General features: G+C 65.7%; 49 protein-coding genes and 1 pseudogene (2 of these 50 cut by a window edge). 24 read left to right on the top strand and 26 right to left on the bottom strand.

Annotated features, from left to right (window positions below; genetic code table 11):
- The 4 genes from PSm6_RS02215 to PSm6_RS02200 form a co-directional block, all read left to right on the top strand.
- On the top strand, positions 1-638 hold the 3' portion of the coding sequence (locus PSm6_RS02215; protein ID WP_169708488.1) for a hypothetical protein. It extends 397 nt beyond the left edge of the window; only the last 638 of its 1035 coding nucleotides appear in the window; the start codon falls outside the window, past its left edge; its stop codon occupies positions 636-638.
- Positions 639-1121 carry a hypothetical protein gene (locus tag PSm6_RS02210; protein WP_021222061.1) on the top strand — a complete coding sequence of 161 codons (483 nt, stop codon included), beginning with the start codon at positions 639-641 and terminating at the stop codon, positions 1119-1121.
- A 71-nt stretch (positions 1122-1192) separates the two neighbouring features.
- Positions 1193-2938, top strand: a complete 1746-nt coding sequence (locus tag PSm6_RS02205) for an ATP-binding cassette domain-containing protein (protein WP_021222060.1) — start codon at positions 1193-1195, stop codon at positions 2936-2938.
- A gap of 39 nt (positions 2939-2977) precedes the next feature.
- Positions 2978-3433 (top strand): hypothetical protein, encoded by a 456-nt coding sequence (locus tag PSm6_RS02200; RefSeq protein ID WP_021222059.1) that lies wholly within the window; start codon positions 2978-2980, stop codon positions 3431-3433.
- Positions 3434-3567: 134 nt separating this feature from the next.
- Here PSm6_RS02200 and PSm6_RS02195 read toward each other — a convergent pair.
- From PSm6_RS02195 to PSm6_RS02175, 5 genes and pseudogenes are all read right to left on the bottom strand, one after another.
- Positions 3568-4289, bottom strand: a pseudogene (locus PSm6_RS02195) (anti-sigma factor).
- The gene (locus tag PSm6_RS02190) at positions 4286-4834 is read right to left on the bottom strand and encodes a sigma-70 family RNA polymerase sigma factor (RefSeq protein WP_265169422.1); all 549 of its coding nucleotides are present in this window, start codon (positions 4832-4834) and stop codon (positions 4286-4288) included. The pseudogene PSm6_RS02195 and the gene PSm6_RS02190 overlap by 4 nt, the downstream one beginning before the upstream one ends.
- An 89-nt stretch (positions 4835-4923) precedes the next feature.
- Positions 4924-5454: a DUF3455 domain-containing protein gene (locus tag PSm6_RS02185; RefSeq protein WP_021222056.1), complete on the bottom strand. Its 531-nt coding sequence runs from the start codon at positions 5452-5454 to the stop codon at positions 4924-4926.
- Between the two features lie 169 nt (positions 5455-5623).
- Positions 5624-7324 carry a sulfate adenylyltransferase gene (locus tag PSm6_RS02180; protein ID WP_265169421.1) on the bottom strand — a complete coding sequence of 567 codons (1701 nt, stop codon included), beginning with the start codon at positions 7322-7324 and terminating at the stop codon, positions 5624-5626.
- A gap of 273 nt (positions 7325-7597) precedes the next feature.
- The gene (locus PSm6_RS02175; protein WP_371877010.1) at positions 7598-7927 is read right to left on the bottom strand and encodes a hypothetical protein; all 330 of its coding nucleotides are present in this window, start codon (positions 7925-7927) and stop codon (positions 7598-7600) included.
- Between the two features lie 261 nt (positions 7928-8188).
- On the opposite strand from PSm6_RS02175, the gene PSm6_RS02170 reads away from it, so the two are divergent.
- Complete coding sequence (locus tag PSm6_RS02170) at positions 8189-8593, top strand: hypothetical protein (RefSeq protein ID WP_021222052.1); 405 nt, start codon at positions 8189-8191, stop codon at positions 8591-8593.
- A gap of 42 nt (positions 8594-8635) precedes the next feature.
- Here the strand turns inward: PSm6_RS02170 and PSm6_RS02165 are convergent, their stop codons facing one another.
- The 5 genes from PSm6_RS02165 to PSm6_RS02145 form a co-directional block, all read right to left on the bottom strand.
- Positions 8636-9142: a BRO-N domain-containing protein gene (locus PSm6_RS02165; protein WP_265169418.1), complete on the bottom strand. Its 507-nt coding sequence runs from the start codon at positions 9140-9142 to the stop codon at positions 8636-8638.
- A 337-nt stretch (positions 9143-9479) separates the two neighbouring features.
- On the bottom strand, positions 9480-10013 hold the full coding sequence (locus PSm6_RS02160) for an REP-associated tyrosine transposase (RefSeq protein ID WP_021222050.1): 534 nt from the start codon (positions 10011-10013) through the stop codon (positions 9480-9482).
- A 78-nt stretch (positions 10014-10091) separates the two neighbouring features.
- Positions 10092-11867 carry an ATP-dependent nuclease gene (locus tag PSm6_RS02155; protein WP_081672376.1) on the bottom strand — a complete coding sequence of 592 codons (1776 nt, stop codon included), beginning with the start codon at positions 11865-11867 and terminating at the stop codon, positions 10092-10094.
- Positions 11868-11978: 111 nt separating this feature from the next.
- On the bottom strand, positions 11979-13235 hold the full coding sequence (locus PSm6_RS02150; protein WP_021222048.1) for a ribonucleotide-diphosphate reductase subunit beta: 1257 nt from the start codon (positions 13233-13235) through the stop codon (positions 11979-11981).
- Positions 13236-13657: 422 nt separating this feature from the next.
- Positions 13658-16546 carry a ribonucleoside-diphosphate reductase subunit alpha gene (locus PSm6_RS02145; protein ID WP_043245178.1) on the bottom strand — a complete coding sequence of 963 codons (2889 nt, stop codon included), beginning with the start codon at positions 16544-16546 and terminating at the stop codon, positions 13658-13660.
- A gap of 715 nt (positions 16547-17261) precedes the next feature.
- Here PSm6_RS02145 and PSm6_RS02140 point away from each other — a divergent pair.
- From PSm6_RS02140 to PSm6_RS02130, 3 genes are all read left to right on the top strand, one after another.
- Positions 17262-17987 (top strand): response regulator, encoded by a 726-nt coding sequence (locus PSm6_RS02140; RefSeq protein ID WP_021218407.1) that lies wholly within the window; start codon positions 17262-17264, stop codon positions 17985-17987.
- A gap of 63 nt (positions 17988-18050) precedes the next feature.
- The gene (locus PSm6_RS02135; RefSeq protein WP_265169412.1) at positions 18051-18587 is read left to right on the top strand and encodes a GNAT family N-acetyltransferase; all 537 of its coding nucleotides are present in this window, start codon (positions 18051-18053) and stop codon (positions 18585-18587) included.
- Positions 18584-20203 carry an ATP-binding protein gene (locus PSm6_RS02130; protein WP_021218409.1) on the top strand — a complete coding sequence of 540 codons (1620 nt, stop codon included), beginning with the start codon at positions 18584-18586 and terminating at the stop codon, positions 20201-20203. The genes PSm6_RS02135 and PSm6_RS02130 overlap by 4 nt, the downstream gene beginning before the upstream one ends.
- A 290-nt stretch (positions 20204-20493) precedes the next feature.
- Here the strand turns inward: PSm6_RS02130 and PSm6_RS02125 are convergent, their stop codons facing one another.
- Positions 20494-21213, bottom strand: coding sequence for a 4'-phosphopantetheinyl transferase family protein (locus PSm6_RS02125; RefSeq protein WP_265169411.1), 720 nt, complete (start codon positions 21211-21213; stop codon positions 20494-20496).
- Positions 21214-21629: 416 nt separating this feature from the next.
- On the opposite strand from PSm6_RS02125, the gene PSm6_RS02120 reads away from it, so the two are divergent.
- From PSm6_RS02120 to PSm6_RS02100, 5 genes are all read left to right on the top strand, one after another.
- A complete protein-coding gene (locus tag PSm6_RS02120; protein ID WP_265169409.1) occupies positions 21630-22235 on the top strand; it encodes a hypothetical protein in 606 nt (201 codons plus the stop codon).
- Positions 22236-22289: 54 nt separating this feature from the next.
- Positions 22290-22967 carry a response regulator gene (locus PSm6_RS02115; protein ID WP_184487862.1) on the top strand — a complete coding sequence of 226 codons (678 nt, stop codon included), beginning with the start codon at positions 22290-22292 and terminating at the stop codon, positions 22965-22967.
- A gap of 53 nt (positions 22968-23020) precedes the next feature.
- Positions 23021-24337, top strand: a complete 1317-nt coding sequence (locus PSm6_RS02110; protein WP_031287368.1) for an ATP-binding protein — start codon at positions 23021-23023, stop codon at positions 24335-24337.
- 303 nt (positions 24338-24640) lie between these two features.
- Complete coding sequence (locus tag PSm6_RS02105; RefSeq protein WP_021218414.1) at positions 24641-25072, top strand: YciI family protein; 432 nt, start codon at positions 24641-24643, stop codon at positions 25070-25072.
- 10 nt (positions 25073-25082) lie between these two features.
- Positions 25083-25493 (top strand): VOC family protein, encoded by a 411-nt coding sequence (locus PSm6_RS02100; RefSeq protein WP_021218415.1) that lies wholly within the window; start codon positions 25083-25085, stop codon positions 25491-25493.
- Between the two features lie 91 nt (positions 25494-25584).
- Here PSm6_RS02100 and PSm6_RS02095 read toward each other — a convergent pair whose 3' ends face one another.
- From PSm6_RS02095 to mnmC, 11 genes are all read right to left on the bottom strand, one after another.
- Positions 25585-25827 carry a YheU family protein gene (locus PSm6_RS02095; protein ID WP_021218416.1) on the bottom strand — a complete coding sequence of 81 codons (243 nt, stop codon included), beginning with the start codon at positions 25825-25827 and terminating at the stop codon, positions 25585-25587.
- A 68-nt stretch (positions 25828-25895) separates the two neighbouring features.
- Positions 25896-28655, bottom strand: a complete 2760-nt coding sequence (locus PSm6_RS02090; RefSeq protein WP_265169406.1) for a hybrid sensor histidine kinase/response regulator — start codon at positions 28653-28655, stop codon at positions 25896-25898.
- Between the two features lie 62 nt (positions 28656-28717).
- On the bottom strand, positions 28718-29914 hold the full coding sequence (locus PSm6_RS02085; protein WP_021218418.1) for an osmoprotectant NAGGN system M42 family peptidase: 1197 nt from the start codon (positions 29912-29914) through the stop codon (positions 28718-28720).
- 41 nt (positions 29915-29955) lie between these two features.
- Complete coding sequence (gene ngg, locus PSm6_RS02080) at positions 29956-31713, bottom strand: N-acetylglutaminylglutamine synthetase (RefSeq protein ID WP_265169404.1); 1758 nt, start codon at positions 31711-31713, stop codon at positions 29956-29958.
- 13 nt (positions 31714-31726) lie between these two features.
- A complete protein-coding gene (locus tag PSm6_RS02075; RefSeq protein ID WP_265169403.1) occupies positions 31727-33496 on the bottom strand; it encodes an N-acetylglutaminylglutamine amidotransferase in 1770 nt (589 codons plus the stop codon).
- Positions 33497-33632: 136 nt separating this feature from the next.
- Positions 33633-34331, bottom strand: coding sequence for an MBL fold metallo-hydrolase (locus PSm6_RS02070; RefSeq protein WP_265169402.1), 699 nt, complete (start codon positions 34329-34331; stop codon positions 33633-33635).
- A gap of 12 nt (positions 34332-34343) precedes the next feature.
- On the bottom strand, positions 34344-35081 hold the full coding sequence (locus PSm6_RS02065; protein WP_021218422.1) for a sulfite exporter TauE/SafE family protein: 738 nt from the start codon (positions 35079-35081) through the stop codon (positions 34344-34346).
- Positions 35081-35620 carry a rhodanese-like domain-containing protein gene (locus PSm6_RS02060; RefSeq protein ID WP_021218423.1) on the bottom strand — a complete coding sequence of 180 codons (540 nt, stop codon included), beginning with the start codon at positions 35618-35620 and terminating at the stop codon, positions 35081-35083. The genes PSm6_RS02065 and PSm6_RS02060 overlap by 1 nt, the downstream gene beginning before the upstream one ends.
- Before the next feature lie 25 nt (positions 35621-35645).
- A complete protein-coding gene (locus PSm6_RS02055; RefSeq protein ID WP_021218424.1) occupies positions 35646-35912 on the bottom strand; it encodes a metal-sensing transcriptional repressor in 267 nt (88 codons plus the stop codon).
- Positions 35913-36122: 210 nt separating this feature from the next.
- On the bottom strand, positions 36123-37595 hold the full coding sequence (locus tag PSm6_RS02050; RefSeq protein WP_021218425.1) for an NCS1 family nucleobase:cation symporter-1: 1473 nt from the start codon (positions 37593-37595) through the stop codon (positions 36123-36125).
- Between the two features lie 241 nt (positions 37596-37836).
- Complete coding sequence (gene mnmC / locus PSm6_RS02045) at positions 37837-39813, bottom strand: bifunctional tRNA (5-methylaminomethyl-2-thiouridine)(34)-methyltransferase MnmC2/FAD-dependent 5-carboxymethylaminomethyl-2-thiouridine(34) oxidoreductase MnmC1 (protein ID WP_265169401.1); 1977 nt, start codon at positions 39811-39813, stop codon at positions 37837-37839.
- 210 nt (positions 39814-40023) lie between these two features.
- On the opposite strand from mnmC, the gene pap reads away from it, so the two are divergent.
- Complete coding sequence (pap, locus tag PSm6_RS02040; RefSeq protein WP_265169399.1) at positions 40024-41511, top strand: polyphosphate:AMP phosphotransferase; 1488 nt, start codon at positions 40024-40026, stop codon at positions 41509-41511.
- 124 nt (positions 41512-41635) lie between these two features.
- Positions 41636-42820, top strand: coding sequence for a thiolase family protein (locus PSm6_RS02035; protein WP_021218428.1), 1185 nt, complete (start codon positions 41636-41638; stop codon positions 42818-42820).
- A 749-nt stretch (positions 42821-43569) separates the two neighbouring features.
- Here PSm6_RS02035 and PSm6_RS02030 read toward each other — a convergent pair.
- Positions 43570-43776, bottom strand: a complete 207-nt coding sequence (locus tag PSm6_RS02030) for a DUF6316 family protein (RefSeq protein WP_021218429.1) — start codon at positions 43774-43776, stop codon at positions 43570-43572.
- 282 nt (positions 43777-44058) lie between these two features.
- Between PSm6_RS02030 and PSm6_RS02025 the strand changes: the two genes are divergently transcribed.
- A complete protein-coding gene (locus PSm6_RS02025) occupies positions 44059-45012 on the top strand; it encodes a DMT family transporter (RefSeq protein ID WP_021218430.1) in 954 nt (317 codons plus the stop codon).
- Positions 45013-45122: 110 nt separating this feature from the next.
- Here the strand turns inward: PSm6_RS02025 and PSm6_RS02020 are convergent, their stop codons facing one another.
- The 3 genes from PSm6_RS02020 to PSm6_RS02010 form a co-directional block, all read right to left on the bottom strand.
- Positions 45123-45740, bottom strand: a complete 618-nt coding sequence (locus PSm6_RS02020; protein ID WP_021218431.1) for an NAD(P)H-dependent oxidoreductase — start codon at positions 45738-45740, stop codon at positions 45123-45125.
- Entirely contained in the window at positions 45733-47127 is a 1395-nt protein-coding gene (locus PSm6_RS02015) for a class II fumarate hydratase (RefSeq protein ID WP_021218432.1), read from the bottom strand. Before PSm6_RS02015 ends, PSm6_RS02020 begins: the two co-directional genes overlap by 8 nt.
- Positions 47128-47199: 72 nt before the next feature.
- Complete coding sequence (locus PSm6_RS02010) at positions 47200-48213, bottom strand: DUF2804 domain-containing protein (protein WP_265169398.1); 1014 nt, start codon at positions 48211-48213, stop codon at positions 47200-47202.
- A gap of 303 nt (positions 48214-48516) precedes the next feature.
- Between PSm6_RS02010 and PSm6_RS02005 the strand changes: the two genes are divergently transcribed.
- The 8 genes from PSm6_RS02005 to PSm6_RS01970 form a co-directional block, all read left to right on the top strand.
- Positions 48517-49026, top strand: coding sequence for a DUF2059 domain-containing protein (locus PSm6_RS02005; protein ID WP_021218434.1), 510 nt, complete (start codon positions 48517-48519; stop codon positions 49024-49026).
- Between the two features lie 12 nt (positions 49027-49038).
- Positions 49039-49344, top strand: coding sequence for a BolA family protein (locus tag PSm6_RS02000; RefSeq protein WP_265169397.1), 306 nt, complete (start codon positions 49039-49041; stop codon positions 49342-49344).
- Positions 49345-49739: 395 nt separating this feature from the next.
- A complete protein-coding gene (gene trhO, locus PSm6_RS01995) occupies positions 49740-50675 on the top strand; it encodes an oxygen-dependent tRNA uridine(34) hydroxylase TrhO (protein ID WP_021218436.1) in 936 nt (311 codons plus the stop codon).
- Between the two features lie 45 nt (positions 50676-50720).
- Positions 50721-51323 carry a DsbA family protein gene (locus tag PSm6_RS01990; RefSeq protein WP_265170490.1) on the top strand — a complete coding sequence of 201 codons (603 nt, stop codon included), beginning with the start codon at positions 50721-50723 and terminating at the stop codon, positions 51321-51323.
- Complete coding sequence (locus PSm6_RS01985) at positions 51316-53094, top strand: ABC transporter ATP-binding protein (RefSeq protein WP_021218438.1); 1779 nt, start codon at positions 51316-51318, stop codon at positions 53092-53094. The genes PSm6_RS01990 and PSm6_RS01985 overlap by 8 nt, the downstream gene beginning before the upstream one ends.
- 487 nt (positions 53095-53581) lie before the next feature.
- Positions 53582-54991, top strand: a complete 1410-nt coding sequence (locus PSm6_RS01980) for an amino acid permease (RefSeq protein ID WP_021218439.1) — start codon at positions 53582-53584, stop codon at positions 54989-54991.
- Between the two features lie 129 nt (positions 54992-55120).
- On the top strand, positions 55121-56128 hold the full coding sequence (locus PSm6_RS01975; RefSeq protein ID WP_265169396.1) for a hypothetical protein: 1008 nt from the start codon (positions 55121-55123) through the stop codon (positions 56126-56128).
- Between the two features lie 141 nt (positions 56129-56269).
- Positions 56270-56367 carry the 5' end (the start) of a hypothetical protein gene (locus PSm6_RS01970; protein WP_265169395.1) on the top strand. The gene runs 1009 nt beyond the window's last position, so the window shows 98 of its 1107 coding nt (coding positions 1-98); the start codon lies at positions 56270-56272; its stop codon lies off the right edge, out of view.

Raw genomic sequence — 56367 nt, 5'->3', positions numbered from 1 at the left:
GCAGGCTCAATGAAATGGGGATTTTTGCTGCGTCCTCCAAGATTCGCCAGCGAGTGAACGACCTGCTGGAGTCCGATCCTGAAGACCTGAAAGGGCTTCTGACCCGATCGGTGCCTGAGCAGATGCTGGAGAGTGAATATGCCAGTGATCTTCAGAAGCTGAAGGCGATCCTTACCCCAGAAGATGGAAGTAGCTCGTTGCAGCGGCGATCCCTTGATGCACCTGTGGCCCGTGCCGCCGTGGGAGCCGTTGCCATCGCTGTGGTTGCAGTCGGCGTTGCGACGTACGTGGTAGCAGCTGTCAACGTTGCGATCGGGGTGAACCTTGCGGTTCAGCTCAGTGTTGTCGTCAACGTTGCTGTTCGCACTGGTGGGGGTGGGGGCAGTAGCTGTGGTGGAGGATGCCATGGTGTTCAGCCCGGGCAGATGCTTGATGTGGATAGCGCTGCCGTGCGCTTAGCACAGGCGAGTGGCAATAGCAGGCTGTTATCGCAGGGCTTGCGTAGGCAGGTCAGGAAAGAAGTGATCGCCTGCGCCTATGCGGCACATGAACTTGGAGTGATCAGTTTGCCCAGGGTCGGGAGGAAGCAAGCTCTCGATCTTTTATGTGGCATCACCTATCGAATGGCAGGTATCTGAATGGACGTGGTAACGGTTTCTCTCAGTTTCAAATCAATGCTGTTGAACAGCCTGCTGATCGCAGTATTGCCAGTGGCGGTGATGCTCGGTGCAGATCTATTGATCAGCAAGAGCATCAGCTTGAAGAGTGTTCTGGTGGGGGGCGTTCTCTACTCGTTGCTGCAGGGGTACCTGGTCTTCCAGGCGGGGGGCAAGGTGTATGTGAATGAAGGAGCACTTCATGTGCGGTCGGGGTTCTACAGCGCTTCGTGGCCAGTCGAGGGGCTCAGGGTTCTACCGGCAAACAAGGAGGCGTTGGAGAGCAGTGTTCGGCTGAATGGCATCGCGACTTATGGCTTTCGCGCGGGCTGGTTCAGGCTTGAAGGGCGCAAGGTTTTCTTCCTGACCACAGGCGAACGGAAGGCCTGCATACAGCAAAAGGGCGCTGCGGTCCTCTGCGTGGACAGCGATGTCGCCGCCTCCTTGAAAGCACTTGCTTCCTGACTGCCCACGGAAGCGACGCCTATCAGTCCTGAGCTGAGGGCGTCGCTTGTTGGCAAGAGACTCTAATACCCATGCTTGACGCTTCTATCACCCGCGCGCTCTCTTCGCGTTACTGGAAAATCGCTCTTGTGCTGGCCTTGGTAACGCTGGCGAAGCTCACGTCGATAGCGGTGCCGCTGTTGCTTGGCCATATCGTCGACGGCCTGGCTTCGGGCAACGGAACGTCTGCACAAAGCGTCCCTTTGCTGCTCCTGGCTTTTTGTATTGCAGGGGGCGTTCAGGTGGTTGTCATGCCGATCCAATCGCTTCATCTTTCCCGGCTGGTTCAGGAATGCGTTTGCGAAAGCTCGTTGCACTGGGCGCGTTGTGTCATGGGGAAGGAGTTCGAAGCCTTCTCGGCAATGCGCCTAGGCAACTTGATCAGCACCGTCGACCGCGGTGTAAATGCCCATGAGCGTCTGCTGTCCTTCATCCTGCTCTCTGGCCTTCCCCTGGCGGTGGAAACACTGATCGTCAGCGTCGTACTGCTGGTCTACGGAGGCGCCTGGGTGTTTCTTTCCGTACTGGTTGGCGCCGCCGGGTACCTGTACCTGAACCATCGGATCATCCGTTGGCGGCGTGTTCACATCGACGCGTTGAACGACCAGGAAGACGAGGTCGCATCGACCTTCGCCCAGACCTTCGGTGTCGCCAAGGCCATCAAGTGCGAGGGAGTACCAGAGTCGGCTTTCGCGTCGCTGGATGCGGCATACCGGGGCTATGCAACCGCTGCGACCCGCATTGGTTTTTCGGCGTCCTTGCTGGGGGCTGCCAAAGCGCTTTTCATCTGCCTGTCCACAGCGGGCATTCTGTTCTTCGGTTTCGTGGACCAACGCTCAAGTGAGCCGTACATGTCGATTGGCGAGATGGTGGCGATGTTCACCCTCGCTATCGCCTTCTTCAACAGCGTGGCCTCGATGGCAGAGGCTCAGCGTTTCACGGATCAGTTCGCATCCGATCAGCAGCGCTTCCAGGAGGTGTTGGGCCTGAGTGACTTCACGGCTGTTGCGGCCTCGATTGAAGACAGCCCCGATACGGATCGCCTGGTTCTGGAGCCATTGCGGGTGCTTCGAGCGGGGGCCCGCCTGCTGCAACTGACGGAGCCCCTTTCGCTGGCGAGTGATGAAAGCGTTGCCATCATCGGCAGCAGCGGTGCGGGCAAGACGACCTTGCTCGAGGTACTGGCCGGCATCGTGCGCGAGTCACGGAGTTGTCTTCGCATCGGGGCAGGGCATCAGGGAGGGCCGGGTGCCGAACGGCAATTCTCATTGCTGCGCTACTGCCCGCAGTCGCCAGCCTTGTTGAGCGGGGAGTTGATGGAGGGCGTGCTCTTTGGCCAGCCGCACGATCAAACGCTACTCAGGGACTATTTGCGGCGGATGGGTTTGATGCGTCTCGCTGCCGAACTGGACGGATTCAAGGTGCAGAACCAGGGGACGAATCTGTCCGGGGGCGAGATGAAGCGTTTGTCATTGCTGCGTGTGCTCATGAGGCCCGGGGCTTTCAATCTGTTCGATGAGCCCACGGCTTCGCTGGATACCGTTTCAGCCCGGCAGGTATGGGATTTGTTGTTCGAGCGTTTCACGGGCATGGCATTGATTTGCGTGACACACGATATGCAGGCATTGCCCCGCTTCGACCGCGTTCTAGTCGTCGACGGTGGAGAAATCGTTGCTAGCGGAAGCTGGAGCGAGTTAGAGCAGGATGCGCGAGTTCAGGATGTACTTCAGCGAATGCAGGAATGCACGGTGCAGGCTGATGCTCACGCCGTTTCTTGAACTACTCTTCGCCGCTAGATTTCTCCTGGCGCAAGTTTCATGAGCACCCACCGATTCACCCTGGTCATGCCGGCCTCCGCCGACGCCACCTTCGAAGCCTTCCATAACCATCGTGTGCGGTTGCAGTGGGACACGCTGCTGTCGGTTGCGCATATGGAAACGGGTGACAGCCACCCCTCCATCGACGCGGTTTCCTTCAATCGGGGCAAAGGCTGGAAGCGCCTGTTGGCGATGCGTACCCGCTTCGTGAACTACCAGCCGGGCAAGGTGGCGGCAGCCATGCTGGTGGCGCCGACGGGGCTGTTCGAGTCGTGGGCGGCGTCGATGCGCCACCGCGATATCGAAGCGGGGCACTCCGAGCTCATCTACAGCTTCAGCCTGACGCTGCGGCCGCGTTGGCTGGGCGTGCTGCTCGACCCATTGGCCAACCGCCTGTTTGCCTGGGAGGCACGCAGGCGTTTTGCGGCGCTGGCGGTGTTCCTGGCGAGAAAGTAGGGGCGATTCACGCGGCTAGGGCACGACGGAGCAGCTGGAAGACAACGCATCTCTTGCTGGCGGCATCGGTGACGAAGGAGTTCACGAGTGCCGCCCGGGTCGTGAGCTGCTCATTTTACAGAGGGTTGAATCTGCTAGATGACCTTCACCGCCCGGCCAATGAATTGAACGGGCCCCATCGGCCGGCCCGTGGTGGAGCCCCCGGGTTTTCCAGGGTCAGCTCGAACAACTGGCTCGGCTCCAGCGGCGGCAATTGGTCGAGGGGGACGCTGAGTTGCGCGCCAGGCTTGACCAAGCCGAGGGATACCGGCGCTTGCCAGCCCTCCGCCTTGGTCCAGAACTGCAGCACTTTGTCGCCCGGAACCTCGCCATGCCCGAGGGGGATCAGTTGGACCCGGCGGCTGTCGCTGGCCTGCACCACCCAGCCGGGGGTCTGGTCGGTGGGGGCCACCAACACCACCATGTAGGTGATGCGCGGTGCGCTGGTGGTCAGCAGCATCGTCGCCAGCACCAGGCTTGCGGCCAGCCCGGCGCCCGCCAGGCCCCGCCATACGCCCAAGCGCCGATGCCAGGGGACGGCCACCTGCCGCGGTGCCTTGGCGTCGCCATCGAGTTGCGCGTCCAGGGTGCGGGATACCCGGCTCCACAGGCGTGGGCTGGGGGTTTTCGGCTCGACGGTCGCGGTCAGCTCCAGCAGACGGTTTTCCCAGGCAGCCACGGCTGAACGCAGATCGGCGTCGTGTTTGAGGCGCTCATGCACGGCATGCCATTGGCTGGCCGGCAGGCTGCCCAGTACATATTCCCCGGCGAGGGTGTCCAGGTCTTCGGGGCCGGTGCCATTGTGCTCGGTGTTCATCCCATGCACTCCCGCAGTGACGCCAGGCTGCGCTTGATCCACGCCTTGACCGTGCCTAGCGGCGCGCCGAGCAGGGCGGCGATTTCGGCATGCGTGCAGCCGTCGACGTAGGCATGCAGGATGCAGCGCCGCCGCGCCGGCTCCAGCTGCTCCAGGCATTGATGAATTCTGGCTGAACCGTGCGCCGCCAGGCTGTCGTCCACCTCCGCCACCTGCGCGTGCAGCACCGCCGCACCTGCATCATCCAGGGGCGCCTCCCGGGCACCATCGCGGATATGGTTCAGCGCCAGGTTCCGCGTGATGCTGTAGATCCAGCCGCGCGCGGAGCCACGCGCCGGGTCGAAGCTGGCAGCGCGCGTCCAGATACGGATGAAGGCATCGTGCACGATGTCTTCGGCCAGGGCGTCGTCCCGCACGATGCGCCGGGCCACGCCGAGCAGGCGCGCACCTTCCTGATCGTAGAGCGCCTGCAAGGCCGGCCGCTCACCTCGGGCGCAGGCGGCGAGGTGGCTCTGGTAATCGAAGGTGCTGGCAGGTTGATCCACTTTCTGCGCTCGAGGGTGCCCCGGCCCGCCTGGCCGGGGTGTGTCGTTGAGCGTAGCCGACGGCTCGCCTCGCGCCTGCCCGGGCGAGCTCAGTTGGCCCCCCAGAATAGGTAGTCGGCCTGGTACTTGACGACCTGCCGCTGCCCCTTGTTCTCGGCGGCGCAGGTATCGCTGGGCGCGACGCCACCCCGGGTCGCCAGGCGCTGCACGAAGCTGACGCCGCTCATGGCGCCCTTGCCCTCGGCGGGGTTGGCCTTGACCAACTGGTACGGGATATCGCCCGTGCCGGCCGGCGCGACGGCCACCTGCGTGCCGGTGATCTTCGACCCGTCACGGGCCTGCCAGGTGGCCGGCGGCCCGAAGTAGTCCCCTACCGGTTTTCCGGCCCGGTCATTGAGCACGGCCTTGGGGCCGACGAAGAACCACTCGGTCTGGCCTGGCGCACCTGCCTTGTCGCGGCATTCGTAGGTGATTTCGCCCACGCCGACGGTTTCGAGCAGGACCTTGTGGCCATCGGGCACCTTCACGGCGTCGGGCACGGCCGCCTGGGCATTGAGGCTTTGCAGGGCGAGGCACAGGACGAGGCCGCTGAGCAGGCCACTGGCAGGTTTTACGTTCATGGGGCGATCTCCTGATAGGTAATCGAAGAGGCAGATTCGGGCTGCCCATCTGTACTACCCGCCAGGAATCGTTATGGATGCAGGACTCGACAATTTTTTTCGAACGGAGGGGGACGTTGGCCCAAGGTCCCCACGGCAGCCATGGGCAGCGCTGCCGTGGGGTGTGGGTTCAGGCGTCGTCGGCGCCGCGATAGCGGGGGTAGGGCAGGCTGTTCCAGGTGCGGTTGGCCAGGCGGTTGGCGTCCACCGCCGCCGGGATGTCGTCGAGCAGCGCACGGGCGGCGCTCAGTTCCTGCTGCACTTCCGCCTGGCCCTGGTACATGAACTCATCGGAGGCGAGCTCCGGCGCCTGGCTGAATTTCTCGTCCAGGTCATCGAGCAGGCGCCGCTGCTGCCGGTGCAGGGCGTCGCGCGCGTCCTCCACCCAGGCCGGCTGCAGGCTGCGGTTGTGGTCCAGCAGGGCGGTGTACTCGCGGTAGACGCCGTCGTAGACATCGCCTGTGTGGGTGCGCGCCTGGTGGCAGGCCAGCTCCAGGTCGCGCACGGTGAGGGCGTCCGCTTCCAGGGGCTGCTGGCGCGGTGCGCCGCCCAGGCGGGTGAAGCGGGTGTAGAAGGGGAACAGGCTCTGGATCACCTTGGCCACGGGCAGGGTGCCTTCGCCGTCGTCCCCCAGCCCCTTGGGCTGGATGCCCTGCATGGCCGCCAGGGCCGACTCCGGGCGCACCACCTCCTTGGGCGGCACCAGGCCGTGGCGCAGCATCTCGCGGATGCCGGTGCCGGAAATGTTCAGCCGGTAGCGCTCGTCGTGGGGGCAGGTTTCGGTCGTGGCGTGGCTGGCGCAGCGCACGCAGTAGAACACCTCGTGGAACAGGCGCACCTCGATGCCCAGCTCGTCCGGGGTGAACTGGTCGAAGATGCTGTGGCTGGCGTACTTGTCGTAGTAGCTGCCGATCCCTGCGTGGTCGCGGCCGATCAGCGCGTGGGTGCAGCCGTAGTTCTTCATGATCAGGGCGTGCAGCACCGTTTCCCGGGGGCCGGCGAAGATGTAGGTGACCCGCAGCGGCGAGAGCATGGCGCGGTCCTTCGGGTAGTAGGTCTCCAGCACGTTGCGGTAGGCCTGCATGCGGTACTCGTGGCGCACGTATTCACGCTTGGCCATTTCCACCAGCGGTTGCAGCAGCAGGCCGTCGATGCCTTCCAGGGCGTTGCGGTGGATGTACTCGTGGCCGCGGTGCAGCGGGTTGGCGCCGGTGATGAAGCCGGCCACGGAGCGGAAGCCGCGTTCCTCGTAGAAGCGCTTCCAGGTGTCCCGGGGCTCCAGGCGCAACGATTCGAAGGGGCCCCAGTCGACCCGTTGCAGCAGCTGCAGCGGGCCGCCCAGGGCCACGTCGCCCATGCGCCGGTGGATGGCGTCCACGCCGGGGTGGTTGCGGTCGGTGGTGCCGAACAGCTGCCGGGCGCGTTCTTCCTTGTCGTAATCGAAGATGTCGTCGATGGCGAGGATGGCCACCGGCTCGTTGCGCTCGTCGATCAGGGCCACTTCATCGCCCACCGCCAGGGCGGCGATCACCTCGCGGTTGCGTTCGCCCACCGGCGCGAAGCTCAGCGGCACCGGCCACACCACGCCGTTGGCCAGCCGGCCACTGCCCAGCACCGACAGGTAGTCGGCCTGGTTCATGAAGCCCTTGTTGGGCGAGAGCACGCCGGTGGTGATCATCTCGATGGTGATCACCGCCTCCAGGTCGATGCGGATCGACGGCAATGCGCGGGAGCGCGCTATTTCTGCCCGTACCCGGTCGGCGGGCACCACCTGGTTGACCAGGGTTCCACCGTGGGGCTGCTGGGGGTAGCGATCGAAGGCGAGTTCCATGTTTCCTCCTGCTCGGCTCTGGCCCCGCTCGCTGGTCGCCTGACCGTCGAACGGGTCGCACTGTGCCGCCTTGTTATGGGTAGGACATGGCCGGTCACTGCGGCCGTCCGGCCTGCCTGTGGGCGCACCGGACTGGCTGAACGGTATTGGCGAGGGGCGGCGGCAGACAAGGTCGTTGCCCTGTGGGGAAATTCCGTAAGTTTCGAGCGGGGCGTCTGCCGGCCTGACGGTGTGCCTGGCCGGCAGCTGGTAGAGGGCGCTGAGCCCGGTCGATTACGGCGATGCCCCTTCGCAGTTGTCGAGCTCGTCCTGCGTCTTCAATTCCGTTGCGATCCCCAGGCGATACCGGCAGTAGTCGATCACCTCCTGCCGCTCCTGCGCGCTCAGCCGGCTGAGGGGCTTGCTGTCGGCATCGGTGGCGAAGGGGTTCACGAATGCCACCCGGAAGGAGGGCTGCTGCTTGATGAAGAAGACCAGGCGGTTGTCCTCGGCGAAGCGCGTCTTGTAGACGCCGGTGGTGAGCCAGGCAGCCAGAAGCGTGGCGGTCATCAGGCTGAGCGCGAGTATTTTCGGCCAACGCCGGGTCCTGTTTTCCACATGCATTCCTTGGCGATGAATCGGGGAGCGGGATAGTACGAAGCGGCGATGGGCACGTCATCAGCCGGGGCGCTGGGCAGGGGCGAAGGTGCCTCGGGCGCGTTGCGACTTAGGTCGTCATCCCTCTTGCCCCCGTCACCTTCCTTGGTACTGCCATCCCGCGAACTCCTTGACCCGCCGCACCCGGCATCCCGATTCTTCCGCCGGCAAGACGCGCCTTAAAACAATAACGATGCCCACTGCGGCAACGGAACAAGGAGTTCTGTGATGCTTGGTTACTACGCGCCATACAGCCGGGAATACCTCGCCACGCTGATGACCGTGACGACGCTGTTCTTCGCCCTGCCCATCTTCGTGGCCCCCATCGCCTGGGCCCGGCTCATGCGCTGGAGGATTCCGGAGCACCAGCACCTGGCGATCTACTTCGGCCGCTGCCTGGGGGCGTTCATCCTGATCATCGAGCTGGCCATGCTGCGTGCCGTCACCACGGGGACCGGCTACAGCTATGCGTTCGACCTGCTGTTCCTGGTGTTCACGCTGATGTTCGGGGTGCATGTGTATGGCGCGATCCGGCGCATCCAGCCGATCACCGAGACGCTGGAGATCGGCTTCTGGATGATCCTCTTCGGGCTCAATGTGCTGTTCTATCCGGCCACCGCCATCACGCTCTGAGGGGCGGTGGATGAGGGCTGGAGTCTCCAGCCCTCGGTCGTGCTAACCGATCACGTGGGGCGGCCGGGGCAGCAGTCGCGGGCAGTCCTCAAAGGGCAGCCAGACCACGTCCTGCCAATGCAGCACCTGCAACTCCTGCCCCATCCATTGCGCCACCGAGCGCACGGGCCAGTGGCCGACCTGGGGCTGTTCGGCGCGCAGGCAGGGGATCACCTGCTGGGTGATCCATTGGCGGATGCAGCGGTTTTCCGGGTGGTAGTAGTGGATGAGCGCGGCATAGGCGCCGGATTCGCTGACCAGCCATTCGCACTTGAAGTCGCCATGGCCGTTGCGTATCCAGGCGATCTGCATCTGGTCGTCATCCAGGTTGTGCGGCAGGCGCTCGGCCAGGGGCGGGTGGTTCATCAGCCGGGCCAGGTCGGTGACGGCGAACCAGGGTTGGTCTTCCAGCAGCACGGCACGCAGCAGGCGCTTGTGGCGGGTGAAGAGGGTGGGGATGAGGATTTCTTGATCGGGGTGTGGGACGTTGCAGTGTTGAGTGTTGGGCATATCAGGCATCTCTAGATATACCGCTGCTTTCGGGAGCAGTTGTGCCGCTAAGTGGTGCGTTCTTAAGCGCTGGGACGGGAGGCTATGGGCTACCACGGAAACTGGCAATGCAGTTACCGAGTGAGAAATGGCTGATCGGCCAGGCAGAAGCGTGAAGGTGGCGTAGGGTGGATGACGCTCTTTTCATCCACCAGACGAGGCCCGCCCCCGCCTCATTCTCCCCAGCGAATAGCGTCGTCTGCCAAGCCATCCCCGGCCCAGCCCATCGGGTCGATGTTGATTCACGCGTAGGGTGGATGACGCTCTTTTCATCCACCAGGCGAGGCCCATCCCACCCTCATTCTCCCCAGCGAATAGCGTCGTCCACCACGCCATCGCCGGCCCAATCCGCCGGGTAGAGGCCGTCCCGCACCGCCCGGTGAAAACTCGAATACGGCCAATCCCGCACCCGCCGCACATGGCCGTGTTTCACCGGGTTGATGTGGATGTAATCGAAGTGCCGTTGGTAATCGAGGTCGTCGCGGATCAGGTGTTCCCAATAGCGACGTTGCCAGATGCCGCGTTCGCCCCGGGTGCGTTGAGCCTCGGTGCGGGATTCGGTGTCGGCCAGGCGTTTGGAAAAGGCGAATTTGATCGAGCGCCAGCGCATGGCGAAGTCGTCGTCGCCCGGCGGCAGGGTCCAGAGGCAGTGCATGTGTTCGGGGAGCACGACCCAGGCATCGATATGGAAGGGGCGGCGGTGTTTGACCGCCTGTACCACGGTGCGCAACAGGTGGATTTCGCGGACCAGCAGGTCGCTGTGCCGGTTACGCAGGTTGACGGTGAAGAAGTAGGTGCCCCCGCGCATCCGGGCGCGACGGTAGTTGGACATGACCCTCCTTGAGCCATTGGTGTTGCGGGTGGAAGAGCTGGTGGATGAGAAGAGCGTCATCCACCCTACGCGCTAAAGTTATTCGTATTCAGCTGTTTCCAAGGACTCTATTTGAGTAAGAAAAATATCTATTTCTTCAAAAAGAATCGAAAAATTCGCAAAATAATCTTTTTTTATTGTGCTAATCCACTCGGAAAATCTCTTTTTGCAGGACTCGTCTATTGAGTATGCTAAGTAGTGATACTCGTTAGGGAGAAGCTTCTTGATTTCATTGGTTGTATTGATTTCTGACTGTATTCCCTGATGGGTTTTATATGTTTTTATCTCTGACAGCGTTAATATTTTTAGTGCAATGGCCTCATGTATCACTTCTTTCGGGAAGAGCTGTTCGATTGTAATGGGAATTCCATCAATAATATCTTTGGGCCATATTTCAGAGATTTCTTCGGGTATAGGGAGGCAGCTCGCAAGAAGATTGTCGTGATAGTATTGGTCTTCATGGCAATCTTCCAGTCGCGTCGCGTCTTTCAATCCCTTTCGCCCTGCAAAGTCGTTATCGAAAATACAGATCTCGGGAATTAAATTTCTTTTTATATGCACGCACGATTTGGTAAATGTGCTTAATTTGTCTACGCCGTCAGCGGATACTATCTCAAAAGGTATTTGCGCGCCTTTGTTAATTTTTGAATAAGCAGTTTCAAGTATTTTTTTATCTGTGATTCCTTCGACAAATATTCTAGGTTTTTTTAGGTTTTTTATCTTTAATTCGAGTTCGGAACTTATGAGCTTTTCTCTATTGAGCTCGTCGTATATTTCTCGCGCTCGCTCGCTTAACAAGGCTGCGAACCCGATTTCTTCGTCGGATAGTTCGCTATCTTCGATTCTCATAATCGCAGTGCTATATTTCGAACTAGTTCCATCCCATGACTCGGGCCTAACCAGCCATCTCCTACTGTTGAGAGTCTGCACGTCATAAAAAGCTGGAGAGTGCGTAGTTATAAAAATCTGGTTTTCTTTTGCGAAATCTCTCGAGAATTGCTCTGCTAACTCAAAAGCTTTCCCTATTTCTAATGAGTTCTCTGGTTCCTCATACCCCCAAATATTTATTTTTTCTGATCGAGTTCCGATGTGATTTAGAATAATGGGTATATGTCTGGTTTGTATGCCGTCGCCTCTCTTTTTAAGAGATATTTCGTTGCTGTAGTGATTGGTCGAAAAGTCTAGGGTTTTGAATAGCGTGCTGAAGTCTTCTGGGATTTGTATTTTGCTTTCGATTCCGAGAGCGCTAAATATTTCATTGCGCATTTCTTCGGTTGTACTATTTATCGTTGCAATAAGTGATTTTGAAGCGTCTCTTAGGCCAGTTCTTTCGTCTTCCAGTAAGGTGTCGTGAAGGGCGCTAAGATAGTGTTCAAAAATATCTTTGCTCTTTATGGCGGGGACATAGTGAAAGCTTATTTTGTTAGTAAATCTTCCGATAACAGTTTGAGGTATGTCTTTAGAGTATTCAACTGTTGGGGCTTGATCGTATCTGTTCCAAGTTTTCTTTATGAAGAATTTCTTTGGTAAGGACTTCCAATTAAGGAAGTTGTTGAAGGTGATTTTTATCCAGATTGTTCCTCTTCCTTTTTGTTCTCGGACCTCCTGCGCTCGGAGTTTTGAGAAATCCTCAAGAAAATCAAAATCTTCTTCGTGGCCTGTCTTATTGTTGAAGAATAGATTTATAGCTTTAAGGATGTTGCTCTTTCCTGAGTCATTTCTTCCTGTAAAAATATTTAACTCATCTATATCTTCAATTGTTTCTGTATAAATAGAGCGGAAGTAGTTTATTTCTATTTTTGCAATGGCTTTCATTTTTTATTCCAAAAAAAACCCCGCACAAGGCGGGGTTTTGTCTTTCTTCGCTACCCCGAAAATCCGTATCAGGTTGAAGCGTTTATGTGTTCCTAATGGTTCGACCCGGAATCAATCCCAGCTCAGCGCACCGCCGGTCTGGTACTCGATCACTCGAGTTTCGAAGAAGTTCTTCTCTTTCTTCAGATCCATGATCTCGCTCATCCAGGGGAACGGGTTGGTGGTGCCCGGGTATTCCTCTTTCAGGCCGATCTGGGTGAGGCGGCGGTTGGCGATGAACTTGAGGTAGTCCTCCATCATCGCGGCGTTCATGCCCAGTACGCCGCGCGGCATGGTGTCGCGTGCGTATTCGATTTCCAGTTGGGTGCCCTGGAGGATCATCTGGGTGGCTTCGTCCTTCATGGCGGCATCCCACAGGTGCGGGTTTTCGATCTTGATCTGGTTGATCACGTCGATGCCGAAGTTCAGGTGCATGGATTCGTCGCGCAGGATGTATTGGAACTGCTCGGCGGTGCCGGTCATCTTGTTGCGGCGGCCCATGGAGAGGATCTGGGTGAAGCCGCAGTAGAAGAAGATGCCTTCCAGTACGCAGTAGTAGGCGATGAGGTTGCGCAGGAACTGGCGGTCGGTCTCCGGGGTGCCGGTTTCGAACTTGGGATCGGAGATCGAACGGGTGTACTTGAGGCCCCAGGACGCCTTTTTAGCGACGCTCGGGATCTCGTGGTACATGTTGAAGATCTCGCCCTCGTCCATGCCCAGCGATTCGATGCAGTACTGGTAGGCGTGGGTGTGGATCGCTTCCTCGAAGGCCTGGCGCAGGATGTACTGGCGGCATTCGGGGTTGGTGATGAGGCGGTAGACGGCCAGCACCAGGTTGTTGGCAACCAGGGAGTCGGCGGTGGAGAAGAAGCCGAGGTTGCGCATGACGATGCGGCGCTCGTCTTCGCTGAGGCCGTCCTTGCTCTTCCACAGAGCGATGTCGGCGTTCATGTTCACTTCCTGCGGCATCCAGTGGTTGGCGCAACCATCCAGATACTTCTGCCAGGCCCAGTCGTACTTGAAGGGTACGAGCTGGTTGAGGTCGGCGCGGGCGTTGATCATTTGCTTGTCGCCGACCTGTACGCGCGCGGAGGCGCCTTCGAGGTCGTCCAGGCCTTCCTGGATGTCGAGGGCGTCGAGGGCCTTCTTGGCGCGGGCGACGGCGTCGGAGTCAGCGGCGGATACGGCGCGGGCTTCCTGTACGGAGCCGGCGGCCTCGTCATCGAGCTTGTCGGCGCCGGCAGCGGCTGCGGCGTTGGTCGCGGCGTTGGGTTGGGCGGCGGCGGGTGCGGCGGCGTCTTCTTTGTCGAATTCGTCCCAGCTGAGCATCTGTCCTCTCTCCTGGTTGGTTCGGCCGTTCTCTGCCGGCCTGGGTAAATGGTGCGTGGGTGGGTGCACGCTGAAGCTTTTACTGCCGAACTGCTTGTCCGCCGGGGCCTGGTCACGGGCGTCTGTGTCAGCGCTGCCCGATGGATGCCGCGTTCGCGGTTGACGGTGTTCGGTCTTGCTGCGCGGCCTGAGCCTGCGCGTGTGGCTTCTCTCTATAAGGGAGCGGCCATGAAAATTCGGGTGGTGCTGTTACTGCTTGAGCCTCTCTCCCCGAAGGGAGAGGGCTACTGCGATCGAGCGTGAAGCTGAGCGAGTGAGCGCTAGGCGCCGGGTTGCTCTGGCCCCGGAGCGTACGACCGTACGTGAGGAGCCGGAGCGGCCCGGCAACAACGCGGGCGCCGCTCAGATTCGCGCGTTACCTGTCACTGGCAGGCTTCGCAGTCGGGGTTGTCGATGGAGCACGCTTGCGGCACCGGAGCCGGTACCGGCGCGGCGGCGGGCGCTGCGCTGAAGCCTTCATCGCTACCGGAGGACACTGCGTTGAGCTTGCCGGTGTTGATGGTGGACTTCTCGGTGCTGGTGGCAGCCAGGGCACGGAGGTAGTAGGTGGTTTTCAGGCCACGGTACCAAGCCATGCGGTAGGTGACGTCCAGCTTCTTGCCCGAGGCGCCGGCGATGTAGAGGTTCAGGGACTGGGCCTGGTCGATCCACTTCTGGCGACGGCTGGCGGCGTCGACGATCCACTTGGTTTCCACTTCGAACGCGGTGGCGTACAGGTCCTTGAGGTCCTGCGGGATGCGTTCGATCTGCTGTACGGAGCCGTCGTAGTACTTCAGGTCGTTGACCATGACCGGGTCCCACAGGCCGCGGGCTTTCAGGTCGCGAACCAGGTAGGGGTTGATCACGGTGAATTCGCCGGAGAGGTTCGATTTCACGTACAGGTTCTGGTAGGTCGGTTCGATCGACTGCGATACGCCGGTGATGTTGGCGATGGTGGCGGTCGGTGCGATGGCCATGATGTTGGAGTTGCGGATGCCTTTCTGTACGCGAGCACGTACCGGGGCCCAGTCCAGGGACTCGGTCAGGTCGACGTCGATGTACTTCTGGCCACGGGCCTCGATGAGGATCTGCTGGGAGTCCAGCGGCAGGATGCCCTTGCTCCACAGCGAGCCGTCGAAGGTCTCGTAGGAACCGCGCTCGTCGGCCAGGTCGCACGACGCCTGGATGGCGTAGTAGCTGATGGCTTCCATGGACTTGTCGGCGAAGTCGATGGCGGCGTCGGAACCGTAGGGGATGTGCTGCAGGTACAGCGCGTCCTGGAAGCCCATGATGCCGAGGCCAACCGGGCGGTGCTTGAGGTTGGAGTTGCGAGCCTGCGGGACCGAGTAGTAGTTGATGTCGATAACGTTATCGAGCATGCGTACGGCGGTCTTGACGGTCTTGGCGAGCTTGGCGGTGTCCAGCTTGCCGTCGACGATGTGGTTCACCAGGTTCACGGAACCCAGGTTGCACACGGCGATTTCGTCTTTGTTGGTGTTGAGGGTGATCTCGGTGCACAGGTTGGAGCTGTGGACCACGCCCACGTGCTGCTGCGGGCTGCGCAGGTTGCACGGGTCCTTGAAGGTCAGCCACGGGTGGCCGGTTTCGAAGAGCATGGAGAGCATCTTGCGCCAGAGGTCCTTGGCGGCGATGGTCTTGTGCAGCTTGATCTTGCCGTAGCCGGCCATGGCTTCGTAGTACTCGTAGCGCTCTTCGAAGGCCTTGCCGGTCAGGTCGTGCAGGTCGGGCACGTCGGACGGGGAGAACAGGGTCCAGGGGCCGTCGTCGAATACGCGCTTCATGAACAGGTCCGGAATCCAGTTCGCGGTGTTCATGTCGTGGGTGCGGCGGCGGTCGTCACCGGTGTTCTTGCGCAGCTCGATGAACTCTTCGATGTCCATGTGCCAGGTTTCGAGGTACGCGCAGACGGCGCCCTTGCGCTTGCCACCCTGGTTCACGGCAACGGCGGTGTCGTTGACCACTTTCAGGAAGGGCACGACGCCCTGGGATTTGCCGTTGGTGCCCTTGATGTAGGAGCCCAGCGCGCGGACCGGGGTCCAGTCGTTGCCGAGGCCGCCAGCGAATTTGGACAGCATGGCGTTGTCGTGGATGGCGCTGTAGATGCCCGAGAGGTCATCCGGCACGGTGGTCAGGTAGCAGCTGGAGAGCTGCGGACGCAGGGTACCGGCGTTGAACAGGGTCGGGGTCGAGCTCATGTAGTCGAAGGACGACAGCAGGTTGTAGAACTCGATGGCGCGGTCTTCACGATCCTTCTTCTCTTCGATGGCCAGGCCCATGGCCACGCGCATGAAGAAGATCTGCGGCAGTTCGAAGCGGATGCCGTCCTTGTGGATGAAGTAGCGGTCGTACAGGGTCTGCAGGCCCAGGTAGGTGAACTGCTGGTCACGCTCGTGGTTCAGCGCGCGGCCCAGTTTCTCCAGGTCGTAGGTTTTCAGTTGCGGGTCGAGCAGCTCGAACTCGGCACCTTTCTCGACGTAGGCCGGCAGGGCCTTGGCGTAGAGCTCGGCCATCTCGTGGTGGGTGGCGCTCTCGGCCACGCCGAGGAAGCCCAGGCCTTCGGCACGCAGGGTGTCCATCAGCAGGCGGGCGGTGACGTAGGAGTAGTTCGGCTCGCGCTCTACCAGGGTGCGGGCAGTCATCACCAGGGCGGTGTTGACGTCTTTCTCGGCCACGCCGTCGTAGAGGTTCTTCAGGGTTTCGCGCTGGATCAGGTCGCCATCGACTTCGGCCAGGCCTTCGCAGGCTTCGCTGATGATGGTGTTGAGGCGGCCCAGGTCGAGCGGAACGACGCTGCCGTCGGCGCGGGTCACGCGGATGCTCGGGTGCGGCTGGGCGATGTCGGCGGCGCCGCTCTTGCGGGCCTGGGCGCGGGATTCGCGGTACAGGACGTAGTCACGGGCGACTTTCTGCTCGCCGGCGCGCATCAGGCTCAGTTCAACCTGGTCCTGGATTTCTTCGATGTGGATGGTGCCGCCCGAGGGCATGCGACGCTTGAAGGTGGCGGTGACCTGTTCGGTCAGGCGCGCGACGGTTTCATGGATACGCGAAGAGGCAGCGGCAGTACCGCCTTCCACGGCGAGGAACGCCTTGGTGATGGCAACGGTGATCTTGTCATCGGTGTAGGCGACGACGGTACCGTTGCGTTTGATCACGCGCAGCTGGCCAGGCGCAGTGGCGGCCAGATCCTGGTTGGAATCGGCTGCCTGAGGCGCGTTGGCCTGCGGGTTCTCGCGAGTGGTTTCGGTCTGCATGGGGGTCTCCATGTTCTCTATTTGTTGAGTCGGGTGCGTGAGCACCCGTCATTCCGTTTTACAAACGCCGGTGGCTCGGCCGGGGCCGGGCTGCTGGCGCTTACTACAAGGCAGGAAGGGCAAGGGACACTGAAGCCTCCCTGGCACTACAAGTCTAAGGTCGCTGTGTTAAGCCTCAGCGACAAACACAATACCTAGTGGTGCTGCCCCTTGGGAGATACACCGTTCTACCGGTTCCAGTCACTTCGTTCGTGTCCTGGGTCGGCACTGCCGGTTGGGGCCGGGCAGCGGGTTGGACTCCTAAAGGATCACGGGGTTCGAAGCCTGTGAAAAAGGCATTTCGTGCTTGATTCTGATTGTGTCCCGTGATCTAGCAAAACCCAATATGTAGGGGTCTCGCGTGATGGGGGTACAAGATAATGCGCTATTGGGGGTATTGCAAGGCGATGGGTATTGAACAAGCTGTGGATAACTTGTGGGTGAAGTGTGGGTGAAGCGGGGAGGGATTGCGGTAGCCCTTGTGGAGCCTGGGATACACCGTTCGTCGCGGCTGCGACACTCTGGAACGGGCTGTTTCGAGGATGTCGGGCCGTGCGCAAGCTAACACAATATCTAGTGTTTTGTAGGGTTTTTGGCATGCACTGTGCAGAACGGCCGGCGTTGCTACAATGCCGGCCGGTTTCACGGCCTTGATGCAGTTCATTAGGAGTACGTGGTGGAGCAAGAATCCTGGCGCATCCTCATCGTCGAGGACGACCAACGACTGGCCGAGCTGACCCGCGAGTACCTCGAGGGCAACGGCCTGCGGGTGGCCATCGAGTCCGACGGCGGCCAGGCGGTGGCGCGCATCCTCAAGGAGCAGCCGGACCTGGTGGTGCTCGACCTGATGCTGCCCGGCGAGGATGGCCTGTCCATCTGCCGCAAGGTGCGCGGGCGCTACGACGGCCCCATCCTCATGCTCACCGCGCGGACCGATGACATGGACCAGGTGCTCGGCCTGGAGATGGGCGCGGACGATTACGTGTGCAAACCGGTGCGCCCGCGCGTGCTGCTGGCGCGCATCCGTGCGCTGTTGCGGCGCAGCGAGGGCGGCCTGTCGGAGGCGGTGGAAGAGAACGTGCGGCGCCTGGAGTTCGGCCCGCTGGTGATCGACAACGCCATGCGCGAGGCCTGGCTCAACGAGCGCAGCATCGAGCTGACCAGCGCCGAGTTCGACCTGCTCTGGCTGCTGGCGGCCAATGCCGGGCGCATCCTCTCCCGCGAGGAGATCTTCAACGCCCTGCGCGGCATCGAGTACGACGGCCAGGACCGCTCCATCGATGTGCGCATCTCGCGCATCCGCCCGAAGATCGGCGACGACCCCATGCACCCGCGCCTGATCAAGACGGTGCGCAGCAAGGGCTATCTTTTTGTCAGGGAGGCGGCCGAAGGCCTGCTTTGAGCCTTATATAAGGAGGCGCCGCCCGCAACGAACCGGTCGCCGCACCGCCAACCCGAGAGCCGCATGTTCCCCACCCTCGAAACCCCACGCTTCCGCCTGCGGGAAATCACCCTGGCCGACACCCGCGCCATCTTCGCCGGGCTGTCCCACCCGCAGGTGATCCGCTACTACGGCGTGTCCTACGCCACGCTGGAGGCCACCCGGGTGCAGATGGACTGGTACCGCTCGCTGCTGCGCGAGCGCACCGGCATCTGGTGGGGCATCTGCACGCCCAATAATCCCGCGCACCTGATAGGCGCCTGCGGCTACCACGAATGGGACCATGGCCACCGTTGCGCCGAGCTGGGGTATTGGCTGCTGCCGGAGTACTGGGGCGGCGGGGTGATGCGCGAATGCCTGGAGGCGGTGATCGCCCATGCCTTCGTCGCCATGCGCCTGCACCGCATCGAAGCGGTGGTGGACCTGGAGAACCCGGCCAGCAGCGGCCTGTTGCGCCGGCTCGGCTTCACCCATGAGGGTGTGCGCCGCGAGTGCGAATACAAGGATGGTCGCTACCTCAGCCTCGATTGCTTCGGCCTGCTGGCGGGGGAGGGGCGGTGAACTCGATCTTCCTGCGCATCTACGGCGGCCTGCTGGTGACGCTGGTGCTGGTGGCGCTGCTGGGCGTGCTCACCTTCCACCAGGTCAACGAGGTGCGCGCCGACCAGTATCGCGAAAGCCTGGCGCGCGGCACCTTCCGCCTGATGTCCGACAACCTCGAACCCATGACCGCCATCGAGCGGCGCCGCGCCCTGGTGCTGTGGAGCCGGCTGATGGGCATCCCCCTGGCGCTGCAGGACCTGGACGAAGACCGCCTCGACAGCGGCGTGCGCAACCGGGTGTTGCGCAAGCAGGTGCTGGTGGAACAGACCGGCCCCCACGCCGCCAAGGTCTACAGCCTGGTGAGCGAGCAGGAGCATCTGGTGCTCACCGGCGAGGTGCAGCAGATCAGTGAGCAACTGGCCCGCGCCACCGTTTACCTGCTGATCGACGAGTTGGTGCGCTTCCCGGTGCGCGAACAGCCCCAGCGCCTCGCCGCGCTCAAGGAGGGCAAGGAGTTCGGCTTCGACCTGCACCTGGTGACCCTCAAGGACGCCGACCTCGATGAAGACCAGCGTCGCCGGGTGGATGAAGGCGACACGGTGATGGCCCTGGGCAAGGGCGGTGATTCGGTGCGCATCTTCGCCGGCATCGTCGACACGCCCTGGGTGCTGGAGATCGGCCCGCTGTACCTGATGAACCCCTACCCGCCGGAGCTGCTGGTGCTGATCGGCCTGCTCGGCCTGAGCTTCATCGGCCTGACCATCTACCTGCTGGTGCGCCAGTTGGAGCGCCGCCTGCTGGGCCTGGAAAGCGCCGCCTCGCGTATCGCCCACGGCAAGCTGGATGCCCGCGTGCCGGCCAAGGGCGCCGACTCGGTGGGGCGCCTGGCGGCGGCCTTCAACGGCATGGCCGAGCAGTTGCAGCAATTGCTCTCGGTGCAGCGTGAGCTGGTGCGGGCGGTTTCCCATGAGCTGCGCACACCGGTGGCGCGCCTGCGCTTCGGCCTGGAGATGATCGCCGACGCCGAGACCGAAACCGCCCGGCGCAAGTACATGGAGGGCATGGACGGCGATATCCAGGAGCTGGACAAGCTGGTGGACGAGATGCTGACCTACGCCCGCCTGGAGCAGGGCACCCCGGCGCTGAACTTCCAGCGCGTGGACCTGGATGCGCTGTTCGACCAGGTGATCGCCGAACTCGCGCCGCTGCGTGTCGCCGTGCGTGTCGAGCGTGGCCAGTGCCTGACCGCCAGCGGCGAAGGTGCCTGGGTCGAGGCGGAGCCGCGCTACCTGCACCGCGCCCTGCAGAACCTGGTTAGCAATGCCATGCGCCACGCCGAATCGCGGGTGCGGCTGAGCTACCAGATCGGCCACAAGCGCTGCCGCATCGATGTCGAGGACGATGGCCCCGGTGTGCCGGAAAGCCATTGGGAGCGCATCTTCACCCCCTTCCTGCGCCTCGACGACAGCCGCACCCGCGCCTCCGGCGGCCACGGCCTGGGGCTGTCCATCGTGCGGCGGATCATCTACTGGCACGCCGGCCGCGCCCAGATCGGCCGCAGCGATGGCCTCGGCGGCGCGCGCTTCAGCCTGGTCTGGCCCCGCCGCCAGGGCGATGGGGACTTGCCGCCGTAACGTGCCCCGGCCTGCGGTCGTGCCCGGGCTTTTGTGGGAGCGGTTTCAACCGCGAAAAGGCCGATCGCGAATGAATTCCCACGTAGGTTGGGCTGAGGTACGAAGCCCAACATTGCGAGGCTGACGGACGCGCGTGCCGTTGGGCCTCGCTGCGCTCGGCGCCAACCTACGGGTGTTCAACACGTAGGATGGGTAGAGGTACGAAACCCATCGCTTCGGAGGTGATGGGTTTCGCGGAGCTCGCGGAACGCCGCCCGCCCCATCCTACGTCGAGACCTGATCCAGACGGCTCAGCGCACCGCCACCAGGCTCAGCAGCCGGTCGTCGTACAGCTGGAAATGCCCCTCCAGCTCACAGCCCGTCATCCATTCGCCAGCCAGGTCGATCAGCAGCCGCAGTCGCGCGGTTTGTGTGGTGCCGTCCACCGACAGCAGCTCGGCATCGTGGAAGTAGAAGCGCTTGCCCACCAGCGGGTAGAGCGCCTTGAACAGGCTTTCCTTGAGGGAGAAGGTCAGGGTCACGCGCTCGGCTTGTGCTTCGGCGGGGAGCAGGGCGAGGCGTTGCAGCTCGGCGGGGGTGAGGATTTCTTCGGCCAGGCGCAGGGCGCGTTCAGGTTCCAGGCGCTGTTCCATGTCCAGGCCCAGGCCACGCCAGTCCCCCTTGCGTGCCACCAGGGCCATCGCCCAGCCGGCGCCGTGGGTGATGGAGCCGCTGACGCCCACCGGCCAGATCGGCGCGCGGTCCTCGCCGGTTGCCGGAACCTCGCCCCGCCCGGTAAGGGCCAGCAACGCCGCCCGGGCACAGAGGCGGCCCGCCAGGTACTCGCCACGGCGCTTGGCCACCGAGCGCTGGATAGTGGCGGGCGCGACGATGGCGCAGCGGGCGAAATCCTGCTCGGCCAGCTGCGTCGGGTCGAAGCGGCAGGCGCGCAGGGCGATGCCGGGCAGCGGCGTGGCGAAGGGCCAGGCGGATTCCAGGGGGGTACAGAAGGCGGGGAGGGCGGGCGTCATGGGCGCATTCTGCCGTGCCGGCCCGATGGGAGCCAGCGTCTGCGCCGGTTACATATGTTTGCAATCGGGTTACCAAAGCTAAACGGATGCCTCGCGGGCTATTTGCCAGACTAGCGCTGCGTTTCTTCTGGAACGCAGGTGAGGTTGTAGCTTGGAGTCCTGGCCACTGGTCGACTCCGGGCGTTTTCTCTGAATCGAGAACGGGAGCCCTTTTGGGGGCTCCCGTTTTTTTTCGTGCCGTGGTCAGGCACGCCGGCACGGAATCGAGCGGGTTCACCCGTGCCGCGAGCAGTATTTGCGCTCATACCCGATCGTTCAGCCGAGGTTCAGAGAGGGTTCAGGGGCGGTTCAGTGCCCGCCAGGCAGGATGGCTTCCGTGTTCAAGCACGAATCGAAATCCATCGGAGGAACTCCTCATGAAAACCATCCTGACTCCTATCGCTCTCGCCGCCGGCCTGGCCTTCGCCGCTACGTCCGCCCAGGCAGCCGATCCTTTCGTCAGCCTGACCTGGGGCCAGACCAACAACAACATCCAGAACTCCTCGGCGCTGAATGCCAACCTCGGTGACCCGAGCCTGGACAAGGTGATCCACAAGACCGGTACCTGGGGTGTACGTGCCGGCATGATGGATGACAGCAGCCGCTACTACGCCACCTACGAGAACTTCTCGGACACCGACCGTGGCAACAAGCTGCGCCAGCAGAACCTGCTCGGCAGCTACGACGTCTTCCTGCCCCTGGGTGACAACAACACCAAGCTGTTCGGTGGTGCCACCCTCGGCCTGGTCAAGCTGGAGCAGGACGGCACCGGCATGCGCCGCGACAGCGACATCGGCTACGCAGCGGGCCTGCAGGCCGGTATCCTCCAGCAACTGAACAAGAGCACCTCCATCGAGGCCGGCTATCGTTACCTGCGCACCAATGCCAGCACCGAAGTCGCGCCCCACGGTGGCGACAAGCTTGGCTCGCTGGACCTGCACAGCAGCTCGCAGGCCTACCTGGGCGCCAGCTACAAGTTCTGACCAGTGCCATGCACGGCCGGGCCAAGTGCCCGGCCTTTGCTTGAGGAAATGCCAATGAAATTGCTGGTTGTGGAAGACGAGGCGCTGCTGCGCCATCACCTCCATACGCGCCTCGGCGAGCAGGGCCACGTGGTCGACGCGGTGCCGGATGCCGAGGAGGCGCTGTACCGCGCCGAGGAATACCACCACGACCTTGCGGTGATCGACCTCGGCCTGCCCGGCATGAGCGGCCTCGACCTCATCCGCCAACTGCGCAGCGGCGGCAAGGCGTTCCCCATCCTCATACTCACCGCACGCGGCAACTGGCAGGACAAGGTCGAAGGCCTGGCCGCCGGTGCCGACGACTACGTGGTCAAGCCGTTCCAGTTCGAAGAGCTGGAGGCGCGCCTCAATGCCCTGTTGCGACGCTCCTCGGGCTTCGTCCAGTCCACCATCGAGGCCGGCCCCTTGCTGCTCGACCTCAACCGCAAGCAGGCGCAGATCGATGGCGCGCCCATGGCGCTGACCGCCTACGAGTACCGCATCCTCGAATACCTCATGCGTCACCATCAGCAGGTGGTGGCCAAGGAGCGGCTGATGGAGCAGCTCTACCCCGGCGACGAGGAACGCGACCCCAACGTCATCGAAGTGCTGGTCGGGCGCATCCGCCGCAAGCTGGAGGGCGAGCACGGCTTCAAGCCCATCGAGACGGTGCGCGGCCAGGGCTACCTGTTCACCGAGCGCTGCCGTTGAGCCACGCCGCCAGCCCCCGCCGTCGCGCCGGGTTCTCCCTGCGCCTGCGCCTGATGCTGGGCGCCACGGCGCTCGCGGTGCTGTTCATGCTGGTGCTGCTGCCTCTGCTGCGCAGTGCCTTCGACTACGCCCTGGACCAGGCCATCGAGAAGCGCCTGGCCGCCGACGCCAGTGCGCTGATCGCCGCCGCGCGCATCGTCGACGGCCGCCTGGACATGCCGGACAAGCTGCCCGACGAGGAATTCGACAACCTCGACGCCACCCAGCTCGGCTACATCTACGACAGCGACGGCAAGCTGGTCTGGCAGTCGCGTTCCTCCACCGACGAATCCGTGCACTACGAGCCCCGCTATGACGGCCGTGGCCACGAGTTCACCCGAGTGCACGACGTGCGTGGCCGCGAGTTCTTCGTCTACGACGTGGAGATCGACCTGCTACGCGGCCAGGCCGCGGCCTTCAGCGTGGTCACCATGCAGCCGATGAGCGACTACCAGGTGATGCACGACGGCTTCGTCCATCAGCTGTACCTGTGGCTCGGTGCTGCACTGTTGCTGCTGCTGACGCTGCTCTGGTTCGGCCTCACCTGGGGATTCCGCAGCCTGCGCCGGCTCAGCGAAGAGCTGGACCAGGTGGAAGCCGGCGCCCGTGACTCCCTCAGCGAGGAGCACCCGCGCGAGTTGCTGCGCCTCACCGGTTCCCTCAACCGCCTGCTGGAGAGCGAGCGCCTGCAGCGCGAGCGCTACCGCAACTCCCTCGATGACCTGGCCCACAGCCTGAAGACCCCGCTTTCGGTGTTGCAGGGCGTCAGCGAGACCATCAACAAATCCGCCAACCCCGAGCAGGCCCATGTGCTGCGCAGCCAGATCGAGCGCATGAGCCAGCAGGTGGACTACCAGCTGCAGCGCGCCACCCTGCGCAAGAGCGGCCTGGTGCGCCACCGCGTGCGCCTGGCGCCGCTGCTCGACCTGCTCTGCGAGGCGCTGGACAAGGTCTACCGCGACAAGCAGGTACGGGTCGAACGCGCCTTCGACCCCGCCCTCGACGTGCCCGTCGAACAGGGCGCGCTGTTGGAGCTGCTCGGCAACCTGCTGGAAAACGCCTACCGCCTGTGCCTCGGCCATATCCGCGTCAGCGCCCTGCAGGGTGCCGATTTCTGTGAGCTGCGGGTGGAGGACGACGGCCCCGGCGTGCCGGTGGACCAACGCGCGCGCATCCTCAAGCGCGGCGAGCGACTCGATGCCCAGCATCCTGGCCAGGGCATCGGCACCGCCGTGGTCCGCGACATCGTCGAAAGCTTCGACGGTGAACTGGCCCTGGACGACTCCAGCCTCGGCGGCGCCGAGTTCCGCATCCGCCTGCCCTTGCATTGAGGGTTGGCGGGTTTTCCCCGCTCATCCGGCTTCCTTCCTGGCGGCGGATGTTCGCGAGGTGGCAGGAGGCTGCAGATTCGCATCCAGGGAACGCCGTTCGGCGTTCCATCCCTCCTGTCACCGGCGTGATTTCGAAGACCCACTAAGCTGTGATTCGCCTCCGTGCCCGCGCGCATTTCCTCCCTGGAGTCGATGCACGTGAATTTTTTTCGAAGGGCTGTCGAAACCCGCGCAGCCCGTTCGACTAATGGACAGAACCGCCAGCCTGGCGGGCATGAACCCCGAACAAGAAGGAGCGACACGATGCGATTCATGGTGATGGTCAAGGCAACGAAGGAATCGGAAGCCGGCGAGATGCCCAGCGAGGCGCTGCTCACGGCGATGGGCGCCTACAACCAGGAGCTGATCGACGCCGGCATCATGCAGGCGGGCGAGGGGCTGCACCCCAGTTCCCGTGGCGCGCGGGTGACCTTCTCCGGCAGCAGCCGCACGGTGACCGACGGCCCCTTCGCGGAAACCCGCGAGCTGGTGGCCGGCTACTGGATCTGGGAAGTGGAATCCCTGGAGAAGGCCATCGAGTGGGTCAAGCGCTGCCCCAACCCGATGAGTGGCGAGTCGGACATCGAGATCCGCCAGATCTTCACGATGGAAGACTTCGGTGCCGAATTCACCCCGGAACTGCGTGAGCTGGAAGAGCGTCAGCGCACCCAGATGGCCGCCGACAAACAACAATAAGGAGCTGACCATGCGTATCAATGCCTACCTGATCTTCGGCGGCAACTGCCGCGAGGCCTTCGAGTTCTACAACCAGACCCTGGGCGGCGAGCTGCAGGTGATGACCTTCGGCGCATCACCGGCCGCCGAGCATGTGCCCGCGCAGTTCCACGACCGCGCCATGCATGCCTGCCTGACCATTGGCGACCAGTCGCTTATGGCCTCCGACACCACGCCGGAACACCCCTATGACGGCATCCGTGGCTGCTCGGTGTCGCTCAACGTCGACTCCATCAAGGAAGCCGAGCGCGTGTTCGCCGCGCTCTCCGCCGGCGGCAAGGTGCAGATGCCGCTGGAGGCGACCTTCTGGGCCGCGCGCTTCGGCATGCTCGAAGACCGCTTCGGGGTGCCGTGGATGGTCAACTGCGAGAAGGACCAGTAAGCCGCGAAAGCCGATGCGTGGCGCCGCTCCACAGGGGCGGCGCCCGTTCATCCCGGGTGCTTTCCGGTTGTGAAAGGGTGCGCGAGGAGGGTCACTCGTCCTCGGCGGACTCGAGCAGTTCCTTCGGCACTTCGCTGCGCAGCATCAGCTGGCATTGCTGGCTGTCGGGGTCGAAGACGATCACCGCCTGCTTTTTCTCCAGGGCACGGCGCACCCGGGCGACCCGGGTTTCCAGCGGGGTTTCGTCACCGTTGTCGGTGCCGTCGCGGGTGACGAAGTCTTCGATCAGGCGGGTGAGGGTGTCGGCTTCGAGCAGGTGGTGGGGAATCAGCATGGCGGACCTCAGGGGCAGGCGGCGATCCTAGCGCGATGACCGCCGCGACGCCATGCGCAGGCGTCGGCTCAGGCGGAGTCCTCGCGCAGGTCCTGGCGCATCAGCAAGCGGTCGAGGGTGGCGAAGAGCAGGGCGCTGTCCAGGGGTTTGCCGAGGAAGTCGTCCATGCCCGCCTCGGACCCGGCATCGCGGTGTTCGTCGAGGATGTGCGCGGTCAGCGCGACGATGGGCACGGCCACCAATTGGCGGTTGCGTTCGAACTGGCGGATGCGCTTGGTCGCCTCGAAACCGTCCATTTCCGGCATCTCGCAATCCATCAGGATCAGTTGCACGCCCGCCGGGTCGCGCTCGTATTCGTTCACTGCGGCCACGCCGTTGGCCACGGTGCGCACCCGGTAGCCGCGCTTGCGCAGGAAGCCCTGCACCACCAACTGGTTCACCGCGTTGTCCTCGGCCACCAGGATGCAGGGGGCGGAGCTGGAGTCGCTGAAGGCCTCGCTGAGGATTGGGCGCGGCTCCTGGCGGCGCTCCTGATAGAGGTCGCCGAGGGCTTCGCGCAGGGGCACCACGGCCAGGGGCTGGGCCATGGCGATCAGGCGCAGGCCGTTGCTCTGGGGCAGGTTCTGGCATTGCTCGGGCGGGCACAGCAGGAGGATGCGCTGCCCCGGTTCCAGGCGCGGGCGCAGGGAGTCGAGCCAGTGCGCGGCGCTGCCCGGCCAGGGCGCCACCAGCACCAGCAGCGGCGGCACGGCGAAGTCGTCGAGGTATTCGTTCAGGCGCTCGGGCGTCTGGCAGCGCTCGGTGCGCATGCCCCAGCGGCCCAGCAGGCGGCTCAGGGCGTCGAGGCCGAGGCCGTCGAGGGAGGTGAGCAGGGCGGTCTTGCCCTTGAGCAGGCGCAGCAGCTCGTCGTCTTCCTCGGTGCCTTCCTGCAGCGGCATGTCGAAGGCGAAGCGCGTGCCCTGGCCGGGCGTGCTCTGCACCTCGATGCGGCCGCCCATCATTTCCACCAGCTCCTTGCTGATGGCCAGGCCCAGGCCGCTGCCGCCGTAGCGGCGGGTGGTGCTGGAGTCGCCCTGGGCGAAGGAATCGAACAGCTGGGACAGCGCCTCGTTGCGGATGCCGATGCCGCTGTCGCTGATGGCGAAGATCAGGTGCGGGTCGCCGAGGGAGTTGGAGCGGCGGCAGACGTTCACCGCCACATGGCCTTCGGCGGTGAACTTGAGTGCGTTGCTCAGCAGGTTCATCAGCACCTGCTTGAGGCGCGTGGGGTCACCCTTGATGCGCCGCGGCACGCCGCTTTCCAGGCTGATGTAGAGGCGCAGGCGCTTGTCCAGGGCCTGGGCGGTGAACAGGCTGAGGGTGTCGGAGAGCAACTGCTCCAGGTCGAACTCGATGTGTTCCAGGGTCAGCTTGCCGGACTCGATGCGGGCGTAGTCGAGGATGTCGTTGATCACCGCCATCAGCGCGCTGCCGGAGCTGGAGATGGTGTCGACGTAGAAGCGCTGGCTGCGGTCCAGCGGGGTTTCCTTGAGCAGTTGCAGCATGCCCAGCACGCCGTTGAGGGGCGTGCGGATCTCGTGGCTCATCTTGGCCAGGAAGCGGCTCTTGGCGCGGCTTTCGACATGGGCCTGCTCGGCCGCCTGGCGCGAGCGGAAGCCTTCTTCCTTGAGGGTGTTGATGCGGTCGGCGAGGCCGATGGACAGGGTGATCAGTTCGATGGTCACGCCGATCTTCACCACCGTGGCACCGAAGATGCCCAGCACCTCCACGCCCAGCGAGCCGGTGGTGGCCTGGATGAAGGCGAACAGCAGGATGCCCCAGGCCAGCGTGTAGTAGGAGCCGTAGCGCACGCCGCGGCGCCAGACGTAGATGCCGGCCAGCAGGAGCAGCAGCGAGACGGCGGAGACGGTGAGGCTGGCGAGGATGTTCCAGGCCTGCAGGCCGATCAGCGGCGCCGAGAGGAAGATCGCCATCGTCACCAGCATCGCCACCCGCAGCGCCGTGTCGAGGCGCGGGAAGTACTGCTTGGCGTGGAGGAAGTGGCGGCTGAACTGCACGGCGGTGAGGCAGTGCAGGTACATGAGGATGTAGATGCTCACCGACTGGAAGGCCACGTGTTCGGGCAGCAGCTTGAACAGCATGCCGTCGAAGCAGGCGGCCAGCAGGCCGACGTTGAGGTTGTAGGCCAGGTACCAGAGGTAGGCCGACTCGCGCAGCGAGATGTAGAGGAACAGGTTGTAGAAGAACATGGCGAACAGCACGCCGTAGAAGGCGCCGTTGAACCCCATGAGGTTTTCCTGGGCCGCGGCGCTGGCGCCATAGGTGCTGAAGAACAGCGGCACGAAGAGGGTGCTGGTGCTTTCCACCCGCAACAGCAGGGTGTTGCTGCCGGGCTGCAAATCGAGGGGGAACCAGAAGTTGCGCACCTGCACCGGGCGCTGGGCGAAGGCGAAGCTGTCGCCGCTTTCCTGCTCCTGCAGGTGGCCGTCGGGGTCGAAGAGGAAGACCTTGATGTGGTCCAGCAGCGGGTAGTTGGCTTCCAGGTAACCCGAAAGCGGGTGCTGGCGGCTGTTGACCAGGCGCACCTTGAACCACCAGACCGAGCTGTTCTTGCCCAGGTTGGCGTGCTCGCCGTGGACCGGGGTGAAGGCTTCGTCGGGCAGCTTGCGCAGGTCGCCGACCTGCAGCGTGCCGTCCCGATCCTCGAGGTAACCCAGGAAGGGGCTCAGGGACAGGCGCAGGTCGTCACGGTCGAGGGGGGCGCTCGGAAGCGCCCAGGCCTGGCCGGCAAGGCAGAACAACAGGAGCGCCAGACAGAGGCGAGGCATCCTTTCACCCCGTGGTTTTTATGACCTGTGGCCTGGCACTTTGCCTTTATGTGAGGTGGCCTTCAAGCGTCGCTTTCGCCCTTGCCTACGAGACTTCCGACAGTCGGTACGCGCGTGTCGTTTTCCATCTGCGCGGTGTGTTCCAGCTGGTGGCTGAATGGCTCCAGGGAGTTCTGCGCATTGTCGGCGTCGCTGGCGAATACCGGCGGGCTCATCATGTAGGCGCCCAGCAGCCGGGCCATGGCTTCCAGGCTGTCGATGTGGGTGCGCTCGTAGCCGTGGGTGGCGTCGCAGCCGAAGGCCAGCAGGGCGGCACGGGTGTCGTGGCCAGCGGCGATCGCCGACTGGGCATCGCTGTGGTAGTAGCGGAACAGGTCGCGACGAACGGGGATGACGTTCTTCTCCGCCAGCTTCAGCAGGTGCCGCGAGAGGTGGTAGTCGTAGGGGCCTGCCGAGTCCTGCAGGGCGACGCTGACGGCATGCTCGCTGGAGTGCTGGCCGGGGGCGACCGGAGCGATGTCGATGCCGACGAATTCGCTGACGTCCCAGGGCAGCGCGCCGGCGGAACCGGAGCCGATCTCCTCGGTGATGGTGAACAGCGGGTGGCAGTCGATGGGCGGCACCAGCTTGGCTTCGGTGATGCCCTTGAGCGCGGTGAGCAGGGCGGCGACGCCGGCCTTGTCGTCCAGGTGGCGGGCGCTGATGTGGCCGCTCTCGGTGAACTCGGGCAGCGGGTCGAAGGCGACGAAGTCGCCGATGCACACGCCGAGGGATTCGCAGTCGGCGCGGGTCGAGCTGTAGGCGTCCAGGCGCAGTTCGATGTGGTCCCAACTGATGGGCATGCTGTCCACTTCGGTGTTGAAGGCGTGGCCGGAGGCCAGCAGCGGCAGCACGCTGCCACGGATCACCCCGGTGTCGGTGAATACGCTGACGCGGCTGCCTTCGGCGAAGCGGCTGGACCAGCAGCCCACCGGCGCCAGGGCCAGGCGGCCGTTGTCCTTGATCTGGCGGACGATGCCGCCAATGGTGTCCAGGTGCGCCGCCACCGCGCGGTCGGGGCTCTTCTGCCGGCCCAGCAGGGTGGCGCGGATGGTGCCGCGACGGGTCAGCTCGAAGGGGATGCCCATCTCCTCCAGGCGCTCGGCGACGTAGCGCACGATGGTGTCGGTGAAGCCGGTGGGGCTGGGGATGGCGAGCATCTCCAGGAGCACCTGGCGCAGGTAGTTGATATCGGGTTCGGGGAGTTTTCTGGCAGTCATGGCGTCTCCTTGGCGAGGTGCCGGGCCCGCAGGCCCGGGGCTCAGGACAGCGGCTGGCTGAGGGGGAACAGCAGGTCGATGAAGCGCTCGGCGGTGGGCTGCGGCTGGTGGTTGGCCAGGCCGACCCGCTCGTTGGCTTCGATGAACACGTAGTCGGGCTGGTCGGCGGCGGGCACCAGCAGGTCCAGGCCCACCACCGGGATGCCGAGGGCGCGGGCGGCGCGGACGGCCGCCTCGCCCAGGCGCGGGTGGAGGATGCCGGTGACGTCTTCCAGGGTGCCGCCGGTGTGTAGGTTGGCGGTGCGGCGCACGGCGAGGTGGGTGCCCTCGGGCAGCACATCGTCGTAGCCGTAGCCGGCGTCCCTGAGGGTGCGTTCGGTCTCGTCGTCGAGGGGGATGCGGCTTTCGCCACCGGTGGCGGCCTGGCGTCGGCGGCTCTGCGCCTCGATCAGCGAGCGGATGCTGCGCTGGCCGTCACCGACGATCTCGGCCGGGCGACGGATCGCCGCCGCGACCACGTCGTAGCCGATCACCACGATGCGCAGGTCGTGGCCCTGGTGGAAGCTCTCCAGCAGCACGCGGCTGTCGAAGCGCCGGGCGTTGTCGATGGCCGCTTCCACCTCGGCGGCGCTGCGCAGGTCCACGGCCACGCCATTGCCCTGCTCGCCGTCCACCGGTTTGACCACCAGGGCGCCATGTTCGGCGAGGAAGGCGGCGTTCTCCTTCTCGGTGCCGGCCAGGCGCTGCGCCGGCAGGCTGAGGCCGGCGCGGGCCAGGGTGCTGTGGGTGAGGGTCTTGTCCTGGCACAGGGTCATGCTGACGGCGCTGGTCATGTCCGACAGCGATTCGCGGCAGCGCACGCTGCGCCCGCCCTGGCTGAGGCTGAAGAGCCCGGCGCGGGCGTCGTCGACGCGCACCTCGATGCCGCGGCGGTGGGCCTCGTCGACGATGATCCGCGCATAGGGGTTGAGGTCCTCTTCCGGGCCGGGGCCGAGGAACAGGGTCTGGTTGATACCGTTCTTGCGCTTGATGGCGAAGGTCGGCAGGTCACGGAAGCCCAGCTTGGAATACAGCGCCTTGGCCTGGCGGTTGTCGTGCAGCACCGACAGGTCGAGGTAGGCCAGGCCACGGCTCATGAAGTGCTCGATGAGGTGGCGCACCAGCGCCTCGCCGACGCCGGGGCGGTTGCATTGCGGGTCCACCGCCAGGCACCAGAGGCTGGAGCCGCCTTCCGGGTCGTGGAAGGCCTTGCGGTGGTTGAGGCCCATCACGCTGCCGACCACCTGGTTGCTGGCCGAATCCTCGGCCAGCCAGTACACCGGGCCGCCCTGGTGGCGCGGGGTGATGGCGTCGTGATCCACCGGCAGCATGCCGCGGCTGCGGTACAGCTGGCTGATGGCCTGCCAGTCGTCCTCGCTGTGGGCACGGCGGATGCGGAAGCCACGGAAGGCCCGGCGCGCCGGGCGGTAGTCGGTGAACCACAGGCGCAGGGTGTCGGAGGGGTCGAGGAACAGCTGCTGCGGTGCCTGGGCCAGCACCTGCTGGGGCGCCGCGACGTACAGGGCGATGTCCCGCTCGCCGGGGCTCTCGGCCAGCAGCTCGCGGGCCAGGCTGGTCGGGTCCGGGTAGGTGTGGCCCAGCAGCAGGCGGCCCCAGCCGCAGTGCAACACCTGGACCTGCTCCGGCTGTTCATCCTTGTGCTCTTCCGCCAGGCGTGCCTGCAGGCGCTCGTAGGAGGGCGCCTGACCGCGCAGCAGACGCTGGCTCTGCACGTACTGCTGGCTGGTAAAGAATTTCATCGCGAATCTCTCCTTAGAGCCCCTGCTCGTTGAGCCAGAGGTTGAGCGCCGCCATCTGCCACAGCTTGGAGCCGCGCAGCGGGGTCAGGTCTTCGCCGGGGTTGGCCAGCAGGCGTTCGAGGGTGGCGGCGTTGAACAGGCCGCGATCCTGGCTCGGGTCCAGCAGCAGCTCGCGCACCCAGTCGCGGGTCTTGCCTTGCAGGTGCTTGAGCCCGGGCACGGGGAAGTAGCCCTTGGGCCGGTCGATCACCTCGTGGGGGATGACTTGGCGGGCGACTTCCTTGAGCACCTGCTTGCCGCCATCGCCCAGCTTGAAGCGCGAGGGGATGCGCGCGGAGAGCTCGACCACGCGGTAGTCGAGGAAGGGCACGCGGGCCTCCAGGCCCCAGGCCATGGTCATGTTGTCGACGCGTTTGACCGGGTCGTCCACCAGCATGATGGTGCTGTCCAGGCGCAGGGCCTTGTCCACCGGGTCTTCGGCGCCGGAGCGGGCGAAGTGCTCGCGGACGAAGTCGCCGGCCACGTCCCCGGTGAGCCAGGCCGGCTGCACGGTGTCGCGGTAGTCGGCGTGGCTGCGGTCGAAGAAGGCCGCGCGGTAGGTGGCGAAGGGGTCGGCCGTGTCGGCCAGCGGCGGGTACCAGTGGTAACCCGCGAACAGCTCGTCGGCACCCTGGCCGCTCTGCACCACCTTGCAGTGCTTGGAGACTTCGCGGGAGAGCAGGTAGAAGGCGATGCAGTCATGGCTGACCATCGGCTCGCTCATGGCGCGGAAGGCCGCGGGCAACTGCTCGATGATCTCGTGCTCGCCGACCCGCAATTGGTGGTGGCGGGTGCCGTAGCGGCGGGCGATGAGGTCGGAGTACTCGAACTCGTCGCCGCGCTCGCCGCCGGCATCCTGGAAACCGATGGAGAAGGTCAGCAGGTCCTCGACGCCGGCCTCGGCCAGCAGGCCCACCAGCAGGCTGGAGTCGACGCCGCCGGAAAGCAGCACGCCTACTTCGCGGGCCGCGCGCTGACGCACGGCGACGGCATCGCGCAGGCTGCCCAGCAGCAGGTCGCGCCAGTCGGCCAGTTGCAGCCCGGCCTCGTCGGCGCGGTGGCCGTAGTCGAGGTTCCACCAGGTGCCCTGGTCGATGTTGCCGTCGGCGTCGACCATCATCCAGCTGGCCGGCGGCAGCTTCTCGATGCCCTTGACCAGGGTGCGCGGTGCCGGCACCACGGCGTGGAAGTTGAGGTAGTGGTTGAGCGCCTCGGCGTCCAGGGTGCCGTCGATGTCGCCACCCTTGAGCAGCGCCGGCAGGCTGGAGGCGAAGCGCAGACGGCTGGCCGTGCGCGACAGGTACAGCGGCTTGATGCCGAGGCGGTCGCGGGCCAGGAACAGGCGCTGGCTGCCCGGCTCCCAGATGCCCAGGGCGAACATGCCGTTGAGCTTGGGCAGCATGTCCTTGCCCCAGGCGTGCCAGGCCTTGGCCAGCACCTCGGTGTCGCCGCCGGAGCGGAAGCGGTAGCCGAGGGCCTGAAGCTCTTCGCGCAGTTCGGGGAAGTTGTAGATGGCGCCGTTGAAGCTCATCGCCAGGCCCAGGTCGGGCTCGACCATCGGCTGCGCCGAGCCGTCGGACAGGTCCATGATCTTCAGCCGGCGGTGGCCCAGGGCGATGGGGCCCTGGCTATGGAAGCCCCAGGCGTCGGGGCCGCGAGGGGCGAGGTGATGGGTGATGCGTTCGACCGCAGCCAGGTCGGCGGGTCGTTTGTCGAAGCGTAACTCTCCAGAAATGCCGCACATAAGTCCTTACCGGTTCTGCCGTTGGGGATACCGCCCGCTTTATGCAGGCAGTAAGAGTCCGACCGGTATTTTTGCGGATGGTTTAGATCAAATAGTTATTAGCCAAAGAGCCGCTTTGTGGCACCGGGAACTCACCTCAGGGGCGGCCGCAGGCGCGGTTGGCGGGCACGGCGATGTCCATCAGGCGCGGGTTCGGCAGGCGCAGGCTGGCCATCAGCGCCGCATAGGCCTCGGCGTTGGCCACCTGCAGGCGCGGGTTGTGGGCGCGTTCCTCGGCGATGCTCGAACGGGTCCAGCCGCGATAGTCGTGGCCGGGGCACACCTCGGTGTCGTCCGCCAGCGCCAGCAGGCGCCCCAGGCTGGCCCACTGGGCACGGGCGTCGCCGTTCTGGAAGTCGGTGCGCCCGGTGCCACGGATCAGCAGGGTGTCGCCGGTGAACACCCGCGCCGGAGTGCCATCGGCGGGGCTGGCGGGCAGCAGGAAGCAGTAGGAGTCCGCGGTGTGCCCAGGGGTGTACCAGGCGATCAGTTCGCGGGCGCCGAAGTGCAGGCGCGTGCCGTCGGTGAAGGTGAAGCTGGCGCAGGTGCTGCCGCTTTCGGCGCCGAATCCACTCTGGCAGCCGGTGGCCTCGCGCAGGTCGCCCAGGGCGGTGATGTGGTCGGCGTGGGTATGGGTATCGAGGGCCAGCACCAGGCGCAGCCCGAGTTCGTCGAGCAGGCGCCGGTAGGCGTCGAGTTGTTCCTTCACCGGGTCGATCAGTACCGCCTCGCCGGCGTCGGCGAGCAGGTAGGTGTAGGTGGAGCTTTCGGCATCGAAGAGCTGGCGCAGCAGCATGGTGCAATCTCCTCAGATCAGTTTCTGCAGGGCCACCGACAGGCTGGTGATCACCAGCAGCACCGCGAACAGGCGTTGCAGCGCCGGGCCGCCCAGGCGGTACGCCAGGCGGTTGCCGACCAGCATGCCGAGCGCGCCGCCGAAGGCCAGGGCGCCGAGCAGCAGCGCGGGGGGCTGGGCCTGCCCCAGGTAGAGCAAGAAGCCGCCACCGGACACCACCACGACCACCGCCAGGGAGGTGGCGGTGGCGGCCATGACCGAGAGCGGCGTGAACCAGAGTAGCGCCGGAACCACCAGGAAGCCGCCGCCGACGCCCATCAGCCCCGAGAGCACGCCCACGCCCAGACCGATGGCCAGCAACGGCAGGTAACGCAGTGGGCCCGTGCCAGCGCGTGACTGTTGGGCGCCGCGCCACAGGCGCCAGGCGGACCACAGCACCAGCAGGCAGAAGCCGGTGATCAGCAGGCCCTCCGGTACCCAGTGCCCGAGCCACTGGCCCAGGGCGTTGCCGGGCAGGCCGCTGGCGGCGAGCAGCAGCACCGGCGGCCAGGCCACCAGGCCCTGGCGCAGGCGCAGCAGGGTGCCGACCAGGGCGGTGAGGGCCACCGCGCCGAGGCTCACGCCCACCGCGTCGCGCAGGGGCAGGTGCAGGCTGAGCAGCAAGGGCAGGGCCACCAGCGAGCCGCCTGCGCCGGTCAGCCCGAGCAGCAGGCCGAGCAGGGTGCCGATGGCGAGGGCTTCGAGAAGCATCAGCGGTTCCAGGGCATGCGGGCGAGCACCAGGGCCAGGCCACAGGTGCCGCTCAGCCCGGCGAAGGTCAGGCCGGCGCCGACGAAGCCGCTCAGCAGGTACCAGCCGGGGTGCACCCAGGTGCCTAGGACCACGCCCAGCAGCACCAGGCTGCCGGCGCTGATCTGCACCTGGCGCTGCAGCTCCAGGCCGCCGCCGCTGCCTTCGCGGGGCATGCCGCAGGCCAGGCAGGCGTCGGTGCCGCCCTCGATCACCTGCACGCCCGGCAGCAGGGCGCTCAAGCGCTCGGCCGCCTGGCGCGCGCGCTGGCCCTTCTGGCAGATCAGGTAAAGCTCGTCGCCGCTGTTCAGGCCCTCACCGCGCAGGCGCTCGGCCAGGCGCACGGGGTCCAGGTTGCCCAGCGGTTCGTTGTGGGCGCCGGCGATGTGCCCGGCGCGGTATTCCGCCGGGCTGCGCACGTCGACGAGGAAGCGGGCCGCTCCCCGCTGGTGCAGTTCGGCGAAGCGCGGTGCGTCGATCAGGCGGATGGTGTCGTTCATGTCGGGTACTCCCATGGAGTATGGGTCAGGTGTACTTGGTGAAGATCGCGCGCACCCGCGCCAGGGTCTCGGCATCGTCGCGATCCGGGTCGAGAACGGTTTCCTCGACCAGGCAGGCGAGCATCTCCTGGTAGGCCTTGTCGAGCGCCTTGCGGGCGGCGGAGAACTGCTGGGCGATGGCCTCGCAAGACTCGCCGCGGCGGATCATCGCCTGGATGCCGCGCACCTGCCCCTCGACCCGGGCCAGGCGCTTGAGCATGGCGTCCTGGCGCTCCGGCGTGGGGCCGCTCATGGCGTCACCGGCGCCACGGCCGGACGCGCGAAGGGGAAAGGCTCGCGCGCTCCGCTGGCGGCCTGGCCACGGGCGCGGGGGCTTGGAGAAAGGCTGAAGGGCATGGCGAATACTCCCTGGGGTTTATACCGGGGGGAGTATAGATTCGCCTTGTAGGGCTGTCAGCTGCGACGCGTTGCCGCCGGGCGGATGAGTGCCCGGCTGGCGTCGTCAGTGGCGCTTGAAGGCTTCCTTCCAGACATCGAAGCGGTAGCGACGGTTGCCCACCAGCAGGTAGAACACCGCCGCCAGGCCGGCACCGATGAACCAGCTGAAGCTGGAGAGGGCCTCCAGGCTGGGCAGCAGCACCAGCGCGATGGCGATGATGGCGGCCGGCAGCAGGGCGGCCAGGGCGCGCGGGTTGACGCCGTGGCGGTAGTGGTAGGCGGCGTCGGGCGCGGCGCTGTAGAGCGCGGGGATATCCAGCCGGCCCCGGCGCACCAGCCAGTAGTCGACCATGATCACCCCGTACAGCGGCCCCAGCAGTGCCCCCAGGGCACCGAGGAAGTACAGGATCACCTCCGGGCTGTTGTACAGGTGCCACGGCAGGATGAGCGCGCCGAGGGCGGCGGCCAGCAACCCGGCGCGGTGGAAGTTCAGCTGCCGTGGCGCCAGGTTGCAGAGCACCAGGGCCGGGGCGACGAAGTTGGCCATGATGTTCACCGCCACGGTGACGATCAGCAGCGCCAGGCAGCCGAGCACCAGGAAGGGCTTGGAGGGAATGGCGGCGACTATGTCGGTGGGGCTGGTGATGACCTGGCCGTCGATGGCGAACTGGCTGCCGGCGAGCACCGCGGCGATGCAGCCGAACAGCAGCATGTTCACCGGCAACCCCCAGAAGTTGCCACGGCGGATGGTGCGCGCATCGGGGCAGTGGCGCGAGAAGTCGCTGAAGTTCAGCAGCATGGTGCCGTAGAGGCTGATCCACAGGGCCGCGCCGGAGCACACGCGGAACCAGCCGGCGGCGTCGCTGGCGGGTTCGCTGCTGGCCCAGGCGATGCGCAGGCCGGCCTTCCAGTACATCCAGGCGGCGAGTACCGCGAGGGTGAGCAGGATCACCGGGCCGGCGAAGGCTTCGTAGCGGCGGATCATTTCCATGCCGTAGGCCATGATCGCCAGTTGCAGCAGCCACACCCCGATGAAGCAGGCCCAGCCGAAGGGCGACAGGCCGAGCACATCGCCGCCGCTCCAGGCGGCCAGCCCCGGTGCCAGGGTCAGCAGCAGGACGCCGAGCACCAGGGAGGCGAGGTAGGTCTGGATGCCGAACCAGGCGACGGCGATCACCGCGCGGATCAACGCCGGAAACTGCGCGCCACGGATGCCGAAGGCGATCCGGCAGATCACCGGGAAGGGCAGGCCGGTGCGTTGGCCGATATAGCCGGAAAGGTTCATCAACCCGTAGATCAGCAGCGCGCCGAGGCCCATGGCGGCGACGATCTGGCCGCCACTCATGCCAAGTGCGAAGAGGCCGATGGCGAAGCTGTAGTTGGCGACGTTGTGCACGTCGTTGGTCCACAGCGCGAACAGGCTGTAGCTGCCCCAATGCCGTGCTTCAGGGCTGTTGGGGGCGAGGTCGTCGTTATAGAGGCTGGGGCTGGGGTCGAGTGGCAGCCGTATCGGTTCCTGGTTCTGGGAGAGGGGCATCCGCGGTTCCTCGCATCCTCGGGGGCGGTCGCCCCGGGCGGGGCGGCGGGAGCACAGGCTCCAGCCGGCGGATTGTGCGGCGGTCCACGGCGAATCGCAGCAGGACGGGGGGGCGCGCGAGGTGGTGTGGATATGTTCTATAACTACATGATTTATATGAGGTTATAGGGATTAAGGGAGGCGGCGCTCACCCTTGCTGGTGCTTTCCGCTGGCCGAGGCGGCGAAGCCCTGCCGTACCTGTCAGGTACGGCTGGCGTTCTTGCCGCGAATCAGCTGGCGCAGCGGGAAACGGTTCGGGTGGCAGGCTTCGGCGACATCGCGGGGCACCGGCAGGGGTTCGTCGTCCAGCCAGGCGGCCAGCAGCTCGGCGGCCAGCGGCGCGGTGATCAGGCCCCGTGAGCCATGGCCGCTGTTGACGTAGAGGCCGTCGAGCCAGGGCGCCGGTGCATCCGGCACCTGGCGCGCATCGCGGCCCAGCACGGCATAGGTTTCGGCGAAGGCGGCGGCATCGCACAGCGGGCCTACCAGCGGCAGGTAGTCCGGCGTGGTGCAGCGGAAGGCCGCGCGGCCTTCCAGCAGCGCCGGGTCGAGCTGTTCGGCCTGCAGGCGTTCGGCGAGGTCCGGGGAGATTTCCCGCAGCAGCTCGAGGTTGCCGGCGTGCTCGGCGGTGGTCGGCGCCAGGTCCTGGCTGTGGAAGTCGAAGCTGGCGCCCAGGGTGTGTTCGCCGTTGCGCACCGGTGCGACATAGCCTTCGGCGCAGACCACGGTGGCCAGCGCGCGGCTGCTGGCGGTGGCCGGCAGGCGGCTGATCTGCCCACGGATGCGCTTGAGCAGCATCCCGTTGGCCTGGGGGAAACGGAGGATTTCGGCGGCGCCGGCCAGCACCGCGATCGGTGCTTCGGCCAGCACCTGCTCACCGTCCAGCGCCTGCCAGCGGCCATTCTCGCGGCGCAGCTGCAAGGCTTCGCTGTGGGGCAGCAGGCGGATGCCGGGCTGCCCGGCCAGCCAGCGGCACAGGGCGGGCGGGTGCACCCAGCCGGCTTCGGGGTAGAACAGCCCACCGGCGGGCAGGGCGACGCCGGCGATGGCTTCGGCCTCTTCACGGTCGAGCCGGCGCAGCAGGCCGGCGGGGAAGGCGGCGGCCAGGCTCACCTGGCGCTCGGCTTCCTTGGCTTCGAAGGCCAGTTGCAGCACGCCGCAGCCTTGCCAGTCCTGGTTCGGCTGCAGGTGCTGGAGCAGCCGGCGGGTATGGCCGAAGCCGCTGACGATCAGGCGCGACAGTGCTGTGCCGTGGGCGGAAAGCTTGAGGTAGAGCACCCCCTGGGGATTGCCGGAAGCCTCCTCGGCAACGCCGGCGTGGCGCTCCAGCAGGGTCACCTGCCAGCCACGGGCGGCGAGGCTGGCGGCGCTGGCGCAGCCGGCCAGGCCGGCGCCTATCACCAGCACCTGGCGCTCGCCCGCGAAGGGCGCGGGGCGGGCGAACCAGGGTTTGCCGGCGCTGGCGGGCTCGCCCAGGAAGCGGCCCTTGCTCATGTGCCATTTGCTGCCGAAGCCCTGGGCACGGCGGATCTGGAAGCCGGCCTCCTTGAGTGCGCGGCGCACGAAACCGGCGCTGGTGAAGGTGGCCAGGGTGGCGCCCGGTGCACTCAGCCGCGCCAGTTGGGCGAAGAGTTCGGGGGACCACATCTGCGGGTTCTTCGCCGGGGCGAAGCCGTCGAGGAACCAGGCATCGATGCGGGCATCCAGCTCGGGCAGGCAGTCCAGCGCATCGCCCACCAGCAGCGTCAGCGTCACCCGCCCTGCGGCGAACAGCAGGCGCTGGAAGCCGGGGTTCACCGCGCGGTACTGGTCCAGCAGGGCGCCGGAGAAGGGCGCCAGTTGCGGCCACAGCGCCAGGGCGCGGGCGAGGTCTTCACGGGCCAGCGGGTACTTCTCGACGCTGACGAAATGCAGGCGGGCACCGGGCGGCGCCAGCTCGTCGAACAGCTGCCAGGTGCTGAGAAAATTCAGGCCGGTGCCGAAGCCGGTCTCGCCCACCACCAGGCGCTCGCCGGCGGCCAGTTCGGCGAAGCGCCGGGGCAGTTCGTTGCCGTCGAGGAAGGTGTGGCGCGTCTCGTCGAGCCCCGAGACGGGGGAGAAGTAGACGTCGTCGAATTCGCGTGACAACGGCTGGCCCTGCTCGTCCCAGGCGAGCAGCGCGTGATGGAAATCGGACATGGAGGACCCCGGCGGAACGAAGCGCGAATAGTAGCCGATCAGGCCGGGCGGGAGCGTGCGACAGGGGGACGCTTGGGGCGATGCGTTGCGGCGTCGGGCGCTTCGCGAGCAGAGCTCGCTCCTACGGGGAAACCCGCGATTCCATCGAATCTTTCACCCCGCGACGGCGCGTCTTCCGCTATTTTTTCTGCACCAACCTGGGAGAGTCGCATGTTCGAATCTGCGGAAATCGGTCATTCCATCGACAAGGAAACCTACGAGAAAGCGGTGCTGGAGCTGCGCGAGGCATTGCTGGAGGCGCAGTTCGAGCTGAAACAGCAGGCACGCTTCCCGGTGATCATCCTGATCAACGGCATCGAGGGCGCAGGCAAGGGCGAGACGGTGAAGCTGCTCAACGAGTGGATGGACCCGCGCCTGATCCATGTCGAGAGTTTCCTGCTGCCCACCGACGAGGAGCTGTCGCGGCCGCCTCAATGGCGCTTCTGGCGCAAGCTGCCGGCCAAGGGGCAGACCGGCATCTTCTTCGGCAACTGGTACAGCCAGATGCTCCATGCGCGGGTCGAGGGCGACATCAAGGACGGCCGTTTCGACCAGGCCATCGATTTCGCCGAGCGCTTCGAGCGCATGCTCTGCGACGAGGGCGCGCTGATCTTCAAGTTCTGGTTCCACCTGTCCAAGAAGCAGCTCAAGCAGCGCCTCAAGGACCTGGAGAAAGACCCGCAGCGCAGCTGGAAGCTCAACCCGCTGGACTGGAAGCAGAGCGAGACCTATGACCGCTTCGTGCGCTTCGGCGAGCGCATGCTGCGCCGCACCAGCCGCGACTACGCGCCCTGGTACGTGGTCGAGGGCGTCGACGAGAACTACCGCAGCCTCAGCGTCGGCCGCATCATCCTCGAGGGGCTGCAGGCCGCGCTCAAGCGCAAGGATCGCCCGGTGCTGCAGCCCCACGCGGCGCCGCTGGTTTCCAGCCTGGACAACCGCGGGCTGCTCAGCAGCCTCGACCTGAGCCTGAAACTGAGCAAGGACGATTACCGAGAGCAATTGGACGCCGAGCAGGCGCGGCTGGCCGGGCTGATGCGCGACAAGCGCTTCCGCGAGCACGCGCTGATGGCGGTGTTCGAGGGCAACGACGCGGCCGGCAAGGGAGGGGCCATCCGCCGGGTGACCGGGGCACTGGACCCGCGCCAGTACCGCACCGTGCCCATCGCCGCGCCCACCGAGGAAGAGCGCGCGCAACCCTACTTGTGGCGCTTCTGGCGCCATGTGCCGCCGCGCCGGCAGTTCACCATCTTCGACCGCTCCTGGTACGGCCGCGTGCTGGTGGAGCGGGTCGAGGGCTTCTGCTCGGAGGCCGACTGGTTGCGCGCCTACAGCGAGATCAACGACTACGAGGAGCAGCTCCACGACCACGGCATCGTAGTCGTGAAGTTCTGGCTGTCCATCGACAAGGACGAGCAGATGCGCCGCTTCAAGGAGCGCGAGGAGACTTCCTTCAAGCGCTACAAGATCACCGACGAGGACTGGCGCAATCGCGACAAGTGGGACCTCTACGTCGACGCCGTGGGCGACATGGTGGATCGCACCAGCACCGAGCTGGCGCCCTGGACCCTGATCGAGGCGAACGACAAGCGCTATGCCCGGGTGAAGGTGCTGCGCACCCTTAACGACGCGCTGGAGCGGGCCTTCAAGAAGGGCTGAGCCGGCGGGCGATGGCCGCGCATACGCAGGATGAATGATCGTCGCCCTGCGACATTGGGTGGATTTATGCTCCGGCCATCGTCAATGGACACCCGTCCTCAAACCCACAAGAAAGAGGTGCGTCATGCGTGAAGTGGTGATAGTCGACAGCGTTCGGACCGGCCTGGCCAAGTCCTTCCGCGGCAAGTTCAACATGACCCGGCCGGACGAAATGGCCGCCCACTGCGTGAACGCCCTCCTGGCGCGCAATGACCTGGACCCGACGCTGGTGGACGACTGCGTGGTCGGCGCCGGTTCCAACGAAGGCGCCCAGGGCCACAACATCGGCCGTAACGTCGCCGTGCTCTCGGGCCTGGGCATCGGCGTCGCCGGCATGACCCTGAACCGCTACTGCTCCTCGGGCCTGCAGGCCATCGCCATCGCCGCCAACCAGATCGCTTCCGGCTGCAGCGACGTGATGGTCGCCGGCGGCGTCGAGTCCATCACCCTGACGCTGAAAAGCATCAACCAGGACAACTTCGTCAACCCGCGCCTGAAGCTGGAACACCCCGGCATCTACTACCCGATGGGCCAGACCGCCGAGATCGTCGCGCGTCGCTACAACGTCTCCCGCGAGGCCCAGGACCTGTACGCCCTGCAGAGCCAGCAGCGCACCGCCCGTGCCCAGGCCGCCGGCCTGTTCGACGATGAAATCGTGCCGATGAACGTCAAGTACGGGGTCGAGGACAAGGCCACCGGCGAGAAGAAGATCGTCGACGGCGTGGTCGACCGCGACGACTGCAACCGCGCCGACACCACCCTGGAAGGCCTGGCTTCGCTGAAGCCGGTGTTCTCCGAGGACGGTTCGGTCACCGCCGGCAACTCCTCGCAGCTGTCCGACGGCGCCTCCATGACCCTGCTGATGAGCCTGGACAAGGCCATCGAGCTGGGCCTCAAGCCCCGCGCCTTCTTCCGTGGCTTCGCCGTGGCCGGTTGCGAGCCGGACGAGATGGGCATCGGCCCGATCTACTCGGTGCCCAAGCTGCTCAAGGCCCGTGGCCTGTCGGTGGACGACATCGACCTGTGGGAGCTGAACGAAGCCTTCGCCTCGCAGTGCCTGTATGCCCGTGACCACCTGGGCATCGACAACGAGAAGTACAACGTCAACGGCGGCTCCATCTCCATCGGCCACCCCTTCGGCATGACCGGCTCGCGCCAGGTCGGCCACCTGGTGCGCGAGCTGCAGCGCCAGGGCAAGCGCTACGGCATCGTCACCATGTGCGTGGGCGGCGGCATGGGCGCCACCGGGCTGTTCGAAGCGGTGCGCTGATCCGCTCCACGGACGCCGCAATGACAAAACCCGCAACGGCCTGGCCGCTGCGGGTTTTTATTTGGGCGCTGCGTACCCTGGGGCGGCGGCGTTTTTTGTAGGGGCGACTTCAGTCGCCAAGCGGCGCACAGCGCCGCCCTGTGGGAGCGAATTCATTGGCTCTGTCTGCGTTAGCTGTTGTGGTTTTAAAGCAAGCGCTCAAGCGCGGCCATTTCCGGGCGTCCAAGAGTTCGTACCACCTCCACCGCATGGGTTTCGCTTCGCTCTACACCATCCTACGAAAGCCCGTGCGCACCACATGGCGATGCGCTGGACGAAGAAAGGTGGGGGCAGCCGCCAACGCCCCTCCAGGAGGCCGAACGCAGTCGTTGCGCCGGGGGACGAGCGGCATGGATGCCGCGAGAGGCGCGCCAGGCCATGGATGGCCCATCGCGCCGGCCCCCAGACGACGCTTGCGGCGAACGCACTTCAGTGCGGCCCGAAGGGCGAGCGTAGCGAGTAACGGCGATGGAGTGAGGGAACCCGACGCAGTCGGGCCGGATGATGGGGCAAGCCCTTTTGGTTCCTTTTAAGTGGTTCGGCATTCCGACGATTGTTAAAAGGGACTCGCCCGGGTCGAAACCAGAAACACCAACAAAACTCGGCAATCAGCTGGGTCCAGATCTTCTAGCAACACTTAACGCAGACAGAGCCAATTCATTCGCGATGAGAAGCCGCCGGGGCTGCGCTTGCGGTCGCATGTGCGGCGCTCAGAGGCGGCTGGCGATGATGTCGTCGGCCTGCATCATGCGGCGGATGTAGAAGGCGATCTCGCGCTCGGCGTCGGCGCGGGTGAAGTAGGGACCTTCCAGGGTGCCTTCGCGGGTGGCGAAGAAATACTGCCCATTCACCGCGCTGACGCGGTCGCTGCGGTAATGGGTGCTGGCTGCGGCGTCCACGGTGCGTTGCCCGAACATGCTGATTACTCCGGGGTGAATGGGTCGGATGATTATTGAGTCTAATCCCCGTCCCGGTGCCTGCGCGCTCAGGCGATAGGCGGTACGAATCGGCGCCTGATCGCGACCGTTCGCTGCATTTCCATAAAAATGGCGCTGGAAACCTGACGCTTGGCGGCGGTGCGACCGGTACAGTTGGGCGTCGCTCGCGCAGGCAATTGTCGCTGTGTGCGTCGCAGAGCAGGTTCTAGAATGAGCGGCCCGCCGCCTTGCCGGCCGGGTCCCTTCCGCTTCGAGGTCTCCATGCACATTTCTTCCGGCCGTTGGCTGTACGGCCTGTTTCTCGCCCTGGTCACCGCCGTGCTCTGGGGCATCCTGCCGATCAAGCTCAAGGAAGTGCTGAAGGTGATGGACCCGGTGACCGTCACCTGGTTTCGCCTGCTGGTGTCCGGCTCGCTGCTGTTCGTCTGGCTCGCGGCGACCCGCCGCCTGCCACGCTTTCGTCCGCTGGGGCGCAAGGGGGGAGGGCTGGTGGCGCTGGCCATCGCCGGGCTGCTGGGCAACTACGTGCTCTACCTGATCGGCCTGAAGATGCTCAGCCCCGGCACCACGCAACTGGTGATCCAGGTGGCGCCCATCCTCTTCCTGATCGGCAGCCTGTTCATCTTCAAGGAGAGTTTCAGCATCGGCCAGGCGCTTGGCCTGGCGGTGCTGGTGCTGGGCTTCGGCCTGTTCTTCAACCAGCGCCTGGACGAGTTGCTCACCTCCTTGGGCACCTACACCACCGGTGTGCTCATCGTGCTGGCGGCGGCCTTCGTCTGGACCTTCTACGGCCTGGCGCAGAAGCAGCTGCTGACGGTGTGGAACTCCATGCAGGTGATGATGGTGATCTACCTCGGCTGCGCGGCCCTGTTGACGCCCTGGGTGTCGCCCCTGGAAGCGCTGCAGCTGTCGCCGTTGCAGGGCTGGCTGCTGCTGGCCTGCTGCCTGAACACCCTGGTGGCTTATGGTGCCTTCGCCGAAGCCCTGGCCCATTGGGAGGCCTCGCGGGTCAGCGCCACCCTGGCCATCACCCCGCTGGTGACCTTCGCCTCGGTGGCGGTCGCCGCCAGCTTCTGGCCCGACCACGTGGTGCCCGAACAGCTCAATGGCATCGCCTACGGCGGCGCCTTGCTGGTGGTGCTGGGCTCTGCGCTCACCGCCCTCGCGCCCTCGCTGGTGCGCAGCTGGAGGGCGCGCCAGGTTCGCGCGCTGTAGAGGGGGCTTGCGGGGGCGCTCCGTGCCGCCGCTTTCCCGGGCTGAAGCCCGGGCTACAGCCTACCTCCGTGTCGGGTTGCACCCGACCTACAGGGTCGATGGCCGTGTCGCTAGTTACGGGTGCCCAGGGTTTCCGCCTTGCGCAGCCAGGCCTGGCGCTGTTCCTCGGTGGAGGGGCGCACCGGGGCGAATTCGGCGAGGCGGCGGGTCTTGATGCCGCAGAAGCCGAGGATGGTGCGGGTCATCTGCCGGTGCCCGGGGGCGCCGTAGATCCAGCGGAAGTACCAGGGCGGCGTGTCCAGGGTCACCAGCAGGTCGGCGGTGCGGCCTTCGAGCAGCTTGTCCCAGGAGCGCACGCCGCGGTAGCGGAAGGCGAAGCCGGGGAGGAACACGCGATCGAAGAAGCCCTTGAGCAGCGCCGGCACGCCACCCCACCAGACCGGGTAGACGAACACCAGGTGCTCGGCCCAGTGGATCTGCCGCTGGGCCTCCAGCAGGTCCGGCTCCAGCGCCTGGCTCTGGTCGTAACCCTGGTGCAGCACCGGGTCGAATTCCATCTCGCCGAGCTTGAGCAGGCGCACCACGTGGCCTTCGCTGCGGGCGCCCTGGGCATAGGCTTCGCCCAGGGCATTGCACAGGCTGTTGCCCTTGGGCGAGCCGAAGATCATCAGGATGCGCTTGCCGTCGCCTTCCAGGGGCGTGGCGCCGTGCTTGGCGGTATCAACCATGTTGGCCGGCCTCCAGCATGGTTTCCGGGCGTACCCAGGCGTCGAAATCCGCCTCGCTGACGAAGCCCAGCGCCAGCGCCGCCTCGCGCAGGGTGGTGCCTTCGCTGTAGGCCTTCTTGGCGATCTGCGCGGCCTTGTCGTAACCGATATGGGTATTGAGGGCGGTGACCAGCATCAGCCCGCGCTCCAGGTGCTCGGCCATGCGTGTGGCGTCCGGCTCCATGCCGGCCACGCAATGGCGCTGGAAGTTGCGCGCGCCATCGGCCAGCAGGCGGATGGATTGCAGCAGGTTGTGGGCGATCACCGGTTTGAACACGTTGAGCTGCAGGTGGCCCTGGCTCGCCGCGAGGCTGATGGTGGTGTCGTTGCCGATCACCTGGCAGGCGAGCATGGACAGCGCCTCGCACTGGGTCGGGTTGACCTTGCCGGGCATGATCGAGCTGCCCGGCTCGTTGGCCGGCAGCCTCACCTCGGCCAGGCCGCCACGGGGGCCGGAGCCCAGCAGGCGCAGGTCGTTGGCGATCTTCATCAGCGCCACCGCCAGGGTCTTCAGGGCGCCGGAGAGGGTCACCAGGGGCTCGTGCCCGGCCAGGGCGGCGAACTTGTTGGGCGCAGAGACGAAGGGCAGGCCGGCCAGGGCGGCCAGTTCCGCCGCCATGGCTTCGGCGAAGCCGTGGGGCGCGTTGAGCCCGGTGCCGACGGCGGTGCCGCCCTGGGCCAACTGGTAGACCGCCGGCAGGGCATTGCGGATGGCGCGCTCGGCGTAGTCGAGTTGGGCGACGAAGGCCGACAGCTCCTGGCCGAAGGTGATGGGAGTGGCATCCATCATGTGGGTGCGCCCGGTCTTCACCAGGCGCGCATGGCGGGCGGCCTGCTCGGCGAGGCCGCCGCTGAGCTCGGCCAGGGCCGGCAGCAGTTCCTGATGGACTGCCTGGGCGGCCGCGATGTGCATGGCCGTGGGGAAGCTGTCGTTGGAGCTCTGGGCATGGTTGACGTGGTCGTTCGGGTGCACCGGGCTCTTGCCGCCACGGGTGCCGCCGGCCAGCTCGTTGGCACGGCCGGCGATGACCTCGTTGACGTTCATGTTGCTCTGGGTGCCGCTGCCGGTCTGCCAGACCACCAGGGGGAATTGCTCGTCGTGGCGGTGGGCGAGCACTTCGTCCGCGGCCTGTTCGATGAGGCGGGCGATGTCCGGGGCGAGGGTGCCGTTGCGGCCGTTGACCCGTGCCGCGGCCTTCTTGATCAGCGCCAGGCCGTGCACCACCGCCAGCGGCATGCGCTCGACGCCGATGGCGAAGTTTTCCAGCGAGCGCTGGGTCTGGGCGCCCCAGTAGGCGTCTTCAGCGACTTCCACCGGGCCCAGGCTGTCAGTTTCGGTACGGCTCATTGCGCATGCTCCAGAAGGTATTTTCCGCAGTTTAGGCCGCAGATGGAGCATGGGGTTCAACGGGGGGCGCTATTACCAGCGTGCGTGGGTGGAGCCGAGCCAGCCCAGGGCGTTGTCCACCGGTACGCGTTCGCCGGTGGGGCCGCGCAGCACGCCGTCGAAGCGGCCGAACCACTGGCGGGTATCGGCGAAGAGCGGCCCCAGGCGCGGGTTGGCCTGGTGCAGTTGGCGCGGGGTGAAGGTGAGCTGCACGCGGTTGCATTCGGTGCTCAGCTGCCAGGGCGCGAGGGGGTTGTTCTGCGCCTGTTCGATGCGCACCGGGCGGTCCAGCTTGGACAGCTCGCCGCCGAACCACAGGGCGTTCTCGGTGAGGCCGCTGGCGTCGGTCCAGCCAGCACCGAAGTTGCCGGCGATGCCGCCGCTGGTGGCGAAGGCGGCGCGGGTCCAGTGGCTGTGCAACGGCCAGACGCCGCGCCCGAAGTCGAGGGCGGCGAAGCTCTGGCCGGGCTGGCAGTCGAAATGGCGATTGCCCAGCTGCACGCTGCCGCTGGCGGGGAGGCCGAGCTGGCGGCTGCTGGCGTGGAAGCCACGGCCGGGGAAGGGCGCCACCAGGTTCACCGAATCCAGGTGCAGGGGGCGCAGGATGTCGAGGGCGGCCTGCATCGGCTGGCCGCCGATATCCGGCACGGCGACGGTGATGCGGGCGCGGCCGGGGTGTTCGTCCACCTTCAGGTGCAGGCGCGGGTGCTGGAATTCATAGCCTTCGAGCGGTGTATCGGGGAGGCGGCAGCCACGGCCGAACAGGCGCAGCTGGGAGTGGTTGACCGCCTGGCCCGTTTCCAGGTCGAGGAAGTAGGCGCCGCAGTAGCCCAGGTAGTCGAGGTCGGCCAGGGTCAGCGACAGCACCCATTGCGGGGTGGTGATGCACCAGTGGTTCCAGCGTTTGCGCCGGCCGACGTTGCCGGGGATGGCGCAGTTCAGGCGTGGGCGGTTCGACCAGCCGATGGCCAGTGGCTCCAATCGGCCCTGGGCATCGCACAGCGCGGCCGGCCCGGGCGGCGCCAGTGCAGTGATATGGCTAGTCATCGGACACGTCCATGTGGGGTGCAGCTTCCATTTTTGAAGAGGCGGGGAACATTGCGCGCGACCCATGGCCCAAAGGGGCGTTGTGTCGGCGGGCTGACAGCGTTTTATTGACGCGGAAGGATGCCCAGAGGCCGCTAGCATGAGCAAGTGATGGCATTTTGACAATAGACCGTTGGAGTGCACCGATCCACAGTTTGGCCGTGATCCGGCACACGTCCCCATCGCTTGAGCTCCCCATGGGCTCGGGCGCAGAATGACCCGCCCTCGGGGAACCCCCGTAACCGCTCAGACCAAGGAATACCGATGACCAAGCTTCGCGTACTTTGCACCGCCGTCCTGCTCGCTTGCGCCAGTGGCCAGGCGCTGGCCGATGCCGCCAGTCATGCCGCCAACGCTGAGCGCTTCCTCAAGCTCGCCCACGCCGACAAGCTCACCGTGCCGGTCTACGGCCAGGTGCAGCAGATGTTCGCCCAGCGCTTCGAGCAAAGCGGCGCGCCGGCGGACAAGAAAGCCGCCCTGGAGAGCTACCAGGCCAAGGCCAACACCGCCCTCGACAAGGCCGTGGGCTGGGACAAGCTGAAGCCCGAGCTGGTGAAGATCTACACCACCAACTTCACCGAGCCGGAGCTGAAGGACCTGATCGCCTTCTACGAATCGCCCCTGGGCAAGAAAGTCCTGGAGAAGATGCCGACCCTGACCGCGCAATCCGCCCAGCTGACCCAGTCGCGCCTGGAAGCGGCCGTGCCGGAAGTGAACAAGCTGCTGGCCGACATGACCAGCGAACTGGCCCCCAAGGACCAGAAGAAGAAGTAAGCGGAGCCCTGCATGAGCATGCGTGATCGAATCCTCGCCGCCTTTGCGGCCCTCGAGCCCCAGCACCTGGAGGTGCTGGACGAGAGCCATATGCACAGTCGCGGCCTGGAGACCCACTACAAGGCGGTGATCGTCAGCCCCGCGTTCGCCGGTCTCAATGCGGTCAAGCGCCACCAGAGGGCCTACGCCACCCTGGGTGAGCTGATGGGGCAGTTCCATGCCCTGGCCCTGCACACCTACACCCCCGAGGAGTGGGCTGCGCAAGGCGCCGCACCGGATTCGCCCACCTGCAAGGGCGGCAGCAAGCACGATCTCTGATCGATGTTTCCCGGGCACGGCTCCGTGCCCGGGTGCCTTTCTTCAGCCCACCGCCCTCCCGGTTTGAGCCCCGCTTGAAGCTGCCTGGTTCGGTGCGTGCACCCTGCGCGGCACACCCCCTGGCATGAGCGCGTGCCTCGCTCGACTCCGCCTGGTGGAGGTAAAGAGCGACCTGTCATGTCCAGCCGGAGGCTTGGCGGGACTCGTGCCTTCCGTGAAGCCTCTCTCCCCTGGCTGAAGACGCCGTCCCGCACCACAAGTCGCCTGAGACCTTTTCACGCAGTTTCCCGGCTGCGCTTTTTGCTAGAATCCGCCCCCAGCGCCGGCCTTGCCGGCGCTGTCGTTTTTGTCACCCGGTCCGCCCTTTGCGTGGGCGACCACTGGAGGAAATCACCATGTCCCGGATCGTCGTCGCGGCGCTCTACAAGTTCGTCTCCCTGAAAGACTACGTCGCCCTGCGCGAACCCCTGCTCAAGACCCTGCTCGAGAACGACATCAAGGGCACGCTGCTGCTGGCGGAGGAGGGCATCAACGGCACCGTCTCCGGCACCCGCGAGAGCATTGACGCGCTGCTGGCCTGGCTCAAGGTCGACCCGCGCTTCATCGACCTCGACCACAAGGAGTCCTACTGCGACGAGCAGCCCTTCTACCGCACCAAGGTCAAGCTGAAGAAGGAGATCGTCACCCTGGGCGTGCCCGGCGTCGATCCCAACCAGCGCGTGGGTACCTACGTCGAGCCGCAGGACTGGAACGCCCTGATCAGCGACCCCGAGGTGCTGCTGATCGACACCCGCAACGACTACGAAGTGGCCATCGGCACCTTCGAGGGCGCGGTCGATCCCAAGACCAAGTCGTTCCGCGAATTCCCCGAGTACGTGCGCGAGCACTACGACCCGGCGGTGCACAAGAAGGTCGCGATGTTCTGCACCGGCGGCATCCGCTGCGAGAAAGCCTCGGCCTACATGCTGGGCGAAGGCTTCGAGGAGGTCTTCCACCTCAAGGGCGGCATCCTCAAGTACCTGGAAGAGGTGCCCGAGGCGGACACCCTCTGGCGCGGCGACTGCTTCGTCTTCGACAACCGCGTCACCGTGCGCCACGATCTGACCGAGGGCGACTTCGACCAGTGCCACGCCTGCCGCAACCCGATCTCGGTCGAGGATCGCCAATCGCCCCATTACGCCCCCGGCATCAGCTGCCCCCATTGCTGGGACAGCCTCAGCGAGAAGACCCGCGCCGGTGCCCGTGAGCGGCAGAAGCAGATCGAACTGGCCAAGGAACGCAACCTGCCGCACCCGATCGGTCGCAACCCGCGCCAGCCCATGGAGAGTTGAGAGAGCCCGATGCCCAAGACCCGCCTGCTCTACGTGATGGACCCGATGTGTTCCTGGTGCTGGGGCTTCGCCCCGGTGGCCGATGCCCTCGCAGAGCAGGCCCGTGCGGCCGGCGTCCCCATGCACCTGGTGGCGGGCGGCCTGCGCACCGGCCAGGGCGCCTCGCTCGACCCCAATACCCGGCGCTACATCCTCGAACACTGGCATGCGGTGCATGACGCCACCGGCCAGCCCTTCCGCTTCGAGGAGGCGTTGCCGGACGGCTTCGTCTACGACACCGAGCCGGTCTGCCGTGCCCTGGTGGTGACCCGCTCGTTGCACGAAGAGGCCACCTGGCCGCTGGTCAAGCTGATCCAACATGCCTTCTACGCCGAGGGTCGCGACGTGACCCAGGCGGCGGTGCTGGTGGAGCTGGCCGAGGCGGCCGGCATCCCGCGTATCGAGTTCGCCGAGGCCTTCGATGGCGCTGCCGCGCACCAGGCCACCGCCGAAGACTTCACCTGGGTGCAGGACCTGGGCATCGCCGGCTTTCCCACGCTGCTCGCCGAGCGTGACGGCCAGCTGGCGCTGCTGACCAACGGCTACCAGGGCCTGGATGAACTCGCGCCGCTGCTGGCCCGCTGGCTGGAGCGTGCGACCCATGCCTGATCGCCTCAGTTGGGCGGAGATCCGCCGCCTCGCCCTGCGTCACAGGAAGGCCCTGTGGCTGGCCAACCTGGTGGCGGTCTTCGCCACCCTGTGCAGCGTGCCCATCCCGCTGCTGCTGCCGCTGCTGGTGGACGAGGTGCTGCTCAAGCAGGGCGACGCTGCGCTGAAATTCATGGACCGCTTCCTGCCCGACGGCTGGCAGGTGGCCGCCGGCTACATCGGCCTGATGCTGGTCACCACCCTGTTACTGCGCAGCCTGGCGCTGGTGTTCAACGTGCTGCAGGCGCGGCTCTTCGCGCGGCTGTCGAAGGACATCGTCTACCGCCTGCGCGTGCGCCTGATCGAGCGCCTCAAGCGCATCTCCCTGGGTGAATACGAGAGCCTGGGGGGCGGCACCGTCTCCGCTCACCTGGTCACCGACCTGGACACCCTGGACAAATTCATCGGCGAGACCCTCAGCCGCTTCCTCGTGGCCATGCTCACCCTTGCCGGTACCGCCGGCATCCTGGTGTGGATGCACTGGAAGCTGGCGCTGCTGATCCTGCTGTTCAACCCACTGGTGATCTGGTCCACGGTGCAGTTGGGCAAGCGGGTCAAGCACCTGAAGAAGCTGGAGAACGACAGCACTTCGCGCTTCACCCAGGCGCTGACCGAAACCCTGGAAGCCATCCAGGAAGTGCGCGCCGGCAATCGCCAGGGTTTCTTCCTCGGCCGCCTCGGCCTGCGTGCCAAGGAAGTGCGTGACTACGCCGTCGCTTCGCAATGGAAGAGCGACGCCGCCGGGCGCACCAGCGGCCTGCTGTTCCAGTTCGGCATCGACGTGTTCCGCGCCGCGGCCATGCTCACCGTGCTGTTCTCGGACCTGTCCATCGGCCAGATGCTGGCGGTGTTCAGCTACCTCTGGTTCATGATCGGCCCGGTGGAGCAATTGCTCGGCCTGCAGTACTCCTACTACGCCGCAGGTGGCGCCCTGACGCGCATCAACGAGCTATTGGCCCGCGCCGACGAGCCGCAATATGCCAGCCGCGTCGACCCCTTCACCGGCCGCGAGACGGTGGGCGTGCAGGTGGAAGGGCTGCGTTTCGCCTATGGCGACGAGCCGGTGCTGGATGGCCTCGACCTGTCCATCGCCCCTGGCGAGAAGGTGGCCATAGTCGGCGCCAGCGGCGGCGGCAAGAGCACCCTGGTGCAGCTGCTGCTGGGCCTCTATACCGCCCAGGCCGGAACCATCCGCTTCGGCGGCGCCAGCCTGGAGGAGATCGGCCTGGAGCGCGTGCGCGAGCATGTGGCGGTGGTGCTGCAGCACCCGGCGCTGTTCAACGACAGCGTGCGCGCCAACCTCACCCTGGGCCGCGAGCGCAGTGACGAGGCCTGCTGGCGCGCGCTGGAGATCGCCCAGCTGGCCGACACCATCCGCGCCTTGCCGCAAGGGCTGGACAGCATCGTCGGCCGCTCCGGCGTGCGCCTTTCCGGTGGGCAGCGCCAGCGCCTGGCGGTGGCGCGCATGGTGCTGGCCGACCCGCGCGTGGTGATCCTCGACGAAGCCACCTCGGCACTCGACGCCGCCACCGAATACGCCCTGCACCAGGCCCTGGCGCGCTTCCTCGAAGGGCGCACCACGCTGATCATCGCCCACCGCCTGTCCGCGGTTAAGCAGGCGGACCGGGTGCTGGTGTTCGACGGCGGGCGCATCGCCGAGGACGGCGACCACCAGCGCCTGATCGCCGACGGCGGGCTCTACGCCAAGCTCTACGGCCACCTGCAGCACTGACCGGGCAGGCGTGGCGTCACGCTGGCACACCGCTCCGTCAACTTTTCATTACGCCATCGCCCGCCGGCCCTGCGCGGGCCGTGGGCGTATGCCCGGCGTAAGGAAAAGCTGCCGCCGGGCCAGGCGGCCATCACAGTTTCCCTGCGTATCTGTGCCTTGTTTCCGCGCCTCCGGGCGGGTGTGATGGCCCCCGCCACGCGTGCCGGCCCCCGCCCACGCCCATGACAACAAAACCCGGAGGTCCCCGATGACCCCTGCCTTGCAGCCCGGCGCCCGTGCGCCTGGATTCCCCTTCGTCGCCTGCGCCTGTGACCCGTCGGCCTCGGCGCGCATCCCTGTCAACGCGAATCGTCGTGCCCGACCGCTCCCTGCCTGGGGGGAGGTGCCGCCCGACGCCCGCTGAAAGGTTCACCCGCCTTGCCATTCCGCCGCGCCACAAGCGCTGCGGGTCCGATTTCCGTCACGACAACAATCAAAAGGTGACGCCATGCACGACACGCAATCCCAGGGCACGCTCAAGCGCGGCCTGAAGAATCGCCATATCCAGCTGATCGCCCTCGGCGGCGCCATCGGCACCGGCCTGTTCCTTGGCTCGGCCGGGGTGCTCAAGTCCGCCGGGCCGTCGATGATCCTCGGCTACGCCATCTGCGGCTTCATCGCCTTCCTGATCATGCGCCAGCTCGGCGAGATGATCGTCGACGAGCCAGTGGCCGGCTCCTTCAGCCATTTCGCCCACAAGTACTGGGGCGGCTTCGCCGGCTTCCTCTCCGGCTGGAACTGCTGGGTGCTGTACATACTGGTGGGCATGTCCGAGCTCACCGCGGTGGGCAAGTACATCCACTTCTGGTGGCCGGAGGTGCCCACCTGGGCGACGGCTGCGGTGTTCTTCGTGGTGGTCAACGCCATCAACCTGGCCAACGTGAAGCTGTTCGGCGAGGCCGAGTTCTGGTTCGCCATGATCAAGGTGGTGGCCATCGTCGGGATGATCGTGCTTGGTTGCTGGCTGCTGTTCAGCGGCTCCGGCGGCGAGCAGGCGACCGTGTCCAACCTCTGGGCCCACGGCGGCTTCTTCCCCAATGGCATCGGCGGCCTGGTGATGGCGATGGCCTTCATCATGTTCTCCTTCGGGGGCCTGGAGATGCTCGGCTTCACCGCTGCCGAGGCCGAGAAGCCCGGCCAGGTGATCCCCAAGGCGATCAACCAGGTGATCTGGCGCATCCTGATCTTCTATGTCGGCGCCCTGGTGGTGCTGCTCTCCCTGAGCCCCTGGGATGCGCTGCTGGCCAGCATCAACAGCGCCGGCGACCCCTACAGCGGCAGCCCCTTCGTGAAGATCTTCGCGCTGATCGGCAGCGACGCCGCCGCGCACCTGCTGAACTTCGTGGTGCTCACCGCCGCGCTCTCGGTCTACAACAGCGGCACCTACTGCAACGGTCGCATGCTGGTGGGCCTGGCGGAGCAGGGCGATGCGCCGAAATCCCTGGCCCGCGTGGACAAGCGTGGCGTGCCGGTGCGCGCCCTGGTGGTCTCGGCGCTGGTGACCTTCCTCGCCGTGGTGGTGAACTACGTGGTGCCGCACAACGCCCTGGAGCTGCTGATGTCGCTGGTGGTGGCGGCGCTGGTGATCAACTGGGCGATGATCAGCTACTCGCACCTGAAGTTCCGCCAGCACAAGGATCGCGAAGGCATCCCCACCGCCTTCCGCGCCTTCTGGTCGCCCTTCGGCAACTGGCTGTGCCTGGCCTTCGTGGTGTTCATCCTCGGCGTGATGCTGCTGATTCCCGGTATCAAGGTGTCGGTCTATGCGATCCCGGTGTGGTTGCTGGTGATGTGGGGCTGCTACCGCCTGAAACTCTCCAGCGCGGCCCGCGCCAAGCAGGCCTACGCCGCGGGCTGATCCCGCCTCGCGTCATCCGGGCCCGGCCTCAGCGCCGGGCCTTTTTGTGGGTGCCGAACGCCGCCGTGGCGCCGCGCGGGGCGATCTGCGAGCATGTCGCGCCGCCTGTCCATGGAGGGCGCATCCGCAATGATCTTCGGTCCCGATCCCACCTTCATCCTGATCTTCGGCATCGCCGTGTTGCTGGCCGTACTGTCCGTGCCCGGCCTGCTGGCGCTCGGGCTGGCGCTGGCCCTGCCGCGCTCGCGGCGCCACGTGCTGGCGCGGCCCTGGCGCTATGGGGTGCTGGGCGTGCTGCTGTTGGGGTTCGCCGCCCTGGGCGTGCTGATGCTCTGCGAGGAGCGGCGCATGGAGGCGGAGAGGCAGGCCGAGCACGATGCCCTCAACCCGCGCCTGGAGCGTGACCTGCAACTGGGGGAGCTGGTCTTCCCGGCGGGCAGCCAGGTGCGCCTGGACACCTTCGAGCCGCTGGACTGGCAGGACCAGCCGCAGCCCCACGGGCTGGAGAGCCTGATCGAGGCCTGGCTGCCCAAACCACAACAGGTGCTGGGGCTGGAGGTGGACGCCCTGGAGCTGCCGCTGCACTACTCGTTCTCGCGCATGCGCCTGGTGCGCGACAGCGTCGTCGAGGGCTGGCCCTGCGCGGGCAACGACTGGGTGGAGTACCGCCGCGAGGTCGAGGAGCGTTTGCAGCCGTCGCGCTGGCACTTCGACCGTTGCCCGCTGGTGCCCGGCAGCCGGCTGTTCGGGCTGGAGTGGCCGCTGGGCAGCCTGGTCTACGGCAACGGTTACGGCTGGACCCTGCGGGTGTCCGACAGCGCCGGGCCGCTGCCGCTGGAGGGCATGAGACTGCTGGAGCTGAACCTGATGCTCGACGGCGACCGCCACCTGCTGCGCTGGGACGGGCGCTTGGCCGAGCCCCACGCCCTGGGCGACTGGGACTACCCCGCCGGCACCCGCGTGCGCCACCTCGATGACCAGCGCCTGCTGCTGAGCCCCACCCGCGACGCGCCGGCGCGCAACCGCGTGAGTGGCGAGCAGGTGACGTTCGGACAGTCGCTGGTGCAAGCGCGCGATGGGCGTGAACTGGGGCGTGAGAGCAACGAGCGGATGGGGGTGAATGACGTCTGGGAGTGACGGCCTACGGTCGACGCCCCAAGGGACGTCGGCACTATCCGAATCCCCCTCGCACCCTGTGTATCTCCCGGCCTTGTCCCGCCGGGCACGGCCTGTATGGTGGTCCGTCGCCCCGGGGAGGAAGCCACAAGGAGTACTCACATGAAGCTTGCTCTGCAATTCGACGCATCCGTCGGCATCAACGTCCTGCGCCAGGTGATCCAGGCTGCTGGCGACAACACCACCATTACCTTTAACGC

The sequence above is a fragment of the Pseudomonas solani genome, assembly GCF_026072635.1.
GTDB classification, from domain to species: domain Bacteria; phylum Pseudomonadota; class Gammaproteobacteria; order Pseudomonadales; family Pseudomonadaceae; genus Metapseudomonas; species Metapseudomonas solani.
Note: the sequence above shows the minus strand (reverse complement) of the source record. Positions and strands in the feature narration are given on the sequence as shown.

Excerpts from the sequence above, each read along its gene's own strand:
- PSm6_RS02200 (WP_021222059.1), top strand. The coding sequence starts at position 2,978 with ATGAGCACCCACCGATTCACCCTGGTCATGCCGGCCTCCGCCGACGCC.
- PSm6_RS02035 (WP_021218428.1), top strand. The coding sequence starts at position 41,636 with ATGCGTGAAGTGGTGATAGTCGACAGCGTTCGGACCGGCCTGGCCAAG.
- PSm6_RS01990 (WP_265170490.1), top strand. The coding sequence starts at position 50,721 with ATGTGTTCCTGGTGCTGGGGCTTCGCCCCGGTGGCCGATGCCCTCGCA.
- mnmC (WP_265169401.1), bottom strand. The coding sequence starts at position 39,813 with ATGTCCGATTTCCATCACGCGCTGCTCGCCTGGGACGAGCAGGGCCAG.
- PSm6_RS02075 (WP_265169403.1), bottom strand. The coding sequence starts at position 33,496 with ATGTGCGGCATTTCTGGAGAGTTACGCTTCGACAAACGACCCGCCGAC.
- PSm6_RS02030 (WP_021218429.1), bottom strand. The coding sequence starts at position 43,776 with ATGTTCGGGCAACGCACCGTGGACGCCGCAGCCAGCACCCATTACCGC.
- PSm6_RS02205 (WP_021222060.1), top strand. The coding sequence starts at position 1,193 with ATGCTTGACGCTTCTATCACCCGCGCGCTCTCTTCGCGTTACTGGAAA.
- PSm6_RS02055 (WP_021218424.1), bottom strand. The coding sequence starts at position 35,912 with ATGAGCGGCCCCACGCCGGAGCGCCAGGACGCCATGCTCAAGCGCCTG.
- ngg (WP_265169404.1), bottom strand. The coding sequence starts at position 31,713 with ATGAAATTCTTTACCAGCCAGCAGTACGTGCAGAGCCAGCGTCTGCTG.
- PSm6_RS02020 (WP_021218431.1), bottom strand. The coding sequence starts at position 45,740 with ATGGTTGATACCGCCAAGCACGGCGCCACGCCCCTGGAAGGCGACGGC.
- PSm6_RS02015 (WP_021218432.1), bottom strand. The coding sequence starts at position 47,127 with ATGAGCCGTACCGAAACTGACAGCCTGGGCCCGGTGGAAGTCGCTGAA.
- pap (WP_265169399.1), top strand. The coding sequence starts at position 40,024 with ATGTTCGAATCTGCGGAAATCGGTCATTCCATCGACAAGGAAACCTAC.
- PSm6_RS02005 (WP_021218434.1), top strand. The coding sequence starts at position 48,517 with ATGACCAAGCTTCGCGTACTTTGCACCGCCGTCCTGCTCGCTTGCGCC.
- PSm6_RS02120 (WP_265169409.1), top strand. The coding sequence starts at position 21,630 with ATGAAAACCATCCTGACTCCTATCGCTCTCGCCGCCGGCCTGGCCTTC.
- PSm6_RS02170 (WP_021222052.1), top strand. The coding sequence starts at position 8,189 with ATGCTTGGTTACTACGCGCCATACAGCCGGGAATACCTCGCCACGCTG.
- PSm6_RS02160 (WP_021222050.1), bottom strand. The coding sequence starts at position 10,013 with ATGTCCAACTACCGTCGCGCCCGGATGCGCGGGGGCACCTACTTCTTC.
- PSm6_RS02050 (WP_021218425.1), bottom strand. The coding sequence starts at position 37,595 with ATGCCCCTCTCCCAGAACCAGGAACCGATACGGCTGCCACTCGACCCC.
- PSm6_RS02060 (WP_021218423.1), bottom strand. The coding sequence starts at position 35,620 with ATGAACGACACCATCCGCCTGATCGACGCACCGCGCTTCGCCGAACTG.
- PSm6_RS02025 (WP_021218430.1), top strand. The coding sequence starts at position 44,059 with ATGCACATTTCTTCCGGCCGTTGGCTGTACGGCCTGTTTCTCGCCCTG.
- PSm6_RS02185 (WP_021222056.1), bottom strand. The coding sequence starts at position 5,454 with ATGAACGTAAAACCTGCCAGTGGCCTGCTCAGCGGCCTCGTCCTGTGC.
- PSm6_RS02210 (WP_021222061.1), top strand. The coding sequence starts at position 639 with ATGGACGTGGTAACGGTTTCTCTCAGTTTCAAATCAATGCTGTTGAAC.
- PSm6_RS01980 (WP_021218439.1), top strand. The coding sequence starts at position 53,582 with ATGCACGACACGCAATCCCAGGGCACGCTCAAGCGCGGCCTGAAGAAT.
- PSm6_RS02065 (WP_021218422.1), bottom strand. The coding sequence starts at position 35,081 with ATGCTTCTCGAAGCCCTCGCCATCGGCACCCTGCTCGGCCTGCTGCTC.
- PSm6_RS02125 (WP_265169411.1), bottom strand. The coding sequence starts at position 21,213 with ATGACGCCCGCCCTCCCCGCCTTCTGTACCCCCCTGGAATCCGCCTGG.
- PSm6_RS01975 (WP_265169396.1), top strand. The coding sequence starts at position 55,121 with ATGATCTTCGGTCCCGATCCCACCTTCATCCTGATCTTCGGCATCGCC.
- PSm6_RS02070 (WP_265169402.1), bottom strand. The coding sequence starts at position 34,331 with ATGCTGCTGCGCCAGCTCTTCGATGCCGAAAGCTCCACCTACACCTAC.
- PSm6_RS02090 (WP_265169406.1), bottom strand. The coding sequence starts at position 28,655 with ATGCCTCGCCTCTGTCTGGCGCTCCTGTTGTTCTGCCTTGCCGGCCAG.
- PSm6_RS02175 (WP_371877010.1), bottom strand. The coding sequence starts at position 7,927 with ATGCATGTGGAAAACAGGACCCGGCGTTGGCCGAAAATACTCGCGCTC.
- PSm6_RS02115 (WP_184487862.1), top strand. The coding sequence starts at position 22,290 with ATGAAATTGCTGGTTGTGGAAGACGAGGCGCTGCTGCGCCATCACCTC.
- PSm6_RS02150 (WP_021222048.1), bottom strand. The coding sequence starts at position 13,235 with ATGCTCAGCTGGGACGAATTCGACAAAGAAGACGCCGCCGCACCCGCC.
- PSm6_RS02165 (WP_265169418.1), bottom strand. The coding sequence starts at position 9,142 with ATGCCCAACACTCAACACTGCAACGTCCCACACCCCGATCAAGAAATC.
- trhO (WP_021218436.1), top strand. The coding sequence starts at position 49,740 with ATGTCCCGGATCGTCGTCGCGGCGCTCTACAAGTTCGTCTCCCTGAAA.
- PSm6_RS02085 (WP_021218418.1), bottom strand. The coding sequence starts at position 29,914 with ATGACTGCCAGAAAACTCCCCGAACCCGATATCAACTACCTGCGCCAG.
- PSm6_RS02100 (WP_021218415.1), top strand. The coding sequence starts at position 25,083 with ATGCGTATCAATGCCTACCTGATCTTCGGCGGCAACTGCCGCGAGGCC.
- PSm6_RS02110 (WP_031287368.1), top strand. The coding sequence starts at position 23,021 with ATGCTGGGCGCCACGGCGCTCGCGGTGCTGTTCATGCTGGTGCTGCTG.
- PSm6_RS01985 (WP_021218438.1), top strand. The coding sequence starts at position 51,316 with ATGCCTGATCGCCTCAGTTGGGCGGAGATCCGCCGCCTCGCCCTGCGT.
- PSm6_RS02180 (WP_265169421.1), bottom strand. The coding sequence starts at position 7,324 with ATGGAACTCGCCTTCGATCGCTACCCCCAGCAGCCCCACGGTGGAACC.
- PSm6_RS02135 (WP_265169412.1), top strand. The coding sequence starts at position 18,051 with ATGTTCCCCACCCTCGAAACCCCACGCTTCCGCCTGCGGGAAATCACC.
- PSm6_RS02155 (WP_081672376.1), bottom strand. The coding sequence starts at position 11,867 with ATGAAAGCCATTGCAAAAATAGAAATAAACTACTTCCGCTCTATTTAT.
- PSm6_RS02000 (WP_265169397.1), top strand. The coding sequence starts at position 49,039 with ATGAGCATGCGTGATCGAATCCTCGCCGCCTTTGCGGCCCTCGAGCCC.
- PSm6_RS02095 (WP_021218416.1), bottom strand. The coding sequence starts at position 25,827 with ATGCTGATTCCCCACCACCTGCTCGAAGCCGACACCCTCACCCGCCTG.
- PSm6_RS02105 (WP_021218414.1), top strand. The coding sequence starts at position 24,641 with ATGCGATTCATGGTGATGGTCAAGGCAACGAAGGAATCGGAAGCCGGC.
- PSm6_RS02010 (WP_265169398.1), bottom strand. The coding sequence starts at position 48,213 with ATGACTAGCCATATCACTGCACTGGCGCCGCCCGGGCCGGCCGCGCTG.
- PSm6_RS02145 (WP_043245178.1), bottom strand. The coding sequence starts at position 16,546 with ATGCAGACCGAAACCACTCGCGAGAACCCGCAGGCCAACGCGCCTCAG.